The organism is Croceicoccus esteveae, assembly GCF_031846435.1.
Classification (GTDB): domain Bacteria; phylum Pseudomonadota; class Alphaproteobacteria; order Sphingomonadales; family Sphingomonadaceae; genus Croceicoccus; species Croceicoccus esteveae.
Genome location: NZ_JAVRHS010000007.1, coordinates 56,882 through 114,047, shown reverse-complemented (window position 1 = coordinate 114,047; position 57,166 = coordinate 56,882). Strand labels below are relative to the sequence as shown.

At 61.5% G+C, this 57,166-nt stretch carries 55 protein-coding genes and 1 pseudogene (2 of these 56 cut by a window edge); 14 read left to right on the top strand and 42 right to left on the bottom strand.

The window, feature by feature from the left end:
• Positions 1-139, bottom strand: partial view of a dihydrolipoyl dehydrogenase family protein gene (locus RM533_RS09765; protein ID WP_311341051.1) — the start only. 1,202 nt of this gene lie to the left of the window's left edge; 139 of the gene's 1,341 nt are visible here — the first part of the coding sequence; its start codon is at positions 137-139; its stop codon lies beyond the left edge, outside the window.
• 156 nt (positions 140-295) lie between these two features.
• Here RM533_RS09765 and RM533_RS09760 point away from each other — a divergent pair, with 156 nt between their 5' ends.
• Together RM533_RS09760 and RM533_RS09755 are read left to right on the top strand one after the other, a co-directional pair.
• Positions 296-2,431 carry a TonB-dependent receptor gene (locus RM533_RS09760; protein WP_311341050.1) on the top strand — a complete coding sequence of 712 codons (2,136 nt, stop codon included), beginning with the start codon at positions 296-298 and terminating at the stop codon, positions 2,429-2,431.
• Positions 2,431-3,546, top strand: coding sequence for a PepSY-associated TM helix domain-containing protein (locus tag RM533_RS09755; RefSeq protein WP_311341049.1), 1,116 nt, complete (start codon positions 2,431-2,433; stop codon positions 3,544-3,546). The genes RM533_RS09760 and RM533_RS09755 overlap by 1 nt, the downstream gene beginning before the upstream one ends.
• 137 nt (positions 3,547-3,683) lie before the next feature.
• Here the strand turns inward: RM533_RS09755 and RM533_RS09750 are convergent, their stop codons facing one another.
• Entirely contained in the window at positions 3,684-4,931 is a 1,248-nt protein-coding gene (locus RM533_RS09750; RefSeq protein ID WP_311341048.1) for a class I SAM-dependent methyltransferase, read from the bottom strand.
• A 107-nt stretch (positions 4,932-5,038) separates the two neighbouring features.
• Between RM533_RS09750 and RM533_RS09745 the strand changes: the two genes are divergently transcribed.
• The 3 genes from RM533_RS09745 (at position 5,039) to RM533_RS09735 (ending at position 8,521) form a co-directional block, all read left to right on the top strand.
• Positions 5,039-5,938 (top strand): class I SAM-dependent methyltransferase, encoded by a 900-nt coding sequence (locus RM533_RS09745; RefSeq protein ID WP_311341047.1) that lies wholly within the window; start codon positions 5,039-5,041, stop codon positions 5,936-5,938.
• Positions 5,929-7,254 carry a PQQ-dependent sugar dehydrogenase gene (locus RM533_RS09740; RefSeq protein WP_311341046.1) on the top strand — a complete coding sequence of 442 codons (1,326 nt, stop codon included), beginning with the start codon at positions 5,929-5,931 and terminating at the stop codon, positions 7,252-7,254. Before RM533_RS09745 ends, RM533_RS09740 begins: the two co-directional genes overlap by 10 nt.
• A gap of 247 nt (positions 7,255-7,501) precedes the next feature.
• Positions 7,502-8,521, top strand: coding sequence for an SDR family oxidoreductase (locus RM533_RS09735; RefSeq protein ID WP_311341045.1), 1,020 nt, complete (start codon positions 7,502-7,504; stop codon positions 8,519-8,521).
• Positions 8,522-8,652: 131 nt separating this feature from the next.
• On the opposite strand, the gene RM533_RS09730 is transcribed toward RM533_RS09735, so the two are convergent.
• The 14 genes from RM533_RS09730 to RM533_RS09665 all read right to left on the bottom strand — a co-directional run bounded on the left by RM533_RS09730 (position 8,653) and on the right by RM533_RS09665 (position 17,314).
• Positions 8,653-9,195 (bottom strand): c-type cytochrome, encoded by a 543-nt coding sequence (locus RM533_RS09730; RefSeq protein WP_311341044.1) that lies wholly within the window; start codon positions 9,193-9,195, stop codon positions 8,653-8,655.
• The gene (locus RM533_RS09725; protein WP_311341043.1) at positions 9,192-9,332 is read right to left on the bottom strand and encodes a DUF6692 family protein; all 141 of its coding nucleotides are present in this window, start codon (positions 9,330-9,332) and stop codon (positions 9,192-9,194) included. Before RM533_RS09725 ends, RM533_RS09730 begins: the two co-directional genes overlap by 4 nt.
• Before the next feature lie 388 nt (positions 9,333-9,720).
• Positions 9,721-10,059, bottom strand: a complete 339-nt coding sequence (locus RM533_RS09720; RefSeq protein WP_311341042.1) for a hypothetical protein — start codon at positions 10,057-10,059, stop codon at positions 9,721-9,723.
• 230 nt (positions 10,060-10,289) lie between these two features.
• The gene (locus tag RM533_RS09715) at positions 10,290-10,859 is read right to left on the bottom strand and encodes an NAD(P)-dependent oxidoreductase (RefSeq protein ID WP_311341041.1); all 570 of its coding nucleotides are present in this window, start codon (positions 10,857-10,859) and stop codon (positions 10,290-10,292) included.
• A 210-nt stretch (positions 10,860-11,069) separates the two neighbouring features.
• The gene (locus tag RM533_RS09710; RefSeq protein WP_311341040.1) at positions 11,070-11,555 is read right to left on the bottom strand and encodes a DUF6692 family protein; all 486 of its coding nucleotides are present in this window, start codon (positions 11,553-11,555) and stop codon (positions 11,070-11,072) included.
• Entirely contained in the window at positions 11,552-12,139 is a 588-nt protein-coding gene (locus RM533_RS09705; protein ID WP_311341039.1) for a DUF305 domain-containing protein, read from the bottom strand. The genes RM533_RS09710 and RM533_RS09705 overlap by 4 nt, the downstream gene beginning before the upstream one ends.
• 3 nt (positions 12,140-12,142) lie before the next feature.
• The gene (locus RM533_RS09700) at positions 12,143-12,556 is read right to left on the bottom strand and encodes an ion channel (protein ID WP_311341038.1); all 414 of its coding nucleotides are present in this window, start codon (positions 12,554-12,556) and stop codon (positions 12,143-12,145) included.
• Complete coding sequence (locus RM533_RS09695; protein ID WP_311341037.1) at positions 12,553-13,122, bottom strand: methyltransferase domain-containing protein; 570 nt, start codon at positions 13,120-13,122, stop codon at positions 12,553-12,555. Before RM533_RS09695 ends, RM533_RS09700 begins: the two co-directional genes overlap by 4 nt.
• A gap of 136 nt (positions 13,123-13,258) precedes the next feature.
• Complete coding sequence (locus RM533_RS09690) at positions 13,259-14,014, bottom strand: MauE/DoxX family redox-associated membrane protein (protein WP_311341036.1); 756 nt, start codon at positions 14,012-14,014, stop codon at positions 13,259-13,261.
• Positions 14,011-15,327 (bottom strand): APC family permease, encoded by a 1,317-nt coding sequence (locus RM533_RS09685; protein ID WP_432265057.1) that lies wholly within the window; start codon positions 15,325-15,327, stop codon positions 14,011-14,013. The genes RM533_RS09690 and RM533_RS09685 overlap by 4 nt, the downstream gene beginning before the upstream one ends.
• A gap of 166 nt (positions 15,328-15,493) precedes the next feature.
• Positions 15,494-15,769 carry a DUF5676 family membrane protein gene (locus RM533_RS09680; protein ID WP_311341035.1) on the bottom strand — a complete coding sequence of 92 codons (276 nt, stop codon included), beginning with the start codon at positions 15,767-15,769 and terminating at the stop codon, positions 15,494-15,496.
• 50 nt (positions 15,770-15,819) lie between these two features.
• On the bottom strand, positions 15,820-16,296 hold the full coding sequence (locus tag RM533_RS09675) for a DUF411 domain-containing protein (RefSeq protein WP_311341034.1): 477 nt from the start codon (positions 16,294-16,296) through the stop codon (positions 15,820-15,822).
• 10 nt (positions 16,297-16,306) lie between these two features.
• Positions 16,307-16,681 carry a hypothetical protein gene (locus tag RM533_RS09670; protein WP_311341033.1) on the bottom strand — a complete coding sequence of 125 codons (375 nt, stop codon included), beginning with the start codon at positions 16,679-16,681 and terminating at the stop codon, positions 16,307-16,309.
• Positions 16,682-16,690: 9 nt separating this feature from the next.
• Positions 16,691-17,314: a DUF2231 domain-containing protein gene (locus RM533_RS09665; RefSeq protein WP_311341032.1), complete on the bottom strand. Its 624-nt coding sequence runs from the start codon at positions 17,312-17,314 to the stop codon at positions 16,691-16,693.
• A gap of 189 nt (positions 17,315-17,503) precedes the next feature.
• Here RM533_RS09665 and RM533_RS09660 point away from each other — a divergent pair, with 189 nt between their 5' ends.
• From RM533_RS09660 to RM533_RS09630, 7 genes are read left to right on the top strand one after another with little or no spacing between them, the layout of a single operon-like run.
• Entirely contained in the window at positions 17,504-17,779 is a 276-nt protein-coding gene (locus RM533_RS09660; RefSeq protein ID WP_311341031.1) for a hypothetical protein, read from the top strand.
• On the top strand, positions 17,779-18,219 hold the full coding sequence (locus RM533_RS09655) for a periplasmic heavy metal sensor (RefSeq protein WP_311341030.1): 441 nt from the start codon (positions 17,779-17,781) through the stop codon (positions 18,217-18,219). Before RM533_RS09660 ends, RM533_RS09655 begins: the two co-directional genes overlap by 1 nt.
• 7 nt (positions 18,220-18,226) lie before the next feature.
• Positions 18,227-18,787, top strand: coding sequence for an RNA polymerase sigma factor (locus RM533_RS09650; protein ID WP_311341029.1), 561 nt, complete (start codon positions 18,227-18,229; stop codon positions 18,785-18,787).
• 58 nt (positions 18,788-18,845) lie between these two features.
• The gene (locus tag RM533_RS09645; RefSeq protein ID WP_311341028.1) at positions 18,846-20,717 is read left to right on the top strand and encodes a copper resistance system multicopper oxidase; all 1,872 of its coding nucleotides are present in this window, start codon (positions 18,846-18,848) and stop codon (positions 20,715-20,717) included.
• Positions 20,714-21,745, top strand: a complete 1,032-nt coding sequence (locus tag RM533_RS09640) for a copper resistance protein B (protein WP_311341027.1) — start codon at positions 20,714-20,716, stop codon at positions 21,743-21,745. The genes RM533_RS09645 and RM533_RS09640 overlap by 4 nt, the downstream gene beginning before the upstream one ends.
• Before the next feature lie 17 nt (positions 21,746-21,762).
• Positions 21,763-22,296, top strand: coding sequence for a YybH family protein (locus RM533_RS09635; RefSeq protein ID WP_311341026.1), 534 nt, complete (start codon positions 21,763-21,765; stop codon positions 22,294-22,296).
• Between the two features lie 60 nt (positions 22,297-22,356).
• The gene (locus RM533_RS09630) at positions 22,357-23,064 is read left to right on the top strand and encodes a PepSY domain-containing protein (protein ID WP_311341025.1); all 708 of its coding nucleotides are present in this window, start codon (positions 22,357-22,359) and stop codon (positions 23,062-23,064) included.
• Between the two features lie 55 nt (positions 23,065-23,119).
• On the opposite strand, the gene RM533_RS09625 is transcribed toward RM533_RS09630, so the two are convergent.
• From RM533_RS09625 to RM533_RS09595, 7 genes are all read right to left on the bottom strand, one after another.
• On the bottom strand, positions 23,120-25,477 hold the full coding sequence (locus RM533_RS09625) for a heavy metal translocating P-type ATPase (RefSeq protein WP_311341024.1): 2,358 nt from the start codon (positions 25,475-25,477) through the stop codon (positions 23,120-23,122).
• A 12-nt stretch (positions 25,478-25,489) separates the two neighbouring features.
• Positions 25,490-27,013 carry a multicopper oxidase family protein gene (locus RM533_RS09620; RefSeq protein ID WP_311341023.1) on the bottom strand — a complete coding sequence of 508 codons (1,524 nt, stop codon included), beginning with the start codon at positions 27,011-27,013 and terminating at the stop codon, positions 25,490-25,492.
• A 75-nt stretch (positions 27,014-27,088) separates the two neighbouring features.
• Positions 27,089-27,466 (bottom strand): copper-binding protein, encoded by a 378-nt coding sequence (locus RM533_RS09615; RefSeq protein WP_311341067.1) that lies wholly within the window; start codon positions 27,464-27,466, stop codon positions 27,089-27,091.
• Positions 27,466-30,633 (bottom strand): efflux RND transporter permease subunit, encoded by a 3,168-nt coding sequence (locus tag RM533_RS09610; RefSeq protein ID WP_311341022.1) that lies wholly within the window; start codon positions 30,631-30,633, stop codon positions 27,466-27,468. Before RM533_RS09610 ends, RM533_RS09615 begins: the two co-directional genes overlap by 1 nt.
• Positions 30,630-32,138, bottom strand: a complete 1,509-nt coding sequence (locus RM533_RS09605; protein WP_311341021.1) for an efflux RND transporter periplasmic adaptor subunit — start codon at positions 32,136-32,138, stop codon at positions 30,630-30,632. Before RM533_RS09605 ends, RM533_RS09610 begins: the two co-directional genes overlap by 4 nt.
• Positions 32,135-33,370 (bottom strand): TolC family protein, encoded by a 1,236-nt coding sequence (locus RM533_RS09600; protein WP_311341020.1) that lies wholly within the window; start codon positions 33,368-33,370, stop codon positions 32,135-32,137. Before RM533_RS09600 ends, RM533_RS09605 begins: the two co-directional genes overlap by 4 nt.
• Positions 33,371-33,491: 121 nt before the next feature.
• Positions 33,492-33,860, bottom strand: coding sequence for a hypothetical protein (locus RM533_RS09595; RefSeq protein WP_432265056.1), 369 nt, complete (start codon positions 33,858-33,860; stop codon positions 33,492-33,494).
• 217 nt (positions 33,861-34,077) lie between these two features.
• Here RM533_RS09595 and RM533_RS09590 point away from each other — a divergent pair, with 217 nt between their 5' ends.
• Positions 34,078-34,563 (top strand): hypothetical protein, encoded by a 486-nt coding sequence (locus tag RM533_RS09590; protein WP_311341018.1) that lies wholly within the window; start codon positions 34,078-34,080, stop codon positions 34,561-34,563.
• A 150-nt stretch (positions 34,564-34,713) separates the two neighbouring features.
• Here RM533_RS09590 and RM533_RS09585 read toward each other — a convergent pair whose 3' ends face one another.
• The 9 genes from RM533_RS09585 to RM533_RS09545 all read right to left on the bottom strand — a co-directional run bounded on the left by RM533_RS09585 (position 34,714) and on the right by RM533_RS09545 (position 43,966).
• The gene (locus RM533_RS09585; protein ID WP_311341017.1) at positions 34,714-35,670 is read right to left on the bottom strand and encodes a cation diffusion facilitator family transporter; all 957 of its coding nucleotides are present in this window, start codon (positions 35,668-35,670) and stop codon (positions 34,714-34,716) included.
• On the bottom strand, positions 35,667-36,305 hold the full coding sequence (locus RM533_RS09580; RefSeq protein ID WP_311341016.1) for a cation diffusion facilitator family transporter: 639 nt from the start codon (positions 36,303-36,305) through the stop codon (positions 35,667-35,669). The genes RM533_RS09585 and RM533_RS09580 overlap by 4 nt, the downstream gene beginning before the upstream one ends.
• Positions 36,302-36,673, bottom strand: a complete 372-nt coding sequence (locus tag RM533_RS09575; protein WP_311341015.1) for a SpoIIAA family protein — start codon at positions 36,671-36,673, stop codon at positions 36,302-36,304. Before RM533_RS09575 ends, RM533_RS09580 begins: the two co-directional genes overlap by 4 nt.
• 23 nt (positions 36,674-36,696) lie before the next feature.
• Positions 36,697-39,960 (bottom strand): efflux RND transporter permease subunit, encoded by a 3,264-nt coding sequence (locus RM533_RS09570; RefSeq protein ID WP_311341066.1) that lies wholly within the window; start codon positions 39,958-39,960, stop codon positions 36,697-36,699.
• 43 nt (positions 39,961-40,003) lie between these two features.
• Positions 40,004-41,152 (bottom strand): efflux RND transporter periplasmic adaptor subunit, encoded by a 1,149-nt coding sequence (locus RM533_RS09565; protein ID WP_311341014.1) that lies wholly within the window; start codon positions 41,150-41,152, stop codon positions 40,004-40,006.
• 11 nt (positions 41,153-41,163) lie between these two features.
• Positions 41,164-42,417: a TolC family protein gene (locus RM533_RS09560; protein WP_311341013.1), complete on the bottom strand. Its 1,254-nt coding sequence runs from the start codon at positions 42,415-42,417 to the stop codon at positions 41,164-41,166.
• Positions 42,418-42,481: 64 nt separating this feature from the next.
• Complete coding sequence (locus RM533_RS09555; RefSeq protein ID WP_311341012.1) at positions 42,482-42,820, bottom strand: hypothetical protein; 339 nt, start codon at positions 42,818-42,820, stop codon at positions 42,482-42,484.
• A 170-nt stretch (positions 42,821-42,990) separates the two neighbouring features.
• Entirely contained in the window at positions 42,991-43,353 is a 363-nt protein-coding gene (locus RM533_RS09550) for a DUF3703 domain-containing protein (RefSeq protein WP_311341011.1), read from the bottom strand.
• A complete protein-coding gene (locus tag RM533_RS09545; RefSeq protein ID WP_311341010.1) occupies positions 43,346-43,966 on the bottom strand; it encodes a cation efflux transmembrane domain-containing protein in 621 nt (206 codons plus the stop codon). The genes RM533_RS09550 and RM533_RS09545 overlap by 8 nt, the downstream gene beginning before the upstream one ends.
• Before the next feature lie 67 nt (positions 43,967-44,033).
• Between RM533_RS09545 and RM533_RS09540 the strand changes: the two genes are divergently transcribed.
• The gene (locus tag RM533_RS09540) at positions 44,034-44,432 is read left to right on the top strand and encodes a MerR family transcriptional regulator (protein WP_311341009.1); all 399 of its coding nucleotides are present in this window, start codon (positions 44,034-44,036) and stop codon (positions 44,430-44,432) included.
• Positions 44,433-44,527: 95 nt separating this feature from the next.
• On the opposite strand, the gene RM533_RS09535 is transcribed toward RM533_RS09540, so the two are convergent.
• The 10 genes and pseudogenes from RM533_RS09535 to RM533_RS09485 all read right to left on the bottom strand — a co-directional run.
• Positions 44,528-44,974, bottom strand: coding sequence for a hypothetical protein (locus RM533_RS09535; protein WP_311341008.1), 447 nt, complete (start codon positions 44,972-44,974; stop codon positions 44,528-44,530).
• 17 nt (positions 44,975-44,991) lie between these two features.
• Positions 44,992-45,354: a hypothetical protein gene (locus RM533_RS09530; protein ID WP_311341007.1), complete on the bottom strand. Its 363-nt coding sequence runs from the start codon at positions 45,352-45,354 to the stop codon at positions 44,992-44,994.
• Positions 45,355-45,486: 132 nt separating this feature from the next.
• The gene (locus RM533_RS09525; RefSeq protein ID WP_311341006.1) at positions 45,487-45,696 is read right to left on the bottom strand and encodes a hypothetical protein; all 210 of its coding nucleotides are present in this window, start codon (positions 45,694-45,696) and stop codon (positions 45,487-45,489) included.
• Positions 45,697-45,860: 164 nt separating this feature from the next.
• Positions 45,861-46,256 (bottom strand): hypothetical protein, encoded by a 396-nt coding sequence (locus RM533_RS09520; protein ID WP_311341005.1) that lies wholly within the window; start codon positions 46,254-46,256, stop codon positions 45,861-45,863.
• Positions 46,257-46,266: 10 nt separating this feature from the next.
• Entirely contained in the window at positions 46,267-49,293 is a 3,027-nt protein-coding gene (gene mobF / locus RM533_RS09515) for a MobF family relaxase (RefSeq protein ID WP_311341004.1), read from the bottom strand.
• A 211-nt stretch (positions 49,294-49,504) separates the two neighbouring features.
• Positions 49,505-51,901, bottom strand: coding sequence for a type IV secretion system DNA-binding domain-containing protein (locus tag RM533_RS09510; protein WP_311341003.1), 2,397 nt, complete (start codon positions 51,899-51,901; stop codon positions 49,505-49,507).
• Positions 51,894-52,184 carry a hypothetical protein gene (locus RM533_RS09505; RefSeq protein WP_311341002.1) on the bottom strand — a complete coding sequence of 97 codons (291 nt, stop codon included), beginning with the start codon at positions 52,182-52,184 and terminating at the stop codon, positions 51,894-51,896. Before RM533_RS09505 ends, RM533_RS09510 begins: the two co-directional genes overlap by 8 nt.
• 455 nt (positions 52,185-52,639) lie before the next feature.
• Positions 52,640-53,824 carry a GIY-YIG nuclease family protein gene (locus tag RM533_RS09500; protein ID WP_311341001.1) on the bottom strand — a complete coding sequence of 395 codons (1,185 nt, stop codon included), beginning with the start codon at positions 53,822-53,824 and terminating at the stop codon, positions 52,640-52,642.
• Positions 53,817-55,886 (bottom strand): DEAD/DEAH box helicase, encoded by a 2,070-nt coding sequence (locus RM533_RS09495; RefSeq protein ID WP_311341000.1) that lies wholly within the window; start codon positions 55,884-55,886, stop codon positions 53,817-53,819. The genes RM533_RS09500 and RM533_RS09495 overlap by 8 nt, the downstream gene beginning before the upstream one ends.
• A pseudogene (locus tag RM533_RS09485) lies at positions 55,883-57,166 on the bottom strand (class I SAM-dependent DNA methyltransferase) (it continues 1,388 nt past the right edge of the window). Before RM533_RS09485 ends, RM533_RS09495 begins: the two are co-directional and overlap by 4 nt.

Sequence of the window (57,166 nt, the reverse complement as noted above, 5' to 3'; positions counted from 1 at the left end):
GATCGCAGCCGCGTAGCGCGCAGGTGCCGCCGAACGGCTTCTCGTCGACGACCGCAACGCGCCAGCCTGCTTTCGCAACGCGCATGGCGCAAACCATGGCTGCCGTACCCGTGCCGATGATTACCAAGTCGTATTCCATAGCAATTCTCCTACCTGCTTAATGAAGCTGGAGTGGCTACGGGTTCCGGCTTTGATGCAGCCCCCAACTCATATCCTTCGCTGGGGACTTCAAAATGCTATTGCGACTAACTCGCATTCACAATAGTGGCCCCCTTCAAGAACGGAAGGAGTCTCCATGCATAGTTATCTCGCCGGCGCCCTAGCGCTCGTCCTCGCCACCCCGGCACTGGCCCAGACCGCCGGGCAGGAAGACGCCGAAAACGAACGCAGTTCGAGCGAAAACGCACCGATAATCGTTACGGCTGCACGCACACAATTGCCGGCGAGCGCCCTGCCCCTGACAGTCGATGTGATCGATAGCGAGGCGCTCGATCGGCAGGTTCTGATATCCGGCTCGACGGTCGATGCGGTCTCCGCCCTCTTGCCATCCTTTTCACCTACGCGTGAAAAACTGAGCGGTTCAGGAGAGAGCCTGCGCGGTCGCTCGCCGCTCTACGCGATCAACGGCATCCCGCAATCGACGCCCGTGCGCGACGGCTCCCGCGATGGCTATACCATCGATCCGTTCTTCATCGACCGCGTCGAGGTCATCTACGGCTCCAACGCCTTGCAGGGCATCGGCGCGACCGGCGGTGTGGTGAACCAGGTCACGGTGGGTGCTCCGAGCGAAGACGGCATCGCCGTTCGGGCTCTCGCGCAAATGACCCTACCGGACGGATTCGACGGCGAAGGGATCGGCGCCAAGACCGGTGCCCTCATCGGCTACCGCGAAGGCGCCATCGATGCGAGTTTCGGAGCAACATTGGAGCGGCGCGGTGCCTTCTTCGACGGGGCAGGCAACCGGATCGGAGTCGACGGAACCCAAGGCGAAATCCAGGACAGCGACAGCTGGTCGGTGTTCGGCCGGTTGGGATACGAACTGGCGAGCGGTGCCCGGTTCGAACTGGTGGCCAATCGCTATGAGCTCGAGGGTAACGCCAATTATGTACTCGTCCCCGGCGATCGCGCTGCCGGTATTCCGGCGACCAGCGAGCGAGGAGTGACGCCTGGCGATCCGCCATCGAATACCGCCGAACTGCTATCCGCATCGCTCATTGATCCCGATCTCGGCGGTGGCACATTCGTCCTGCAGGGTTTCTACAGCCGGACCGACGACGTCTTCGGTGGCGGCGTGTTTGGCGTGTTCCAGGATCCCGCCATTGCTCCGCCCGGTGCTCTGTTCGACCAGTCGGCCAACCAGTCGCGCAAGCTGGGCGGCAAGGTCAGCTACGAACGTTCCGTTCCCGGCTTCGAGGACCTCGTTCTGACCGCCGGCTTCGATGTCCTGTTCGATCGGACCGAGCAGTCGCTGGTCCAGACCGATCGTGTGTGGGTGCCGCGCAGCGATTTCCGCAGCCTCGCGCCATTCGTCCAGGGCAATCTCGCGCTGGCCGACGGACTCGTCCGCCTGGCTGGTGGCCTGCGCTACGAAAACGTTCAACTGTCGGTCGACGACTTCGAGACTCTGGCAAGCTACGGCCCGGTCCAGGTGGAAGGTGGCTCTCCCTCTTTCCAGGACCTGCTCTGGAATGCCGGCGTTATCGTCGAGCCCATTGACGGCCTGCGCGCCTATGGCAGCTATGCCGAGGGTTTTACGATTGCCGACGTCGGCCGGATCCTTCGCGGTGTTACCCAGCCGGGCGTGGACGTGGACGATTTCCTGTCGCTCGAACCGGTCGTCTCAAACAATCGCGAACTGGGAATCGAATGGGATCGCGGCCCATTGAAGGCTTCGGCAAGCTATTTCTGGTCGTCGAGCGATTTCGGCTCGCTGCTCGTGCTTCGCGGCGGTGTGTTCGAAGTGGAACGCCAGCCGATCGAGATCGAGGGTTTCGAGGCCAGCCTCGATTGGCAGACACCCCTGCCCGGGTTTTCGCTCAGCGGCGGTTATGCCAATCTGTCCGGACAGACCGACGGCGATGCCGACGGCCAGGTCGATGAGGATCTCGACGGGGCGAACATTTCGCCCGATCGCGTCAATCTGGCCGCCGATTACACGGCGGGCCCGTTCAGCGCTCGCGCACAGGCCCGCTTCTATCTTTCGCGCCAATTCAACGATACCGCGACGGAGACGGATTTCGAAGGCTACACGCTGCTCGACGCCTTCATTGCGTACCGCACCGAAATCGGCGAATTCTCGCTCGCCGCGCAGAACCTCACCGATGAATTCTATATCACTTACGACAGCGATACCGTCCGGGTGACGGACAATAATCGGTTCTTTGCGGGGCGCGGACGCACCTTCACGCTGGCATGGCGCGGTGACTTCTGATGACGCTGCTCTCATGGCTGCATCGCTGGACGGGCGGAATTGTCGGGCTGCTGCTCGCCATTCTCGGCCTGTCCGGCACGGTGCTGCTGTGGGAAGATAGCTGGATTCTGCTGCCCGGGGCTGGCGATCCCGTAGCCAACGATCCGGCCATGCTTGGCCGCTCGGTCGCCGCGGCGCTGGCAGCGGGACCCGAGCTGTCGCGTCTCACTTTCGCAAGCGAGGAGATTGGATTGCACCAGGCTGTCTATGCCGACGGCAGCGGCGCCTATTTCGCGCAGGACGGCGCCCTGGTCGATCGCTGGGCCAGCTTCTGGGAACGGCCCGAACTGTGGCTGTTCGATCTCCATCACTACCTGCTGATGGGCGAGACCGGCAAGACCGTCACCGGCATTCTCGGCCTCTTGCTCCTAGCATTCTGCATTAGCGGTCTGGTCCTGTGGTGGCGCACCCGAAAGACATTCCGCTTCCGCCTGTGGCCCGCCCGCTTCACTGCAAGCGCCGTGGTCCGCCATCATCGCGACCTGGGAGCCGTCGCATCCCCGCTGCTGATCCTGGTGGCATTTACCGGGGCCATGATGGTCTTCCCTGCCATTTCGGGTTGGCTTCTTTCGCCGCTGGCACATGAGATGCAAGATGTCATCCTGCCCGACGACCTGACCGCCCAGTCGGCGCAGACCGACTGGGCGCTGGTCATGACGCGGGCGCAAGCCGCCTTCCCGGATGCCGAGCCGCGGAGGCTCATGTTGCCCGCCAAAGCAGGAGCGCCGATAGCTATTCGGTTCCGGCAGAATTTCGAATGGACGCCCAACGGCCGCACCTATGTCTGGCTCGACCCTGGCGGTGCCAGGATCGTGGGCACGAGCGACCCCGCCACGCAGGATATGGCTTCCGCGGTGACCGAAAAGTTTTACCCGGTCCATGCCGGAAAGGTCGGCGGTCTGGTCTGGCGGCTGCTCTTGACCGCAAGCGGATTGGCTCTGGTGCTCCTGGGCGCGCTGGCTACCTGGAGCTTCTGGACAAGACAAGCTACCGATATATCGAGCAAAAGAGCAGGAAGGTGGAGCAGCGAGATTTCAGTACGCACCGCTGATTCCTCAGGGTCGCCGGGTTCCTAAGCGCCGCTAATCCTCCAAGGGTCGCGAACCTTTCGAAGAAGGTCTTCGCGACTCATTGCAAGGAATAGACTGGTTTAATGTCCGCGCGGTTTGGAGTTCGATCGGATCAGGTTTCGCAAGAACCTTGTCGGCTTCTATTACCTGTCTCGCAACGCCCCCTCTGCCTCGTCGATGTATCCGCCTGTCAGGGGCAGGGCCCTGCGATCGCGGCAATACTGAATCTGGTAATTGCACATGCCGCCATGTTCGAAAGCCGCCGTGGCTCCGGCGAGATAGAAGGTCCACATGCGATAGAAGCGCGCATCGAACATTGCCTCGATCCGTTCGCGATTGGCTTCGCAACTGGCATACCAGGCGCGCAGCGTTCTGGCGTAATGCAGCCGCAGCATCTCGACGTCGCTGGCGATGAGACGGTATTTCTCACTCGCCGCGACGGTTTCGGAAAGCGCCGGGATATAGCCGCCGGGGAAGATATATTTGCGCGTGAAAGCATCGGTTGTCCCCGGAGTGCCGATCCGGCCGATCGTGTGGAGCAGCATCACCCCGTCATCCGCGAGCATATTGGCGCAGCAGCGAAAAAATGCTTCGAATTGCGGGCGTCCGACATGTTCGAACATGCCCACCGAGACGATCCGATCAAAGCGCTGGCCACGTGCGGCGAGGTCGCGATAATCGACCAGCTCGAACTTCACGCGGTCGGAGACACCCGCTTGCTCGGCGCGGGTCCGAGCGAGGCTTAGCTGCTCCTCGCTGAGCGTAATGCCCGTGACGCGCAGGTCTATTTTTCGGGCGAGATAGATTGCCATTCCGCCCCAGCCACAGCCGATATCTAGAACCTCCTGGCCCGGAGCGAGCGCGAGCTTCGCGGCGATATGGGCGAGCTTGGCCTCCTGCGCCTCGGCCAAGGTCTCGACACCATCGTCCCAATAGGCGCAGCTATATTGCATGTGCTCGGCGTCGAGCATCAGCTGGTAGAACGCATTCCCGATATCGTAATGATGCGCAACATTGCGCTGCGAGCCGATCCGCGAATTCACTGAATCGAGCGCGAAGGCGGCATGGTTGCGCCATCGCCGCAAACGGCTCGGCCCGCCGATTGAGCCCCCGCGGTCCCACGGCGCATTGGCGCGCAACAGTTCGACCAGCTCCATGATCCCGCCGCGCTCGACAAGCAGCCGCCCGGCCATGAACGTCTCCGCCGCGCCCAGCCGCGGGTCGAGGAGTATGTCCCGCGAGACCTTCCGGTCGACAAATCGGATGACGACATCCGGAAAGCCTTCCGCGGGCTTGCCGAAATTCTCGTTCGAACCATCGCCAAAATGCACCATCAAGGTTCCGCGCTCGACGATGCCGGAAAGATAGCGAGTGATCAGACGCTTGCTCATTCAGGCACTCCACGCTGCGCGGCACTCCGCCACCAAATCTCTGATTTTCTATGCTATCTACAGAGCAACTCGGAACAAGTCCCCGGCCACACGGATTGGAACCGGTGATGATCGTTCCCTGTTTCCGACCGCAATCGTGCGATGTTTCTGGTCACTATGACGAACTCGATCGTGTCTATCGCGAGGTCTGGGGTGAACATGTTCATCACGGCTATTGGCGATCGGGCGATGAGCGGACGAGCGAGGCAGTTGACGCACTGGCCGATTTGGTCTGCGAACGTATGGAACCTGCAGCCGGGCAACATTTCTGCGATATCGGATGCGGCTATGGCGCGACGGCCGAGCGTCTTGCGACGACCTATGACGTGGAGGTAACAGGCCTCACGATTTCGAACGAGCAATATGCGCGGGCAGCGCAGCGGACTGGCAGCATTCGATTTCTGCTTCGCGACTGGCTGGACAACGATCTGGCGGAACAGTCCTTCGACGGTGCCTACGCGATCGAGAGCACCGAACACATGTCCGACAAGCAGCAATGCTTCGACGAGGCCTGCCGCGTCATCAAGCCCGGCGGGAAGTTGGTGATCTGCGCCTGGCTTGCATCGGATAGCGCGCGCGCATGGGAGGTCCGCCATTTGCTCGAGCCGATCTGCCGCGAGGGACAACTTCCCGGAATGGGGACGCGCGAGGAGTATGTCGACTTCGCCGAACGCGCTGGGTTCGAACTTCTCTCTTTCGAGGATATCAGCCGCCAGGTAAGGCGGACCTGGGACATTTGCCTGCGCAGGCTCATGAAACGGCTCGCCACCGACAGTTCCTATCGTAAACTTGTCACCAGCAGCGAGACGCGCAACCGCAGCTTTGCACTAAGCTTACCCAGGTTGATGCTTGCCTACCGGACCGGTGCCATGCGCTATGGCCTGTTCACGTTTACGCGGCCGGGTGGCGAACCCGCCGTGCGCGGCGTATCCGAACCCGAATTGCAGAAGGAGGCTCCATGCGCCTGAACGCTCTTTCAACCGGCCTTGCCTCGCTTGCTCTTGCCGGATGCGGTCATGTGGCCGACATACCGGTCGAAGCCGCAAGCGGCCGGGCACCGCAGATAGTCGAACCGGCCGAGACCCTTCTGCCGACGTTCGATGTTGCCCCCGCCACCGGTTGGCCCGACGGCACCGCGCCCGTGCCGGCACAGGGCCTGGCGGTCACGCCATTCGCCGTAGGGCTGGATCACCCTCGCTGGCTCCATGTTCTGCCCAACGGCGATGTCCTCGTCGCGGAATCCGCAGCGCCGCCGCAGCCCGAACTCGGAAAGGGTATCAAGGGTTTTTTCATGAAGCTTTTCATGAAGAAGGCGGGTTCTGCGGTCCCAAGCGCTAACCGTATCACGCTTTTGCGCGATACGGACGCTGACGGTGTCGCTGATATGCAGACGCCCTTTATCACCGGTCTCAATTCGCCGTTTGGAATGGCGCTTGTGGGGTCCGATCTCTACGTCGCCAATACCGACGCTGTCCTGCGTTTCCGCTACGAAGCAGGCGCCACGAGCATTGCCGGCCCGGGCGAGACAATCGCCGCCCTTCCCGCCGGACCATATAATCAGCACTGGACGCGCAGCCTCGCCGTCAGTCCCGACAACACGAAGCTGTATGTAGCCATCGGTTCGGCGAGCAACATCGGCGAGTACGGGCTGGTGCACGAAGTCGGCCGCGCCGCCATTCGTGAGATCGATCTACGCACCGGTGCCGAACGGCTGTTCGCCAGCGGTTTGCGCAATCCGGTCGGCATGGCGTTCGAACCGGAGAGCGACCCGCTCTGGACGGCGGTCAACGAACGTGACGAGCTTGGGTCGGATGTCCCTCCTGATTACATGACAGCGGTCGAGGATGGCGGCTTCTATGGCTGGCCTTATTCCTACTGGGGCGATCATGTCGACGAGAGGGTCGAGCCCCAACGCCCCGATCTGGTCGCCCGAGCCTTGATACCCGATTATGCGCTCGGACCGCACACCGCATCACTGGGGTTGGCATTTACTGATCCTTCCAACCCGGCACCGCTTGGCCTGCAAGGCGCTTTCGTGGGTCAGCACGGCTCGTGGAACCGCAAGCCGCCGAGCGGCTACAAGGTCGTGTTTGTTCCTTTTGACCAAGGGCGACCCAGTGGGCCGGTTTACGATATCCTCACCGGCTTTCTCGGTGCCGAGGGGGACGCTTACGGGCGACCCGTCGGGGTCGCCCTCGACGTACGAGGAGGACTGCTGGTGGCAGACGACGTCGGCAATACGGTCTGGCGCGTGACGCAAAGCAGCCAACCAGTAGCGCAATAGCGCGGCCCTCTCTCGTCGTTCAGTTCGTCACCTCGCCAGAGGTGCACCCGAATGGCTGGCTTGAGGGAATTTTACTCGGAGTGGTCATCAGGACGTTGCCTCTTGGTTTTTCTCCAATCTCGCCCAGGGTTTTGCTCTGACAGGAGTCCCGACGTGAATCCCTCTTGGCGCACGATCGGGAATTGCATGTGCGGAACCTGACGCCGGCAAGCACGTATAAGGCGTACCCTCAAGGCGGAGCACAAGCATGGCAAACACGTTGAAAATGAAGCCTCTGGGTGACCAGACCATCGTTATCACCGGGGCCACGTCGGGGCACGGACTTTGCACCGCGCGGATGGCTGCAGCGCAAGGGGCAAGGGTCATGCTCGCAGCGCGCGACGAAGAGGCGCTGAAGCAGGTCTGCATGGACATTCAAGGCGAAGGCGGTACGGCCGAATACGTCGTCACTGATGTTGCGAAGGAAGATGACGTCCAGCGCCTTGCCGACGAGACGATTGATCGCTTCGGCGGTTTCGACAGCTGGATAAACAATGCCGGAGTCGGAGTCTATGCGGAGATTCTGGACCTGGACATGGAAGACCACCGCCAGATCTTCGAGACCAATTACTGGGGTGTGGTATATGGATCCACGATTGCCGCTCGTCACTTGAAGGACAGACCGGGCGGCGGCGCGCTGATCAATGTCGGCTCGATCAATTCTGACCTGCCGGGCCCCATTCTCGCATCCTACAACGCATCGAAGCATGCGGTAAAAGGGTTTACCGACTCCTTTCGGATCGAGCTGCAGATGAACAATGAGCCGGTTTCGGTTACCCTAATCCAGCCGAGCGCCATCGGCACACCCTTCCCCCAGCACGCTCGCAACACGACTGGATATCAAGCGCGCCTGCCAAAACCTATTTATGCACCCGACGTTGTGGCGCGAGCGATACTCGATGCGACCCAGAATCAGCGTCGTGACGTGGTCGTGGGCGGCGCAGGCAAGTTCCAGATCTTTGGTTCGAACGCCTTTCCGCTTCTGTTTGACAAAATTGCCGCCTCGATGGCCGACCAGCTCATCAATCGCGAGAAGCCGGTGCCCGAGCAGAAAGGCAACCTTTTAGCGCCGCAGGGTGATGACGGGGACGTAGAGGGCCGCCAGCACGGACGGCATTTCAGCGTCACCACCGCCTCGGGGCGGCACCCCTGGCTAACGCTCGGGACGTTGGCAGCGCTAGCTGCTGCAAGCCTCTTTGCGATAACGGGCGGCCGATCAAGAGCCTGATCTTACGTTCAAGGCGCAACAGGACTCAGTTCGTACGGTAGCTGCTAACCGGCGTCCGTTGAAATGGCGTACGCAATCCCTGAACCTGCAGGGAGCAGCCCTCCATAACCTTCATCCAACAAGCTGCCAGATTAGTGGCTGTGACCACCCTCGCCACCATGACCGCCACTGCCGATAGCCGCGTATTCTTCCGCGCTCAGCTGCGGCATCTCCTTCACGAAGGCAGCGATATTCCAGATCGTGTCGTCGTCATGCGTCGGGCCGAAAGCGGGCATGCCGCTCATCTTGACGCCGTGCTTGACCAGCCAAAATACTTCTTCGTCCGTCCACTTTTCCGCGGCGCGGGCGAGAGCGGGCGGGTGCGGTTGCATGACCTCTGCCCATCCGGCAGGGCTTACGCCCACGCCGCCATGGCAGTGCGCGCACATGGCCTTGTACTCACCCGCACCCGCCTCAATCATCCCGGACGTAAACTGCGGTGACTCCAGGTCGTCCGCCCGGCCCTGAACGGAGTTGTGGTAGGTCGTGTCAAATGCCCAGGCGACGATCGGATTATGCCGATCGGTCGCTGCAACATTGTAAGCGCCCGTTAGAATGACGATCAGCGCGAAGAGCGCCAAGAGTAGCAGCATCGCCGCTGCACCGATGATCATGCCCTTGCCGTTTGCGGTCATGTCCGGTTCCCTTCAAAGCATTGTACGTAGCCGCGATAGCCGATCTCGTCGTCCGCTTCCGGCGGCACGACGATCATTTCCATCGTCTGCAGCCCGGCATTGCTTTCGCCGCCCAGCGCGCGGGGGGCCGTGGCCATTCGCTTCTCCTGTTCGCTGGGTTAGAACGACGCGCCCCATCCGCAATACAACACACTGGATGGCAGCCTTTTCAAACCACGTTCAGCAACAGATTAGGCCAACCGTTCACGAGCGTAGCGGTTCCTTCTCGAGTAGGTTTGCAAGGAATTTCTTCGTGCGGGCGAGTTGCGCGGCTGCGCGTATAAGCGCCCGTAGCACAATCGAGTAGCCTACTGTGTGTCGCCTGGGCGCATGAGGGATCGAACGAGGAAGCTCGTATAATGGATCACGCCTGTGACGGATTCAGGGTCGGGTACGAGGCGTGATCAACCTCCTGACGGCCGTTTCGAGAACGCCTTAAACGGCAGCGCCTGAAAATAAGCAAACAGATGCCCTGCGCATTCTGCGTCATGATCGAAAATGCTTGGCGCGCTCCACCATATGATTCATCTGAGTCGCTGCGTGGATGGTCAACGGATGCTGCTTCGCGTCGGGCCGCGGCGTTATAAAGTCCGCCATTTCAGCGATATGCTCGAGCTGCTCTTCGCTAGCCTTCGAGAGCAGACTAAGAACGATATTTTCCAAGGCAATCACGCGGATGCGCAGCTGGATGAGCTCCGCGTCCGACAGAGCGGGGATATCCCACTCGTCGCAAGTGGCTGCTAACGCTTCCTGGGGACCACAGGGCAGTGCCCCGCCCTCCCCTTCCCATCGCGACACCGCGATGTCTTTCTTGTCGTGTGCCATGTTCTCAAACTCCAGACCAAATTTCCGATGCCGCGAGCGGCGAATTCCAAACGGCGACAAACATCGCCATCGCTCACCTATCGCGACGAAGATGCGAAGAGGCTTTCCAGTTCCTCGCGAAGGGCAAGAAGCCCTTCAAGATCGTCAGCCTCCAGCTTGCCGATTGCAGGCTTTTCGTTAATCCACCTCCCAGTCACTACTGAATCGAGAAGCAGGGCAGCGAGATCGGCCTAGCGGCAGCGAAAGCAGTCCGTCGATAGCGTTAGCGCCTGCACTTGGGCTTCGCCACTATAGGGCAAATCGATAAGCCAGCCGGGCCTTGCCGCCGTCCACCGGAGACGTTGCTCGGCCTCCAGCATGCGCTCCATGGCCCGCATGTGTTCGAGAATGTTTGCCAGCGCGGGGACAACAGTCAGCCGAAACCATGACGGTACTGCGGGTTGTTCGTCGACAAATGCGGCGGAGATCACTGCGATCCGGTCGATGCCGACGCGGCTCATCGCTTCGACAATGCGGCGCGTCCCCTCGGTGTAGAGCGGTGGTGGGTCGATCGCGGTCGATGGCGTGAACGAAACGCCAAGGGTGGAAATAACCGCATCGCAACCACGGATGGCATCAGCAAGGTCGTCCTCGAGAACGTCGCATTGGATATAGTCGACGCCTTCGATCCGTTTCGCCGGGTCCGGCAAATGATGCTCGAGACCGCGCACGTGGTGGCCGCGCTGCATCGCCTGTTCGAGGAGCAGCGTGCCGGTCTTTCCACCGGCGCCGAAGACGGCAAGGGTCAGATTATCGGTCAAAAAGAAACCTTCGCAATTGCAAATGATGCGGATGAATATGAAGCCCCGCGCATGGGGTTGGTCATGCGCGAGGCTCCGAGACGGCTCCAGTGAGCCAGCGACCCGCAGGGCTCTCTTGGGGGAGCTGGAACCGCCTATCCATTGTAGCTTCGAAACCCGCGCCCGGCTTGCCTCACGGAACAAGCCAGGCACCTCTCGCGGGTTCTTCTGCTACTGGTCGCAGATAGAATACCCGCGATAGCCCAGTTCATCTCCTGCTCCGGGCGGAACCACGATCAATTCCTGCGCTTGCAAACCCGCATTGCCTTCATCGTCCAGCAGGCGCGTAGTGACGAGCAGATCGCCGCTGGTATAGCGATCCGTACCGGCAGCGCTGACCGGGATCAGTTTGCCGTTCAGCTTGATGAAGCCCTGGCTTCCCGGTTCGTAGACGAAGGTGGGGTAGCCAACCTCGGTCAAGCGGAAGACACAACGACCCTCCTTCCCGCCGATTGCCGAAACATCGGCGTCGTTCATCGTCTCGGGCTTTACGAGCGCCGTCGATATGTTCTGCAGCGCGCTGGAAGCCGGCTCGATTGGCGACGCTTTGGCCGGCGGATCGAGCTGCGCTTCGCGATCATTGCCGATGGCGGTGTTCTGGTTGCACCCAGCCAGCGCGACAGCCAGCCCTGTGGTGAGGATAAAGGTCGTCTTCATTGCGCAGCTCCTTCTTCGGGTGTCTCGGCAAGGGTTGGGTCAGGTTGCGGAGCTGCGGGAACCGGAGCTTCGATACCTTCGGGGAGCCTCTCGGTGGTCCGGACGCCATTTTCCTCGATGTCCTCGATGAGGTATTTCATCTGCGCGATCTCGCGGCGCTGGGCGAGGATGATGTCATGCGCGAGCTTGCGCACGCGCGGATCGCGGATATGCGCCCGTTCGCTGGTCATGATGGCGATCGAGTGGTGCGGGATCATCGCCGCCATATATTCCTCGTCGTCGATGGTGGTCTGGCTGCGCACGAGCCAGAGCGCCAGCGCGAAGACCACCGCTGCGACGCCGAGAATGATGAAGTTCTTGGTGCGGTCCTTATACATCCCCCACATGAAGAGCAGCATGACGACCATCATCATCGCACCCATCACGAACATCATCCAGAAGCGCGTCTCGCTCCAGAAGAAGTGGTCGGCATCATAGGTATTGGCATACATGAGAAAAAACATGACGACGGTCGATGTCGAGACCATCGCCATGAAGCGCCAGTAGTTGCCGCCGCCCCCCTCGCTGGAATGGGATTGTGCCATTTTTCAGTTCTCCTTTCCGGACATGGTTTGAAACACGAATTGCGCTGTGCAGCTGATAAGCAGGAAGCCGGTCAGGGACTCGATTCCGGTCATCGCCCGCAAGTGGCCTTCCGGATAAATGTTCCCGAGGCCCACCGTGGTGATATTGATGAGGGAATAATAGAACAGGTCCATCGCATCGACGGCGTCGCGCTGCTTGAACCCACCCAGGCCCAATTCGATGGCAAAGGCGAACCCGGCCGCGAAAAGTGCAGCGACGGCGAGATGGCTCATCAAGACCAACAGGTATGCGGCAGTCAGCCTGGTCGGCTGTGTCTTGGGCTCACCCGCGACCAGCCTGGCACAGCGGATCAACCATATGTGTAGCCAGAGCGAGGCCACAAACAGGACCACGGCCAGGGAAATGGCTGCGATCATGCGCCGGTATCCTTTGTCGTAATGGCAGGGCCATCGCCCTTCTTCCGGCACACCGACCAGTAGAAAATGCCCCACCAGAAGTCGTGCCGCGTCGCCTCATCGAGGATCCGGGCAGCCGTTGCGTCGGGACGGATCGAGAGATGCTCGCGTTCGGTGTCGCATGCGCTATTGAGCCATATGCCGAACCGCACCAGCCAGTCGGGCCAGCCCCCCGGTTCCTGAGACCCGAGGAGGCCGAGCCGCGTGCCTGTTGGCATCTGTGCGGCTATCTGCGTCACGATCCTTTCGACGTCAGGAACGATATCGAGCCCGAAGGTGGACACGGCTGCGCGCATGTCAGGGGGAAGCACCACGTCTGCCACGTCGGCCTCGACCAGCTCGACGTTCCGCCAGCCATGTCGCTCAGCATGATCGGCAGCGATCGCCAGCATCTGACTAGAAATGTCGAACCCGACGATGCGACCCTCGCTACCCACCTTGCGCTGCAGGTCGGCGAAATTCTGCCCGGATCCACAGCACAGGTCGACCACGGTATCACCACGACTGAGACCGAGAGCATCAATCATCCGGCGGCGCTGTCTGGCTACACCGAACAGCTCGAAACCCTTCGCGAGGAAGGTGTAGAGCCGGGCTTTAGAATCATAGGTATCCCGCCATCGGGCAGTATCCCTGGCGGTCCGCCTGTCGTCGTGGGCTACCCGATCAGACAACGATCCAGCCCAGCGCCTTACCGCCCATCCAAAGTCCCATGCCGATCATGAACAGGTTTTCGGTCAGTGAAACGAAGCCAAGCGGCACATTGCTGTTGCCGCCCACGCAGGCGCACTTCAATTCGCGCTTGTCGACGTACACCGCCTTGAAGACGCTCACCGCACCGACCGTACCGATGAACAGCGCCACCGGGACCGATATGATCGGCAAGGCATGCGCCACCATGAGGATGCCCGCCAGGGCCTCGCCGAACGAGTAGATAAAGCCATAGCGCACCCAGCGCTGTGCCAGCAGATCGTAATTGAGGAACATGGTCGAGAAGCTGCGCAGATCCTGTAGCTTCTGCACGGCGAGTAACGACATGGAGAGCGCAACGAACCATTCGATCGCCTGCACAGTGAAGACGCTATCGAACACATACCAGCTGATCGCCAGACCCAGCAGGAAGGCAACGGAAAAAATCGCGATGACAGTCTGGTAGCTCGTCTCGCCTTCCTCAGGCTGGCTGCGCGACTTGCCGAAATGCTCGCGCAGATCGTCATAGCCGCCTATGCGCTTGCCATCGATGAACGTCTGCGGCGTGGTCTCGACGTCGTGCTTTTCCTTGAAGGCGTCGGTTTCCTCGCGCGAAGTAAGGTGATTGTCGTCGATCTCGAAGCCTTCGCGCTTCAGAAGATCGACCGTTTTCAGACCGTACGGACAAATATGTTCGTCCATTACCGTCCGGTATACCTTTGCCTGTTTCATTGCTGGTCTGCCCCGCTTTCGTGGCTTTTGCTGCTTCCATCGACGCGTGCGTCGCGCTGCGGGATCCCGTTCGGGGAAGGTTTGCGCTGCAGGAAAAGGGTTTCCAGGCCGAAAACCGCAACAATGGAAACCGCAGCGATTCCAACGATAACAGAATCGCTTTCGAGCTTTACACCCGCGAATGCGACGAGAATGACCCCGTCGGCGGCGATAGCAGCGAGCAGGACGGAAGTTCTTGCGCCGATTTCCTCGCGAAGATGACGGTAGACCCCCCAATGCACCAGGATGTCCATGACGAGATAGAAGAAGGCGCCAAGCGATGCGATGCGTGAGAGGTCGAACAAAACGGCGAGCGTGCCTGCGATCACTACCGTGTAAACGAGCATGTGACTTCTGATCCCGCCCTTCATGCCGAAGTGACTGTGGGGGATCATCTTCATCTCGGTCAGCATCGTGAGCATCCGCGAGACTGCGAATACGCTTGCGATCACCCCGGAGGTGGTCGCTGCAATCGCTATGACGATAGTGAACCAGAACCCGAGCTCGCCAAGCGCCGGGCGGGCGGCGGCGGCGAGCGAATAGTCTCGCGCCTCGACAATCTGATCGATAGTCAGATTGGAACCTACCGCGACGGCAACGAGAAGGTAGGTTACCACGCAGATCGCGATCGAGATCATGATCGTGCGGCCGACATTGCGATGCGGATCGACAATCTCGCCGCCGCTGTTGGTGATCGTCGTGAAGCCCTTGAATGCCAGGATCGAGAAAGCCACCGACGCGAGAAACGCGCCGCCGTTGGTCTGCGAAACCTGCTGCGCGAACGCACCGGAGAAGAATCCGCTCGCAGCGATGGCCGCCAAGGCAAACAGAGCAATCCCGCCGATCTTGATCGCCGACATGACCAGCGAAAAGCCACTGACTGACCGGTTGCCGGCCTTGTTCACGATATAGGCGAATACGATCAACCCGAGAGCCAAGGCTGACAGCAGGAGGCTGTTCTCCTCAAGCCCGAACGGGCGCAAGGCGTAGGTAGCAAAGGTCCGTGCAACGAGGCTTTCATTGATAACCATCGAAAGCGCCATGAGCAGCGACGCCGAGGCCGCCACGACCCCAGGACCATACGCCTTTTGCAGAATCATCGCGATGCCGCCGGACGACGGCCAGGCATTGGACATCTTGATATAGCTATAGGCGGCCAGCGATGTGACGAGCGCCCCCAGAACGAATGAAAGCGGGAACAGCGGGCCGGCAAGTTCTGCGATCTGACCGGTGAGAGCGAATATACCAGCGCCGATCATCACGCCGGTACCCATAGCCACGCCCCCGGCGAGACTTATCGTCCCCTTTCCAGAGGCGTCGGGCGCATTTTTCATCGCCGCATGTGTCTCATGCTTCGTTGCAGTCATAAGGCTCCCGTCACCGGGGCGGAAACGCCCGGAGCGTGTCGACGACAAAGCTTTTGAAGAGCGAGGTGCAACGTCATACGCCTCGCCCTCGCCCGAACATGGCATAGAGCGGAACGACGATGACGGCGATGTACCAGCCATAAAGAAAACTGCCGACGGTTCCGGCAAGAAATCCGGGCCAGGTCAGCCATTCGAAGCCGGGCAAAAGAGGTGCCCAAGCTTCGTGCATGTGAAACCGTTCAGGGAAGAGGAGGCCGAAGACCACACAAAGCAGATAGCTGAGGAGCAGAAAAACGCTGAGCGTCCAGCCCCATCGCAAGATGTCCGGGCGCATCGATAAATCGGCCATATCGGTCTCCTTTCAATCGGATGGCTTCCGCTCCAGCCCGCTCAAGCGGGTTACGGATAGCTTGCGAATACGCTCTTGCCCGCACGGCCGAAGGCGATGACCTGGTACGACTGCACCCTCCCGCCGACTTCCATGCCGGGGGAGCCTAGGGGCATTCCCGCCACGGCGAGGCCCGTCACGCCTTCGGGCCGTTCCTCAAGCAGGCGCGCGATCTCGCGTGCGGGAACATGACCCTCGATCACATAGCCATCGACTTCCATTGTGTGGCAGGAGACGAGATCGCCAGGCACGCCTGCTTCGGCCTTTACCTCAGCCATGGGACGGTCTTCGCGAACCGTGACCTCGTGATCGAGACCCGTGCGAACATGCTTCGCCCATTCCTCGCAGCATCCGCATTGCGGATCGCGGAACATCACATAGGGGCTCGCCTGTGCCGCGCTCGTGCAAGCTGCAAGGAGAATTACTCCGAAAGTAGCGAGTGTCGTGCGCGCCCGGCGGATGTGCTTGCCCGAAAATCTCAGTTCCATGCTCGATCTCCTACATTCCTTCCATGTCGTGATCGGACATGGACTCCATGTTGTGCCCTGCATGCGGATCGGCCGGTTCCGCGACATCCATGCTCGTTGGAGCGGGTGTCGGCGTGCGCGGTGGTTGAGCTGCGTCGGGGCCAGCTGGCCTGCGCTCGGTCGCGGGTACGCTGGCGACGGGCGCGGTTTCTACGCCGGTCTCGGTCGGATTTGTGGAAGCGGCCTCAACTGGCGACGGCGCGCTCGCCGGTGCTGTCTCGATGGCAGCCGTATTTCCGACGTCCGCCATGGGCTCGGGTTGTTGATCGCACGCCGCCAGGCCCGCCAGCGCGGTCCCGAGGAAAAGCGTTCCAATCATCTTCTTTGGCGTGAAGTGCTGCATCATGTTGATCCTTCAGATCCAGGAGAGGCCAAGGTGATCCGGTCCGTGCGCAAGCTCTCCACCGAGAAAACCCTGGAGCAGAATGAGCGCGGCCATGGCGAAAAGACCGCTACGAAGAAGGGCTCTGCTTTCACGCGGCCTGTAGGCAAATGCGGCAAGAGCGAGTCCGAGCGCAGTGATCAGCATTCCGTTCCAGCGGTGGAGCTGCATGACTGTGTCTCCGCCAAACCAGAGGCCGGTATGGATCCAGCCGAACAAGACAGCAGCGACGGCACCCGCCGCACCGCCATAAATCAGCACACGGACAGCGGGTTCGGCTGCTGCGCCTCTTCCGGCCATGACGAACAATTCGGCCAGCGCCGCCATCAGGAACAGTGCGATCGGGAAATGGATCGTCGCGGGATGCAGCGTCTTGAGGACAGTGACGAAGTCACCCTCGCTGGCGCTCTCGTGTCCGCCGGATGCGTCATCATGCCCGTCAGAGCCGTGGCCGGCTTCGGCAGACTGACCCGAGCCGCTTTGCATCCCGTTCATGCCAGACGCTGCCTGGCTCGGGTCCGAAGAGGCGGCGACGTTTGCATCGGAACCCTGGGCCTCGTCGCCATGCGCATAGACAGGACCGATTGCCAGGAACACTGCGCAGACAAGTATCAAAAAATGGACTGCTTTCATGGTGGCGCGTGCCCTTTCACCGCAGATTAACGAGAGCTATGCTGCCTGTTACGCATCCCGAGCCGCCTCCCCTCACAAAATATTTGTGCGGGGAGCGCACGCGCCGTGCGTAAGGGATAGAGCGAACAGCAGTTGAAGGACCGACCCGCACCGATGAAACAGGATCTGGACCCTATTCTGAGCGCTCTTGCGCACGATGTTACACCAAGCGTGCCCAACGGCTTCATGGAAGGCGTCTGGGAACGGGTCGGCGATATGAGTGCGCGGCGGGACAGGGCCATGCGCAGCATGCTGTTTGCCGGCCTGTTCGCAGTCGGACTCGGAGCGGGTGCCCTCACGGTTCAGGCTCCTGTCTACGCTCAGGAACGCACCTACCCCGTGTTCAGCGACGCCCGTCTTTCGCCCGCCGCGCTGCTGCATGTCGATTGATGAAAAGTCCCAAACTGTATATCGCGCTCGCCGTCCTGCTCGCCGCGTTGGCAGGATTTCTGGGAGCGATCGCAGCCGAGCGATGGTTCGCGCCGACCCAGCCGGGCAGTCTTCACGAATTCGTGCACGAACAGCTCGACCTCAACGCCCAACAGGAAGATCGGCTCGACCGTCTCGAGGAGCGTTACGCCATAGAAAACGCCCAGCGCGAACTGGCAGTGCGGCGTGCGAACGCCAATTTGGCTGCCGCGATGGACAAGGAGCATGAATACGGCCCCGGGGTCAGCGTTGCGATCGACGAGGTGCATGCCAGTATGGGCGAATTGCAGAAGGCGACGGTCCGGCATGTCTTCGCGATGCGCAGCATCCTCGACGAAGACCAACAACGCGAATTCGATCAGCAGGTTGCCCGGTCACTGACCGGTTCGCCTTCGGAATGATTGCGGAGTGCTGGGGCAGCCGGATAGTCAGGAGCAGGCGCTTGTTGAAAAAGTTGCCGCTGGTGACCGCCGCGCATTCACGGAACTTGTAGAACCGCTCATACCCCGCTTGCTCGCAACCTCAATCCGGATGCTTGGCGCAAGTGATGAAGCCGAAGACGTCGTGCAGAATGCGCTTGCGTCGGCGTGGATGGCCCGCACGCGCCTTGATCCGGCGCGCCCCGTTCTCCCGTTTCTCACGACGATCACACTCAATAAATGCCGCGACAAAATCCGCAGGCGGAAGGCAGCGCAGTTCCTGGGGTTCGGAAAGGCTACGAAGCCGGAGCTTGCATCCGATCCGGCTCCCTCGCCGGAAGCCGAGACGGTTGATCGGCAGCTTCTGCAAAAGACCCATGCCGAAATTCAACGGCTTCCCGTGCGGCTGCGCGAGGCGCTGATTCTCGTTGCCGTCGATGGGCGAAGCCAGAACGAGGTTGCCGACATCATGGGTGTTTCGGAGAAGGCGGTGGAATCGCTGGTCTACCGCGCTCGAAAGGCTCTGAAGGAAAAAATTTCGCGCGCGTGAGGGGAAACGCCTCCGGCCGCGTAGGATAGGGCAAACCTCCTTCAAACGGGACCTTCTCATGCAAGCAATCAATCGACGCAAATTCCTGGGCTCGAGTATCGTGGCAGGCGGCCTGTTGGGTGCCACCGCGGCGATGCCCGCCTGGGCGCGCGGCGGCAACATGAATGGCACGACGATCCGCCAGGGTTTCGATGAAGTCTCCGGCCGCAACATCGATCTGACGATCGCACGGGGTCCCTTCGCGGTTCAGGGTCGGCGCGGTATGGGGATCGCCGTCAATGGCAGTGTCCCCGGCCCGCTGGTGCGGCTGAAGGAAGGCGAGCCGGTCAATCTCAACGTGACCAATGCGCTGGACGAAGACAGTTCGATCCACTGGCATGGACTGCTTGTGCCGTTCCAGTTCGATGGTGTGCCCGGTGTGAGCTTCCCCGGAATCAGGCCGGGACAGACATTCACCTACGAAATGCCCGCCATCCGGCAGGCTGGCACGTATTGGTGGCACAGCCATTCGGGTCTGCAGGAACAGGCTGGGCATTACGGACCCATCATCGTCGACCCCGCTGGACCCGATCCGGTGCAAGCCGACTACGATTACGTGATGCTGCTAAGCGAATTTACGCCGATGCATCCCCACACCATCATGTCGAAGCTGAAGAAGGGCGAGGGCTATTTCAATTACCAGCAGCGCACGTTGACCGACGATTATCCGCTGACCGGAGAGGAACGGCGGATGTGGGCAGAAATGCGCATGATGCCGACCGATATCCTCGACGTCACGGGCTCTACCTACACCTACCTAGCCAATGGACACGGTCCCGAAGAAGGGCTGGAATATCTGTTTTCGCGCGGCAAGCGGGTCCGTATCCGGGTAATCAATGGCAGCGCCATGTCCTTTTACAACGTCCGTATTCCGGGATTGAAATTCTGGGTCGTAGCGGCTGACGGTCTCAACGTGAGGCCGGTCGAAGTGGAGGAGTTCCAGATTGGCACCGCCGAGACCTACGATATCGTCGTCGAACCGACCGGCGAGGCGCACACCATCGTCGCGGAAAGCATGGACCGCTCGGGTATGGCGGTGGCGACGCTGGCAAGTCGACCGGGTGCCCGCGCCCCGGTCCCGACGCTGCGGGATCCGCCGCTGCTGACCATGGCCGACATGGGTATGGCCGGAATGGCCCATGGCGCGCATGGCGATGGCGCCGGGGAAAACATGGACGGCATGGACCACGCCGCGATGGGTCATGGGGCGCCTTCTTCGAGCGGCATGGCCGTGAGCAACAGCGGCGACGGATCAAGCGAGGGAGCGATGGCCGGAATGGCTGGAATGTCGATGGGCGGCATGGACATGCGCGACACGTCCAGGCTGCCGCCCGATGTGGAGGTTGGTCCGGGCATCGACATGGTTTCCATGAACCCGCAGGACCGGATGGGCGATCCCGGTATCGGCCTCGACAAGGTTTCGCATAAGGTGCTGAACTACAAGGATCTGGTCGCACTCGAACCGAATGACGACTTGCGCACGCCGTCGCGGCAAATGGAAATCCATCTCACCGGGAACATGGAGCGCTACATGTGGTCTTTCGACGGCGAGAAATTCTCGGCCGTCAGCGACGAGCCGATCCGCTTCGCCTATAACGAACGGGTCCGGGTGAAGCTGGTCAACAACACCATGATGGCGCACCCGATCCACCTTCACGGTCACTTCTTCGAGCTCGTCAACGGCGCACCCGCCGATCGCCAACCGCAAAAGCACACGGTGATCGTCCAGCCCGGCGGCTTTGCCCAGTTCGATCTCACCGCCGACGAGCCGGGAGACTGGGCGTTTCACTGCCATCTTCTCTATCACATGCATGCCGGCATGTTCCAGATCGTGACAGTAGCGCAGGAAGCGGGTCAACCCGACGTACGGCGCGTGGGAGAGAGCGGATGAAGTATATGATCGCGCTCATGCTCGCCGGAACGGCGACGCCCGCCTTCGCGCAAGACCACGGCCACTCCATGCCGATGCAGCCCGCCGACCCGCAGGACGCAGAGGAGGCTGCTGAAGAGGAAGGCAGCGCAGAGGATACTTCGCCGACATCCTCCGCAATGCCCATGGACCATTCGCAAATGGACCATGGGTCGATGGACCGGCCCGGAGTGGTCGAAGACCAAACGACAGGCGGAGAAATGGACCATTCCGCCATGGGTCACGAGGCGATGGCGATGGACATTCCATCGGGTCCGCCGCTCGCTTCTGCGGGTTCGGGCCCTGCACGCGCCGCAGATGCCATCTGGGGTGTTGAGGCGATGCGCGAGAGCCGTGAGCAGTTGCGCGATGAACAGGGCGGCCAGAAGTATTTCTGGTTCCAGGGTGACCGCGTCGAATATCGCGCGCGCGAGGGATCCGACGGCTATCTGTTCGACCTTCAGGGGTATTACGGTGGCGATCTCGACAAGTTCTGGTTCAAATCTGAAGGCGAAGGCAGTTTCGACGAAGATATCGAGAGCGTTGAGGTTCAGGCGCTCTACAGTCGCGCCATCGCGCCGTTCTTCGATTTCCAGGCGGGTCTCCGGCAAGATTTCGCGCCGATGGACCGCACCTATGCCGTGATCGGCATCCAGGGTCTCGCACCCTATCTGTTCGAAGTGGATGCCGCTGCATTCCTGTCGGACAAAGGCGACCTGACAGCACGCATCGAGGCCGAACTCGACCAGCGAATTACCCAGCGCCTGGTCATTCAACCGCGTGTGGAAGCGTCCTTCTCTGCGCAGGATGTGCCTGAACTGGGCATCGGTGCCGGGCTGGATACGGTCGAAGCCGGTCTCCGCGTGCGCTATCATTTCGTGCGTGAGTTTGCGCCGTATGTCGGGATCGATCAGGAATGGAGGATCGGTCAGAGCGCCGATTACGCACGCGCCGAGGGAGAAGACCCCAGTGTGACGAATTACGTCGTCGGCATACGGTTTTGGTTCTGAATAAAAAGGAAAATTCGATGCACATTATAATCATTCGGGGCGTGGCTGCGGCGGCGCTTGCTTTATCTGCGGCACCGGCGTTGGCCCAGGACATGGACCATTCCAAGCATGGGGAGCATTCGCAATCGATGCAGATGGACCATTCGGCGCAGGGCATGAACCATGACATCGCGGGTGCGGAGGCTGCTCTCATAGCGTACCGCAACGCGCTGACGGCGCGCGATGCTGATGCCATGACAGCCTTGTTTGCGGAAGAATCCTTCGTTTACGAGAACGGAAAGGATGAAGGCAGCTTCACGAATTACATGGCGCATCACCTGGGGCCTGAACTGGACGCGATCACCAGTTTCACCTTCGGTGAGCCGACCGTTGCAGTCACCCGGATGGGACACATGGCTTACGGGCGCGAAACCTATACCTACAGGATCGAACTGACGGATGGACGCGTGATCGATCGCGAAGGCGTGGCAACGACGGTGCTCAAGCACGACGCCAATGGCTGGAAGATCGTGCAATACCATTCATCGTCGCGTGCTCCCCGTAGCGAATAAGACCTCATGGCGTCGGTTCCAGCTTCGCGAATGCCGTCACGCAAGCTTCGGTTGCACATATTGGGTAGCAAGCTCCACAAGTGGCTCGCGCTGTTCGTCGGCGTGCAGGTGCTATTGTGGATGGGAACCGGCGCGATCATGTCCTTCCTCAAGATCGAGCAAGTACGGTCCGAGCACGTCATATCGCGCGAAACCGAAACACTCGATCCGGAGTTTCCGGCGCAGCGATGGTTGGTGGATCGACAAGGCATCGTTGCCATAACGACCAAATCCGTAGCTGGCCGTCCCCTCGTTCAGATCGAGCGTAACGATGGCTCGAAGACCCTTCATGAGCCCGAGACCGGGACGAGGGTTTCTCCCCTGCCGAGCTCCGATGCGCAGGCCATCGCTTTGTACGCCTGGACCGGACCAGAAACCTCGATAGCCGGTGCGAAGCTGATCGAGAGCCCGGTAGGAACAGAGTTCCGTGGACCATTTCCAGCGTGGCAAGTCACCTTTTCCGATCCAGACGGGACGAGGCTCTACATCGATGCCTCGAGCGGCGCGATTCTCGGCGCACGAAGCGATACCTGGCGCTTCTTCGACTTCGTCTGGGGCTTGCATATCATGGATTGGACGCAGCGCGACCGGATCAACAGCTGGTGGCTGCTGCTTTTCGGAATCGGTGGGACGGTAATCGCGCTGTCGGGCTTTGTCCTTTTGGCCAACCGGTTTCCAAAACTGCGCCGCAGAAAAGTGAAGCGTGCTCCGGCGAGCAAATCCCCATAAATGCCCGAGAACCGCAGCGTGGCGGAACCGACCCCAGCGAGGCCGATTCAAGGGGTTAGGCGCTGCCTACTCCTTGGCTTCCGAGCACCGGAAGCTTCACTCCCCGCAACCGCAGCGCGTTCGCGATGACCGAAACCGATGAAAGGCTCATCGCCGCTGCCGCAATCATCGGGTTGAGCAGCAGTCCGAACGCCGGGAACAACACGCCCGCGGCAACCGGTATCCCGAGCGTGTTATAGGCAAAGGCGAAGAACAGGTTCTGGCGGATGTTGCGCATCGTCGCGCGGGACAGGACGATCGCCTGCACCACGCCGGTCAGATCACCGCGCACCAGCGTCACCCCGGCGCTTTCGATCGCCACGTCGGTGCCGGTGCCCATGGCTATGCCGACATCGGCAGCCGCAAGCGCTGGCGCATCATTGATCCCGTCGCCCGCCATGGCGACGCGGCGTCCCTCGCTCTTGAGCTTTTCGACCTCGCGATGCTTGTCTTCGGGCGAGACATTGGCGTGGACCTCGTCGATGCCCATTTCCCGCGCGACCGCTTGCGCGGTGCCTTCACTGTCCCCGGTGAGCATGACCACGCGGATGTCGCGCGCATGCAATGCTGCGATGGCTTTCGCACTGGTCGGCTTGATCGGATCGGCCACCGCGATTTTGCCTGCCGGTCGCCCATCGAACGCCACGAACATTACCGTGTGTCCCTGTGAGCGACCACTTTCCGCCGAGCCCAACCAGGTCTCGTCTTCGACGCCGACGCGCCGCATCATCTTTTCGTTGCCAATGGCGACTTGAAGCGTCCCGACGGCTGCCTGGACGCCTTCGCCCGTGGTCGAGGCCAAATCCTTGGCTTCGCCAGGCGACACACCCCTCGTCCGTGCGCCTTCGACGATGGCGTGGGCAAGCGGATGCTCGCTGCCCATCTCGACGCCCGCCACCGCGGCAAGGAACTCGGATTCGTCGATGCCATCGACCGGCTCGACCGCCACGAGATCGGGCTTGCCCATCGTCAGCGTGCCGGTCTTGTCGACCACCAGCGTGTCGATCTTCTCCAGCGTCTCCAACGCTTCGGCATTGCGGATCAGGATGCCGTGCTGCGCGCCCTTGCCCGTGCCGGTCATCACCGACATCGGGGTAGCGAGGCCGAGCGCGCAGGGGCAGGCGATTATCAGCACGGCAATGGCATTGACCAAGGCATAGGCGAGCGCGGGAGCAGGCCCCCAGATTGCCCAAACGACGAAAGTGACGATGGCGACCACCACGACCGCAGGCACGAACCATGCCGCCACCTGATCAGCCAGCCGCTGAATTGGCGCGCGGCTGCGCTGCGCCTCGGCAACCATCTGGACAATCTTGGACAGCATGGTGTCCTTGCCGACATTGGTGGCCTGCATGATGAAGCCGCCGGTCTGGTTGACCGTTCCACCGATGACCGTGTCGCCAGCCTGCTTGGCGACCGGCAATGGCTCGCCGCTGACCATGGATTCGTCGATCGCGCTCGAGCCCTCCTCGATTTCGCCGTCGACGGGAACCTTGTCACCTGGGCGCACACGCAGGCGGTCGCCGGTTGCCAGTTCATCGAGCGGCACTTCGCGCTCGTCGCCATCGCCGAAGATTTTCACGGCGGAAGGCGGCGCGAGTTCCAGCAGCGCGCGAAGGGCGCTGGAGGTTGAACCGCGTGCTTTCAGTTCCAGAACCTGGCCAAGGAGTACGAGCGTCGTGATGACCGCCGCCGCCTCGTAATAAACACCCACGCGGCCCGAATGATCGCGAAAAGCGGGCGGAAAGATATCCGGGAGGGCGGTGGCCACCAGGCTGAACAGATAGGCTATGCCCACGCCAACGCCGATCAGCGTGAACATGTTGAGGTTGCGCGTCTTGAGCGATTTCCACGCGCGGACGAAGAAGGGCCAGCCGCCCCATAGCACCACCGGTGTGGCGAGGAGAAATTGCGCCCACTGCGCGCTGGCAGGCTCGATCAGCCGGTCGAAGCTTAGCCCCGGGACCATGTCGCTCATCGCATAGACAAAGAGCGGTAGCGTCAGGAGCGCGCTCCACCAGAAACGACGCCGCATATCGACCAGTTCGGGATCGGGGCCTTCATCGAGGGATACCGTCTCCGGTTCGAGCGCCATGCCGCAAATCGGACACGACCCGGGCCCCGGCTGACGGATTTCGGGATGCATCGGACAGGTATAGATCGTCCCTTCGGGAACATCCTCGACCGCATCGAGATGCGCACCCGACAGATAGAGCTCGGGATCGCCGAGAAACTTGTCGTGACAGCGCGAAGAACAGAAGTAATGCTCGGCACCCTTATGTCTCGCGATGTGTTCGGCACCGTCGATCGCAACGCTCATTCCGCAGACCGGATCGATCGCGGTGCCTTCGATTACGCTCTCATCCTGGCTCATGCCCATTCCTTCCTAGCTGTTCACCACGACGAACTGCCCCATCATGCCTGCATCCTCATGCTCGAGAATGTGGCAATGATACATGTAGGGCAGTTCCGGATCGGTATGTTCCTCGAAGCGGAGCAGCACGCGCACCTGCTCGCGCGGATTGACGATGACCGTATCCTTGAACCCCGTTTCCAGCGGCGGCGGCGCGCGTCCTTCCCGGTCGATCACACGAAACTGCGCATTATGGATATGGAAGGGGTGCGCCATCATCGAGGCATTGGCGATTTCCCAAATTTCCCATTGCCCGACCGGCACTCGCTCATTGACGATATCCATATCCATCGCCGCGCCGTTGATCGTCATGCCTCGGCCCATCATCCCCATGTCGAGGACGAACCGCCTTGTTCGCATCGCCAGCGAGGGATCGGGCGCATTCAACGAAACAAGACGCGGCGGCAGGCTCGTAGCATGCAAGGCTCTGCCGGGCCTGATATCGAGAATACGAAACACCTCGTCTGTCTCACCATCATCGCGGCGACGGTTCATCATGCCGCCGCCCATCATGCCGCGACCCTGTCCGCCCATCATTCCCATCGCATTGTCCGGGTTTGTGGCAACAAGCGATAGGGGACGCCCCTCGGAAAGATCGACAATCACCTGCGCGCGTTCGCCCGGTGCAAGCTTGAGCGAACGGACCGTGCGCGGGCGGTCGAGCAACCCGCCATCGCTTGCGATCAGCTGCATGGCCTGCCCCTCGGCAAGCGAGAATTCGTAGAAGCGCGCGTTCGACCCATTGAGAACGCGCAGCCGCAACTGGCCGGTTTGCGCGTCAAATACGGCATTCTGTGTGCCGTTTACGTATATCCGCTCCCCGCGCACGCCCATCATTCGCGTATGCATGTTGAGCGGATAAATGAGCTTGCCAGACCCATCGAGCGCCCTGTCCTGGACGATCAGCGGGATATCGTCGACGCCGTAATCGCTTGGCAGATCGAGCGCGTCTTCTTCATCGTCGCGAACATAGATCGGTGCGGCGAGACCGGCATAGACCTGCGGCCCCGCACGGCGATGCAAATGCGAGTGATACCAGTATAGCGAGGCGCGCTGGCGCACTTCGAAAGACGGACTCCAGCGGGTGCCGGGACGAATTAGCTGATGCGGCCCCCCATCGGCAGCGGCAGGAAGCTCGAAACCATGCCAGTGCACTGTCGCACCTTCGGCCAAGGTGTTGTCGATATGAAAACGCACCCGCTCCCCGCGGCGCATCTCCAGCGTAGGCCCCAGATAATCCGCGTCGACGCCGATCGTCGAGGAGGCTACTCCGGGGACAAATTCCTTTTGGCCTGCGGTCAGGGAAAGGCGAAAGACCCGTTCTCCGCTTTCGATTGCGCCACGCTTCAAAGGCGGAATCGCGAGAGGGTGGGGATCGCCAGACGCGAGCTGTTGCCCGAGACTGTTTTGTGCTTCGCAGCCGCTCACAGGAAGAGCAGCGAAGCCGACACCGGCAAGGCCCATATCCTTCAGCAATTTTCGACGTCCGATTCTCATCGCCCGATCTTTCCTGCCTGCGACCACCTTTTCTTGATTGGCGGCGCCGGCATTAGCTGGCGCCGCCATCACGAATTACTGCTTGGCAATCGAAGTGATTACATTGCCTTCTGAACCAGTACGAAATTCAAACGAGATCCCCTCACCGACGGCAACCTCGTTGCGCAGCTGCTCATCAGCTTCGAATGCCATGGTCATCGCAGGCCATTCGATTTCCGGAACCGGACCGTGCTCGATTGTGATCGTTCCGGCCTCGGGATCGATGGCTGTGACGGTTCCTTCCGCGCTAGCCATTTGCATTATGCCTTCCGATTCCATCATCGGCATGTCGCCGGAGTCCATGGGCATCTGACCATCGGCCATCTGACCGTCTGCCATCGACATGTCATCCATATCAGTCGCGCTCTGTTCAGAATCGCAGGCGGTCAGCGCCAGCGGCGCGGCCACTAGCATCAAGAGGGTTGTGGTACGCATTCTTCTTCTCCTTCGAGGGGTTTGGACCGTTTGGTCCGGGGACGCCGCATCAATAGATATGCGGCGGGAAGCACGAACATCGACAGCAGGGGGGCGGTGATCATTCCGCCAATCATCGGGGCGGCGATGCGGCTCATCACTTCGGACCCGGCGCCGGTCCCGATCAGGATCGGAAACAGCCCTGCGAGGATCACGGCGACGGTCATGGCTTTGGGCCGGACCCGCAACAGCGCGCCTTCGCGAATGGCAGCGGATACCTGGTCGGCGTCGAGCTCGCCCTCCCTTCGCTCCAGCGCCGCCTTCAGATAGATCAGCATGATCACGCCGAATTCCGCCGAAACGCCCGCCAGCGCGATAAATCCGACGGCGGTTGCGACGGATTGGTTGTAGCCCATCAGGTATAGCAGCCAGAACCCGCCAGTGAGGGCGAATGGCAGAGTGCCCATGATCAGAAGCGCCTCGTCGAAGCGGCGGAAAATGAGGTAGAGCAACAGAAAGATGATCGCGAGCGTGGCTGGGACGACGATCTGCAAACGCTCATAGGCACGGGTCAGATATTCGAATTGCCCGGCATAGGAGAGGCTGACGCCTGCGGGCAGATCGACCTCGGCTCCGATTGCTTCCTGCAAATCGCCCACGACCGAGGTAAGATCACGCCCGCGCACATCGACATAGACATAGCTCGTCGGCCGACCCTGTTCGCTCTTGAGCATCGGCGGGCCGCTGGTCACCTGGACATCGGCGACAGTGCCGAGCGTGATCTGCTGTCCCGCAGGGGTGAGCACGGGAAGGTTGCGCAATTCAGCGACGCTGTCGCGGATCTCGCGCGGATAGCGCACATTGACCGGATAGCGCGCCAGTCCCTCGACCGTGCGCGCGACATTCGCTCCGCCGATCGCGCCCGACACGATCTGTTGCACATCGGCGATGTTCAGACCGTAGCGGGCCGCTTCCAGGCGGTCGATATCGACATCGACATAGCGCCCGCCCGAAAGCCTTTCGGCCAGTGCCGAACTCACGCCGGGCACCTGCTTTGCAATCTGCTCGACCTGAAGCGCGACGCGTTCGAGTTCCGCCAAATCCTCGCCCGAGACCTTGACCCCGATGGGACTCTTGATGCCGGTCGCGAGCATATCGATGCGGTTGCGGATCGGGGGCACCCAGACATTGGCGAGCCCGGGAACCTGCACCACACGGTCAAGCTCCTCGACGAGCATGTCGGGCGTCATGCCTTCGCGCCATTCATCGCGCGGCTTGAAGCTGATCGTCGTCTCGAACATCGTCAGCGGTGCCGGATCGGTGGCCGTGTCCGCACGGCCGGCTTTGCCGAACACCGTGTCGACTTCCGGCACGGATTTGATCAAACGGTCGGTCCGCTGGAGCAGCGCCGAAGCCTCGCCCGGAGAAAGGCCGGGAAGCGCGCTCGGCATATAGAGCAGATCGCCTTCGTCGAGCGGCGGCAGGAATTCACCGCCAAGCCGCGTGAACGGCACCAGCGTGGTCGCGAAAATCAAGGCCGAGATGACCAGCGTCGCCTTCGGACGGCGCATCACCCAATCGAGCCCTGGGCGATAGCCTCGGGTCAGCGCTTTATTGATCGGATTTCGGTCTTCCGGCGGTATCTTGCCCCGAATGAGCCAGCCCATCAGCACCGGAACCAGTGTGACCGACAGGATCGCTGCTGCCGCCATCGCGTAAGTCTTGGTGAAGGCAAGCGGGGCGAACAGCCGCCCTTCCTGTGCCTGCAGGGTGAACACCGGCAGGAAAGACAAGGTTATGATCAGCAGGCTGAAGAACAGCGCCGGGCCGACCTCCTTCGATGCATCGGCGACGATCCTCCACCGCTCCTGAACCGACATAACCGCATCGGGATTTTCCTCGGTCCAGCGTTCGATATGCTTGTGCGCATTCTCGATCATCACCACCGCTGCATCAACCATCGCGCCGATGGCGATGGCGATGCCGCCCAATGACATGATGTTGGCGTTTACGCCCTGAAAACGCATCACTACAAATGCCGCGAGCACGCCCAGGGGCAGAGTGACCACTGCGACCAGAGCCGAGCGCGCATGCCACAGGAACAGCAGACACACGAGCGCGACCACGATAAACTCCTCGATCAGCTTGGTGGTTAGGTTCTCGACCGAGGCGTCGATCAGTTGCGATCTGTCGTATGTGGTGACGATCTCGACCCCGTCGGGCAGGCTTGCCTGAAGCTGGTCGAGCTTCGCCTCCACAGCCTCGATCGCGCCGCGCGCATCGGCCCCTTGCCGCAGGATGACGATGCCGCCCGCAACCTCCCCTTGCCCGTTCAGCTCGGCGATACCGCGGCGCAATTCCGGGCCGATCTGCACATTGGCCACATCGCCGAGCGTCACCGGGACACCGCCCGCCTCGGCACGCAGCGGAATGGAGCGAAAATCATCGAGGCTGCCGAGATAGCCGGACGAGCGCACCATATATTCCGCCTCGCCCATCTCGACGATCGAGCCGCCTGCCTCCTGGTTGCCCGCCTGGACTGCCCGCACGATCTCGGCGTGCGTTACGCCGAGCGAGGCCATGCGATAGGGGTCGAGCACGATCTGATATTGCTTGACCATCCCGCCCACGCTGGCGACTTCGGCGATTCCGGGGATGGTCTGGAGCTCGTAGCGCAGGAACCAGTCCTGCAGGCTTCTCAGCCCTGCGAGATCGTGCCCGCCGCTGCGATCGACCAGCGCATATTCGTAGATCCACCCGACCCCGGTCGCGTCGGGACCCAGCGTGCTCTCGACGCCCTCCGGCAAGCGGTTCTGCACCTGATTGAGATATTCCAGAACGCGCGAACGTGCCCAATAGAGATCGGTGCCTTCTTCGAAAATCACGTAAACGTAACTGTCGCCGAAAAACGAATAACCGCGCACGGTTTCTGCCCCCGGCACCGAGAGCATCGTCGTTGCCAGCGGGTAGGTAACCTGATCCTCGACGATACGCGGAGCCTGCCCGGCATGGTTCGAGCGGATCACCACCTGCACGTCGGACAGGTCCGGAATTGCGTCGATGGGCGTGGTGCGCACCGCCCAAAATCCGGCCAGTGCGAGACCGATCGCCGCCAGAATCACGAAGAAGCGATTGGCGATCGAGCTTTCGATGATCCGCGCGATCATTGACCGCTCTTCCGTATCGAAACGATGCGCGGCCCTGTGCCCGCCTGGACAAAGGTGAAGCTGACCTGATCACCACGCTCCAATCCGCGCAGCAGGGACCGATCTTCAACCGCAAAGGGCATGGTCATGCCCGGCCATTCGAGCGCGGGAACAGGGCCGTGCCGCAAGGTCACACTGCTTTGCGCGATGCGCGTGATTGTGCCGCTCGCCCGATAGGTTCGCGGTTCTTCCGCATCGTCCTGAGCTTCGCGTCCGCCGGTGGCCGATGGCGCCCGGTCGATGGCGCGCACATCGATACCGGCAAGGCTGGCTTCGGAATCGAGCAGGAACTGGCCGGAAACGACCACTTCCTCGCCCGGAGCAAGTCCGGCCAGAACCTCGGTTCGGCCATTCGCCTCGCGGCCGATGCGGATTTCGGCCGGGCGATAGCCTCCGCCCTCCTGCGCCAACATGACCAGAGTCCGCTCGCCGGTGCGGATGACAGCTTCGGACGGGACCAGCAGCGCTTCGCGCCGCTCGGGAGTAAGACTGACCTTTGCAAACATGCCGGGTTTGAGCTTCAGGCCCGGATTGGGCATGGCCGCGCGAACCGTGATGGTCCTGCTGGCATCCTGTGCGCTCGGCAGTATGGCGATGATCCGCCCGGCGAAGCGTTCGCCTGGAAAAGCGGTAAGAGTGGCGCTTACAGGCTGCCCGACGCGGGCGCTCCCCGCCAGTGCCTCGGGTACAGCGGCTTCCAGCCAGATCGGGCTGTAGCCGCTGATCTCTGCCAGGGTCTGGCCCGCCATGACGGTCATGCCGGGTCTGATCCCAAGCGAAGTAATCGCGCCCGATTGCGGTGCGGTCACAGTCACGGTGGTGCGCGCTTGCCCGCTTCGCGCGACGGAGGAGATTACACCTTCAGGCATGCCGAGCAGTCGCAGGCGCTGGCGCGCTGCACGGATCAAGGCTTCATCGCCAGTGGCCGCAACGGCCAGGAATTCCTGCTGTGCACCGCCCCATTCGGGGATCAGCAGGTCGACGATCGGTGCCCCTCTCGCGATCATGTCCTGCGGCGCGTGGCCGTAGGTCCGTTGCACATAACCGCCCGCGCGTGGCTGCACGATCGCGACGTCGCTGCCATTATAGGCGAGCGTGCCGGTCACGTTCACATCCGGTTCCAGCACGCCGTATTCGGCCTCGGCAGTGCGAATTCCGAAATTCTGCACCTGCGTCGAACTGATGCTGACACCCTCGCCCGTCTGCGCTCCGCCTCCGGCACATTTGGGAACCAGCTGCATATCCATGAAAGGGGATTTGCCAGGCTCGTCGAAGCGCTGGTCGGGCACCATCGGATCGTACCAATAGAGCACTTCCTCGCATTCCGTGTCGGCAGCCGCCTCACCGCTCTCGCCGTCGCCCAGCATCGAGAGGCCGTAGCCAGCTGCCAGACTGACAAGCGCGATGCCGGCTGCTGCTGCATAAGAGCGCTGGCGCGGTGTTAAACGTTCGAATGCAGCTCTCATGTCCGGTCCTCCCCATAGGTAAGTCGCAGAACTGCCGCCGCCTCGACAGCGGCTTGCTCACGCTCCACGATTTCGAGTTCGAGCAGGGCGAGCGCGGATTTGGCGGCGATCACATCAATGAGGTCGGCGCGGCCTGCGGCAAAGCTTGCTGTTTCCAGGTCGGCGCGGTCGCGCGCGAGTGGGAGAAGTTCGTCGCGTGCCCGCTCCCATTGCCGCACCGCACTGCGCCAGGCAGCGAGATCGGCTTCGAAACGCGCGCTGATTGCCCGCAGGCGGTCATCGCGCTCGGCCAATGCGGCGGCAGCGTCCGCCTCTGCTGCGGCGATACGCGGGTTTTGCCGCCTGTCGGTGAAGATCGGCAAGGTGACCGAGCCCATGACCGACACGACGTCGCCGAAGTCGGGATTGCGGCGACCATAGGTCACGCTGACACCAAAGTCGGGACGCCTCTCTGCGCGCGCAAGCCCGATTGCAGCTTCGGCGCGTCGACGCTCGGCATCGGCCAAGAGCAGTTCGGGGTTGGTTTCCAGTTCGAACCGGAGCCGGTCGGGATCGAGGATGGCGCGAGGTGCGGCTCCAGATGCGACAGGCTCGTCTTCGGTAATATAGCGGGAAAGCTCGGCCTGCGCGGTCTCGCGGTCGGCTTCGATTGCGGTCATCGCGTCCTCGATTTGTAGAAGTTCACGCCGGATCGCCAGGCTTTCGGCAGGTCTTGCCGATCCCGAAACGACAGCACTGTTGGCGACCGGAACGAGGTTTCTCAATTCGCTCAGCGCGGTGCGTGCGAGTTCGAGGCGTTGTTGCGCGTAGTAGAGGTCTATCCAGGCCGTGCCGACTTCGGCGAGAATGGAACGCTCGGTCATGCCGAGATGCGCTTCGGCAACGCGGATGTCCGAACCCGCGATCGCGTAACGCGCACGCCTCCGCGCCAGATTGGGAATTTCCTGTTCGACGCCGATCGCAATTTGTGTCGGCAATTGCTCGTACGGATCGAACGCAGCGGGACCGGTCACCGGCAGGTTCATGACTCCTGCGCGAACGCGAGGGTCGGGCAATTCGTCCGCTGCCTCTGCTGCTTCGCGCCGTGCCTGAACGCGCAAAGCGCCAGCTTCCAGAAGAGGCTGCTCGCCCCTCGCTGCGGCAAGCGTTTCCTCATAGCCGACAGATTGCGCTTGTGCCGCCTGTGCGACGAGCAGGGCCGAAAACCCCGTCCAGCCAATTCGCCAATTCATATCTCTCACTCGTGCAAAGCGAGCTCACCGGACGACATGTCGGCATTCCCGGGATAGTCCCGGAGCATGACCATTCGCGCCCGCCAAGCTCGCAAGCGGCGCAAAATGCCGCATGGAAAAACTAGACGGTGAGGGTGGTTTGGGGGGGTGGCGATTCCGGTCGCGAATGCTCTCGTTCAAGCCAGGTCACGGCAGGAACAAGGTAGGATGGAGCGAATAGAAGCGTCGGTCCGTCCTCGGTGGCGGCGCCCGAGAGTGCCAGCGGCGGCAGACAGTTCATTGCGACGAGACATTCAAGCGTCATGTCGGAGCATGGCCCTTCCCGATCGGAAGATTTCTGCTGGGCATCCATGACATGACCGGAGCTGCTCTCTGCCATCTCGGTGCAATCGCCCATTTCGACAGTCTCGACCTGCGGTAAGGCTGCAGCGTTCGCCGCGACCTGGACAAAAAGCCCGAAGCTGAAACATACCAAGGTCAGGGCGCGCATAAACGTCACGAAGAGTGGATAGTCCTACCGCCCCGGAAGTGCAAGGCGGTCACCAAGACATGATCGGTTTCCGGCCCCGCTCTGGTGGAGCTCTTTGCGCAATCTTGCGCGTAATAAATCTCCAAACTTTACGAGCTCTTGGCGTAAACACGGCCCGGCGATCGCTTGACCGTGAAAGGCGTCTGTCCCAAACGATGCGGCGAAGGAGAGAAAAGTATTGGGCGTCGGAATTTCGGGCAAGGCAAGCAGCGGATGGCGGGGCGCGCACCCAGCCTTATGGATTGCCCTTTTTGGCGGATTGATCTCCTTTGTGTGGGAGATGTTCCAGCTGCCGTTTTACGGTAGCGGCGAACTCAGTCCAGCCGAAGCTGCCTACCGATGCGGTCTTGCTTCTTTCGGTGACGCCGGGATTATGGTGACGGCCTATTTGGGTGCTTCGTTGGGAAGCGGTCGAAGGCCCTGGATCGTCGAATGGCCCATCTCGCGTTTCGGTGTCTATCTCGTGATCGGGTTGGCGATTACCTCCGTGGTCGAAATATTGGCTGTGGGAGCCGACTGGGGCTGGACTTATAGTTCCCTGATGCCTCTTATACCGGGAACAGGCATCGGCCTTGTCCCCATAATCATGTGGGTTCTTGTTCCTTCGGCGACATTGTGGCTCGCGCGGAGAATGGGCGTCGGACCAAGCTTTCTCGACGTCTGAAGACCCTACCCGCGGCGGCTGCCCACGGCGGCGCGACCGCTGACTTAGACGTGGTGCAATCTGAAGGCAATTAACTGCCTTCGCAGCGCAAAAGTCATCAGGTCGATGCTCGAAAAGTAGGAGCTCGACGACAGGATGTACGCGATTAGCTCAGCTCGTTTGCTCGTTATCCGAGACCGGATGGCCGGGGATGAGCAGGTCGTCGCAATCGGTTGCAAGACAGGCTTCGAATGTGGCGTGCGCGATACCATGTTCATCTGCAAGCTTCGAGCGCAACATCACCTTGAGATTTTCGAATGCGTCAAGCGAAGTGTTCGATGGAACCAGATGAGCTTCGATAGCGCGATGGTGTTCGCCGAGATTCCAGATGTGTACATGGTGCACACCCTTTACGCCATCTTGCTCTTGCAAGAGTTGTACGATCCGCTCGAACTCAACGTCGTCCGGTACCGCACCCATCAGTAGGCGCACGGTTCTTGGCATCAGCGAAACCCCCTGCCAGACAACGTAAGCCGCGATGATCACAGTAATCACCAGATCTGCCACGAAAAAATCGTACAGCAGGATCAGCACGCCAGCTGCGATCACGCCGACCGATGCCATCGCGTCGGAAACGTTGTGGAGAAACGCAGCCTTCATATTGATGCTGTCGCTCGCGCCGCGATGCGTGATGAAGGCAGTGACGAGATCGATCACAAGCGCGATGCCAGCAACACCGATGACGGTCCAGCCTTCGATCGGCTGCGGATCGGCGAACCGGTTGATCGCCTCGACCAACAGGTAGAACCCGATGATGAGCAGCGTGGTCAGATTGATGAGCGCGGCCACGACCTCTCCTTGCGCGTAGCCGAAGGTCATCAGTTTGTCCGCTGGACGTCGACCTATCTTGCGCGCGAACCAGGCCAACCCCAGGGAAGCTGCATCGCTGAAATTATGCAACGCATCGGCGATGAGCGCCAGTGAACCGGACAGGATCCCGCCGATGATCTGGGCGACCGTCAGCAGGACGTTGATAGCCACTGCGAAGATCAGCTGGCGATCACTGAGATTCTTCTCGCCGTGGCTGTGGCCGGTGTGGCCGCCACCATGATCGTGCGTGCTACTCATCTACCGAACTCGTCGCCCTTGCGGTGCTCGGTCCCAGCCTCGTCATGGGTATCCATGTGCGCGTCGCGCAAGATGTCGATACCGCCGTAAAGCGCGATACCGGCAACCGCGATGCCGACCACCAGATCGGGCCAGTTCGCACCGGTCAGCATGACGATAATCCCGGCGATAATGATGCCGCCGTTGGAGATGAAATCGTTGAAGCTGAAGGTCGTGGCGGCGCGCAGGTTGACGTCCTTTTCCTTCATCTTCTGCAGCAACCGCAGGCAGATCAGGTTCACGACAGCGGCCACCGCCGCCATGGCCATCATCATCAGGCCACCGGGTTCGGAACCCTCGACGAAGCGCCGGATGGCATCGGCAATGACCCCGCCGGCGAAAACGAGGAGCATGATGCCGGAAAAACGTGCGGCTCCGCGTTTCCATGTTCGGGAACGGGTGAGCGCAAGCAGACTGAGCGCATAGACGATCGCATCCGACGAATTGTCGAGACCGTTGGCGAGTAGGGCGTTGGAATCGGCGAAGTAGCCGACCACGAAAAATCCTATCGCGATCGCCACGTTCAGCCAGAGAACGATCCAAAGTGTCCGGCGCTTCTCGGCAGAGCCGAGATCGACGTCGTGGTTGCCGCTCATGACGCAAGCCCTCCTTCTCTGGCCCAGCTCTCAGCGACATCGCGCTCGGATCGCGTGAAGAACCTCATTTCGGCGCGGAACAGCGGATCGGAGAGCTTAGTGCCCCACTCTTCCCACTTGCTGTCGCCGATGACCGCAATCCGGCCGAAGCTGTCCTTATGCTTCATGTCGAACTTGAGATCGCGCCAGATTGCGCCCAGATCCCAACCCGAGAAGTCGGGCGCGAGCTCGATCAGCATTGGCACCGTGCCAAGCTCGCGATCCGCAATGCGCTCGAACTGGGGCACGAAGCGATCATAGTCGAAACTGTCGAGGTCACCCCCCGCAAATATCCTGACCAAGCCGTTCTCTTCATCGATTTTCAGCATTCGCCTTCTCCAATCCAGTCTCGTCACGCGATGTCTGTCAGCTCTCGCTGCTCTTCGCGCGTTACGTTGCGGCGCAGCCGCTCCCACCATTTCTCGCGCCAGCTGCGTTCGTCATCCGAGCGATACAGCACGAGCCGTGCGATCGCGGGCAGAACGAACAGGGTCAGCGCGGTCGCGGTGATCAATCCGCCGATAACCACCGTAGCCAAAGGACGTTGCACTTCCGCCCCTGTTCCGGTGGCGATCGCCATGGGCACGAAGCCGAGCGACGCCACCAGCGCGGTCATCAGCACCGGGCGCAGACGCGCGAGCGCGCCATCGGCGATAGCTTCGTCAAGCGGTACTCCGTTCTCGAGCCGCTGACGGATCGCGGTCATCATGACGAGACCGTTGAGCACCGCCACGCCGGACAGGGCGATAAACCCGACCGCGGCGGAGACCGAGAACGGCAAGCCCCGCAGCGCCAAAGCAAACACGCCGCCGGCCAGGGCCATGGGAATGGCACTGAACACGGCAAACGCCGGAACCCATCCGCCCAGAGCCATGAACAGCAAGAGCAGAACCAGAGCGAAGGCAATCGGGACGACGATGGCGAGCCGCGCCTGCGCTTCCTGCAGGTTCTGATATTGTCCGCCCCATTCGATGAAGGAAGCCGGCGGCATATCGACCTCGGCCGAGACACCCTCCTGCGCTTCTTCGACAAACGAACCGAGATCGCGTTCACGCACATTGGCCGACACGATCACGAGTCGGCGTCCCTGTTCACGTCGGACCTCGGCAAGGCCATCGACCACCTGGAAATCGGCCAGAGTCCGCAAGGGAACTGTGACACCATTTTCAAGCACGATCGGCAGGGCACCGAGCTGGTCAAAATCGTCGCGCGTCGCATCTTTTAGGCGCACGACAACGTTGAACCGGCGATCGCCTTCGAACACGAGGCCTGCCGGACGTCCACCGAGTGCGATGGCAACCGACTGGGCCACGTCTTCGACGGTTAGTCCATATCGCGCGATGGTCGGGCGATCGAAAGCGATATCCAGCGTCGGAAAGCCCGTCACCTGTTGCACTTTGACGTCTGCCGCGCCTTCGACGCCGCGCAGCACGCCGGCTACATCGCCCGCCGCTTCGGTGAGTGCGGTAAGGTCATCGCCGTAGAGCTTGACCGCCACGTCACCGCGCACCCCAGCGATGAGCTCGTTAAAGCGTAATTCGATTGGCTGGCTGAACTCGTAGAGGTTGCCAATCAAACCGCCCAGCGCAGTTTCCATCTCCTCTACCAGCTCATCCTTCGACAAGTCCGGATCAGGCCATTCTTCGCGCGGTTTCAGCATGACATAGGCGTCTGACGCATTGGGCGGCATGGGATCGCTGGCGACCTCGGCCGTGCCCGTCCGCGAAAACACCAGCTCGACTTGGGGAAACTCTTCAAGCCTGTTCTCGACCCGCCGCTGCATCGCGAGCGAACGTTCGAGCGACGTCGACGGTATCCGCAAGGATTGCACCGCAATGTCGCGTTCGTCGAGCTGCGGAGTAAATTCGCTACCCAGAAACCCGAAGATGACAGCCGCGATCGCAAAGATCCCGACCCCCGTGCCGATAACTGGCCAGGGCCGGGCAATGGCCTTGCGAACCGCTGGGCCATAACGCTCCTTCGACCAGCGAATGGGCTTCGCTTCCTCCTCGGTAAGCTTCTTGTTGAGCAGCACCGCGATCATCGCCGGGACGAAGGTTAACGACAGAACGAAGGCCGAAGCCAGCGCGAGCATCATCGTGATCGCCATAGGGGAGAAGGTCTTGCCCTCGACCCCGGTAAAGGTGAGCAGCGGCGCGAAGACGAGGAAAATGATCGCCTGACCGTAGACGGTCGGTTTGATCATCTCCTGTGCTGCCAGACGCGTTTCGGTTAGCCGTTCGCCCAAGGATAGCAAGCGTCCCTCACGCTGTTGCCGCGCGGCGAGCCGAGCAACGCTGTTCTCGACAATGATGACCGCACCATCGACGATCAGGCCGAAGTCGAGCGCGCCCAGGCTCATCAGATTACCCGAGACACCAAGCCGGTTCATCCCCACCGCTGCCATCAGCATCGAAACGGGAATGACCAGTGCGGTGATTATGGCGGCGCGGATATTGCCGAGCAGGAGAAACAACACTGCAATTACCAGCAATGCGCCTTCAAGCAGGTTCTTCTCAACCGTCGAAATCGTCGCGTCGACGAGTGAGGACCGGTTGTAGACGATCTCGGCCACAACGCCGTCTGGGAGCGATGAACGGACCTCGTCCAGCCTTTCTGCTGCACCGGCTGCGACGGTGCGGCTGTTCTCGCCTGCTCGCATCAGCACCGTGCCCACCACCGCCTCTTCGCCGTTCAGCGAAGCCGCACCGGTTCGAAGGTCGCCACCGATTTCGACATCGGCCACATCGCCGATGCGGATGGGCACACCCTCACGCGTCGCAATGACTGCCTCCTCGATATCCGCGATCCCGCCGAGCCGAGCATCCACCCTGACAAGCAGCGCTTCATCGGCACGATCCACGAAATTGGCGCCGGCCGCCAGATTGGCGGCCTCCAGCGCATCGATCAATGAATCGAACGAGAGGCCGTAACCGGTCAAACGCGCGGGATCGGGCTGGACCAGAAACTGCTTTTCGAACCCGCCGATCGAATCGACCCCTGCCACGCCATCGATCGAGCGCATCAGCGGTGCGACTACCCAGTCCTGCACGGTGCGCAAATACGCAGCTTTCGCCACTTCGCTTTCGAGGCGGTCGCCACGTTCGGTGATAAAGCTGCCATCGGACTGCCAGCCTGTGCGTCCGCCGGTGGTCGCACCCTTGCCGCCAGGATGCTCATACTCGATCGTATACATCAGCACTTCACCAAGGCCGGTGGAGATCGGCCCCATGGTAGGCTCCGCTCCCTCTGGTAGCGAAGCACCGATCGGCGCGAGCCGCTCGTTCACCTGCTGGCGGGCGAAATAGAGGTCGGTTCCTTCTTCGAAGATCGCGGTAACCTGGCTGAAACCGTTGCGCGAGATCGAGCGCGTCATCTCCAGCCCCTCGATCCCGGCAAGGCCGGTCTCGATCGGAAAGGTCACCTGCGTCTCGACCTGCGCAGGCGAGAGTGCAGGCGCACTGGTGTTGATCTGCACCTGTGTATTGGTGATGTCGGGAACCGCATCGATCGGCAGGCGCAGGAGGTTGAACGCGCCGTAGATCGCTGCGAAAACAGTCAGGACGATGATCGCCCAGCGAAAACGCACGGCAATATCGAGAACCATCCCGATCAAGCCATGGCGGTGGCTACCCTCGTCAGCGGGAGCCGCGGTATGATCAATGGCCATGTTCGGCGCCCTCCTTTTCGAGTTCGGCCTTCAGCAGGAAGGCATTGTCGGTCGCGATCCGTTGTCCAGGTTCCAGACCCGACAGGATCGTCACCATCCCAGCGGACCGGCTACCTGTTTCCACCTCGCGGGCCTGGAACCCGCGCTGTGTGCGAACGAACACGACGTCGCGGCCTTCGAGCATTTGCACGGCATCCTCGGGAACTGCGATGCGGCTCTGATCCACTTCGCCCGAGGGACGGATGCGTGCCTGGAGGAAAGCGCCAGGTTGGAGGCCCGGTATTCCCCGCGTCAGACTAAGCACGGCGGTGGCACTGCGGCTTTCCGGATCGAGCGAAGGCGTGACCGAACGCACACGTGCACCGATTTCGCGGCCATCGCCGACGATCACCGCCGCCTCGTCGCCCGGTTGGATGCGCGCCGCATCTTCCGAAGGCAAGGCCACCTCGATCTGCAGGCCGTTCGGATTGACCACGCGGTAGAGTTCTTCACCAGCATCGACGAAAGAGCCGAGTACGATCGGGGCAGCGGTAACGCGGCCCGATAGCGGACTGGTCACGGCCAGCGAACGCCCATCGCCGCTAACGCCTGCCGCAGCCACAGCGGCCTGAGCGCGGTTCAGTTCGGAGCGGGCAACGTCGAGATTTGCACGCGCTGCTTCGAGATCCTGCCGTGCGGTCACATTGGCATCGAACAGACGCTGCTCGCGCTCATACGCAGCCGAAAGCTCGGTTGCGCGGGCACGAGCAACGCTAAGCTGTGAAGCGAGCGCCGCGGCATCGGCGCTTTCGATCCGAGCGACAGTCTCGCCCTGGCGGACATAGTCGCCAAGCGTCTTGCCTACGCTGCGAACGACGCCAGATGCGCGCGCATCAATTCTGGCACTTGCGGTCGGGCTCGCTGCAACGGTCGCAGGAAAGACCAATTCAACTGCCGCACCGGTTTGCACCGCGGCGACCTCGATTTCGGCCGTTCGGATCTGCTCTTCTTCGATCAGCACGAGGCCTTCTGGCAATTCCGTTTCTGCGACCTCGTTTTCTGTATGTTGGTCAGCCTGATCGTCAGGCCACAGCAACAGCAGCAGCGCTGCAGCGAGAATGATGATACCGACGATGATCGCCAGTTTTCTGCGGTTCATTGCGATATTCCTCATTGCGCGGCCAGCCTGACGAGCTCGGCAGCCGCTTGTCCCCGGTCTTCCTCGGCGGTGATCAGCGCCTCGCGAATGGTATCGCGCGCTTCGGCTGCGCTCAGCACCTCGATCAGCGGGAAACGACCGTTGCGGTAACCGATGCGGACGAGCCGCAGCGCCTCCTCGGCCTGGGGGAGCGATGTCGTGGAAAGTGTCTCAACGCGCGCTACGGCGGCAAGGTATTGCGATCGTGCGCGCGCTACGGCCTGCTCGAAATCGGCCAGCGCGACAGCCTCGCGTGCGTTGGCAGCGCGTAGCCTTGCCTCGGCGGCATCGATGTTGCCCTGATTGCGGTTCCAGAAGGGGAGCGGAATGGATACGCCGACGAGAAAGGCGCTGTCGTTGCTTTCCTCGAAGCGTCGAACACCGGCGGAAACGACCGGATCGGGAATGCGCAGGCTGCGCTCCCGGTCGATCTCGGCGGCCGCAGCCGTGCTTTCGGCGCGGGCTACCTGCAATTGCAGGCCGGTCGCCGACGCAAGCACCGCGGCCGGAGGCTCGATGTTGGGAAAGGCATCGGGAACGAACGGCGGTGTGCCCTGCTCACCCCATAGCGAGGCGAGCGCCGTGCGGGCTGCCAGGCTGGTCGCCTCCGCCGCTTGAAGTTCGGCTCGCGCTTCTGCCAGCGCGGCCTCTGCCCTTAGCGCGCGCAGCGGTGGTTCGCGGCCCACCTCGACCAGCACGCCAGCTATGCGGGCCAGTTCCTCGTTTCGGTCGACCACATCGCGGGCAAGCTCGACCCGCGATGCTGCCGCCGCCGCTGCAACGTAGCGCTCACGGACAAGGAAGCCGAGTTCGGCACCGGCCAGGTCAGCTCGTAGATTTGCCAGCTGCGCCTGTGCTTCGGCCGCTTCAACGCGTGCGCCGCGCTTTCCTCCGAGTTCGATCCGCTGCCCTATCGCTAGGGTGTATTCGGTAGCGGTAAGCCCCGAGAAGGCGCCGCTCCCCGCGATGTTCTCGACCTCGAGCGAAACCTCGGGATTGGGCCGCAAGCGTGCCTGGCCGACCAGCGCTTGCGCCGCTTCGGATTCAGAACGTGGCCCGACAATGCGCGGGTTGGTTGCGCTGGAAGTCGCGTCGTCGGCGACCCCTGTGAGATCGAGCGCCTCTTCAAGCGACACGAAGGGCGCTTCCTGCGCGATGGCAGGCTGCGCGAGCATGGCGAAAGCCAACCCCGCAAAGAGGTTGCCTCGCCGAATTGTGGCGAACATGTTGGGTAAATTCCTCTGCTGACGTTCAGAACGGCATCGGAGCGCTTCCGATGCGCGAAGAACGTCAGGCTCGAGGAGGAGGCGTAGCCAGTTCGGTAATGCCGGAGTCGAGCGCAGAATGACGCTTGCCGTGGTTCAGTGCGACGACCGAAGATAGTGCAACGCCTTCCGCCGATCTCCCCACCGCCTGTGACACGTGATGACAATGACCATGGGCGCAAGTGCCATGTTTTTCGGATCCGCTACCTTCTTCGCCCGGTTCACCGTGCTGCTCGATCAGCGAAGCGACTTCGGGTTCGTCCGCGCATTCGGCTGCCTCCGCGACCGGTACCCAGAGGACGCCGAGAGCGGTGCACAGCGTGATCAGCTGCAGCATGAAGGAGCGGGCGAAGAGCCGGGTCATCTGCGCGCCGTTAGCAGCCGATCATCGCTTACGGAAGCGCGAATTCGAAGAGAATAATGTAATTTCATAACATTATCTGAAGGATGGGCCCCTTGCTATCTGGTCAAAAGATCGCGGTTCTTACGATCAAAATTCGATTTGCATTTGCAACGCGAAGCATGCGCCCGCGCTCAATCCAATGTGGAACCCAGCACTTCCCGCAGATCGGATGGAATTTCCATGCAGACAAAGGCGCTGACATCGCTCCGGCCAGTGTTGCCGACAGGAAGCCGGCCCGTAAGATTGCCTAGCGGCGCAAGAGTCAGACGCGCGATCTGGCCAGTCGCCTCGCGCCAGTCGCGCTGTCGAAGGGCAAGACCCAGCATCCGCCAGTGCGACTGGCAGTGAGGCCAAAGCAGAATCTGCGCGACGATGTGGGCGCGCTCCAGATGGTGCCATGCCCGCTCGACGCGCCCCGAAGCTTCCGCAAGGCTCGCAGCGCGGTATTCCTCCGCCAGAAACGCGGCTATGCCGACGTGGGTGCCGTTAGCCATGCGCCAGCTCCCGGCGCGCCTGTGTGAAAACTTCGCTGCTGCCCCAGATGGCGAGGCCGGCCATAACGCCTGCGACAAGCAGGTCGGGCCACGCCTGACCCGTGCCGAACACGCCCAGCGCAGCGGCTAGGACAGCGATATTGCCGATCGCGTCATTGCGCGAGCAGATCCAGACCGAACGCATGTTCGCATCGCCTTCGCGATAGCGGAACAACAGCAGCGCAACCGCCGCGTTGACCAGCAGCGCCAGCGTTCCGATCAAACCCATCGTCTGCGGCTCGGGACTTGAGCCAACGGCGAGGCCATAGACCGCATAGCCGATAACCCACAGGCCGAACGCGAGCATCGTCGCTGCCTTGAGCAATGCGGCCTTCGCTCTCCACGCCAGCGCCATGCCGGCAACACTTAGGCTGATCGCATAGTTTGCCGCATCGCCGAAGAAGTCGAGCGCATCGGCTTGCAAAGCGCGGGAGTCGGCCGCGATACCCGCGACGATTTCCACCACGAACATGGCGGCGTTCGCGATCAGGGCGATCCACAGGATCAGCCTCCAGCGCGGATTGTTGTGCGCGCCGTGGTCGGTTTCTGGCGTCTGGCAACAGGATTTTCCCATGCCGCTCTCCTTGCAACGTTCGAGTCGCAAGGACATATGCACCTTGTAGTAACTACAAGGTCAAGCGATGCGTATCGGCGAACTGGCGAAAGCAACCGGCACAAAGGCGGAAACAATCCGCTACTATGAGCGCGAAGGTATCCTCCCCGCCGCGGACCGAACCGACAATAACTATCGCGATTACTCTCAAGACCATCTGGCGGCGCTGACATTCGTGCGACGTGCGCGCGAACTCGGCTTCAGCATGGCGCAGGTGAGCGAATTGCTCGACCTAGCTGACAATGAGGACAAGCCTTGCGGCGATGTGGACCACCTCGTCCGCAAGCAACTTGGCGAGATTGACCGCAAGATCGACGATCTCACCTCATTGCGCGATGAGTTAGGCCATTTGCTACGATCCTGCCAAGCGGACCGGATCGGCGATTGCCGGATCGTTGAGAGTTTGGCGCGGCCACGCAAAGCTTAATTGAGCACATGGAAATGCGCGCCCCAGAAGGAGGGACTGGATTGGTGAGCGGCCCACTTCATGGCGCCAAGTAGCTTCAATCGTAGGGGCTATTTTCACCTTGCCATCAGCAGGCCTATCGCGCCCAGCACCATTGAGGCCGATCCGAAGATGGTCTTTGCGAGGGACATCTTGCGAGCGACGGCACCTCGGCGCATCCGCTTTCTGACCCTGTCCAGGCCGGTTCTGAGGCCTGCCGTTCCGTCCCAGACATCAATCATTCCCCAGGTAAGGAGAGCGCCGGCGACGATCCGGGCGTAGCTGTCGAGCCAGAGATGACCCATGGCGAACGATATGGTCGCACCTGCCATCACGGGCAGCATAATGATCTTGGCGACGTCTATCGCGCTCAGAACCGACCGATAATGTCGCGAGGAGACGAAAGGGAGCAGGAAAAGGGGCCGCGCGCAGAGCGTGCAGGTTTTGCCGGGATAGCGCGACATCCATCCCGGCATAAGACCCCTGCAAAAGGGGCATCGGACCTGCGGCTCGTCGATGATCACGGCCCATCCTCCCAAGCTCAGGCCATCTTTTGGCATTTCGCTTTCCGGCAATCATTCCGAACGTCGCATCTCGCCTGATCGCCGCAGTCCTGCTTTTCCTGTTTGCAGTCGTGGCATTTGACCATTTCGTTCGGCGACATACGGCGCTTCTTGCGCTCGACACTGCCCTCAAGCATCGCCTTCGCCTTCGCTTCCCGGGCGACAAGATCGAGCATCTGCCGGGCGACATTGCCGGTGCTCTGATTCACCTCATCGGCGATCTTCTTCGTGGCGGCAGCGTATTCGTGCATTTCTTCCGCCGGTGCGGCGTCCTGTGCTGCTGCCGGTACGGCCATGAAAACTCCTGCCAGTGCGACGGCTGCCATCATCTTCTTCAACATTGCCAGTTCCTTCTTTTTTCCGGTTGCCCGGCCTGGTTGATGCGCCGGTGGCGCGTGATGCCCCTTTCGGAGCGGTTTCGCGGAAGGTGATTTCCTCCCAGACCTGTCAGGCGCTCGCACGCCCGCATGGCGTCATCGCCAGAAGCCGTCGCGCCTCTCGCCGCTGCGGTTGTCGTACCTTTCCTTGTCGTCGTATCCGCTCTTGCGAATGCCGACCTCGACGCGATCGTCTCCGGCAGTACGGATGTGGAGATCGCGCAGGTCCACCTTGTTGCGATGTGCCCAATCCTCGGCGGCTCGCTTGCTGCCGAATGTGCCTATGTCTTCGTAATCGAACGCCATCGTGATCCTCCTTCAGGTTTGAGTGGCTTGCCGGGGTAATTGGGTTCGGTGGGGCAGAGCCGATCCAGGTGCGTTTTCGATGCGGCGCTCAAGGCTTGTCCGGGTCGGCCGCTCTCCAGCGGAAAGCCGCCGGGTGGCTCGAAGCCTGTCCGGGAGTGCGCCGATCATGTCGTCTTCTTCCGCCAGACTTCGTTCAGGCGACGCGGGAAAATCGCGTAGACACGGTTCATGCCGAGCGGCGCTGCGAACGTCGTCACGAGATTGACAAAAGCCACGGCGATCGATCCCACCATCACCGCAGCGAAAATCGCCAGCCCGATGGCGACACATTCGGCCATCATCTGCTGGTTCGCGACCATCTCGCGCATGTCGGAGCATCCCTGGACGCCGTGAAGCTCCAGGTCGCACACCACAAAATTATCCCCCTCCACCATATTCGCCACTTCCTGCAGTCCCGCCTGCTTCACGAAACTGGTAAGGGTCGGCTGCTGCGCCAGGACCGTCATGAGGCTGTCGCTCCGCGGGTTATCGGCATCCAGACTGGCTTGATATTCGGGCATCGTCCGTCTCCTATCGTGTGCGTTCGATATTGCGTTCGGGCAGGTCGATCTGCGGCACCGCGCGCAGACTCTCCCTATCGACCGAGGGCAGTCGGTCGGGGCTCGCCTCCCCGACCTTGAGGTGATCCGGGATCCTCGGATTGAAGCGATCCGCCGCCGGATCGCTGCGGCTGCTCTCGATCTTCTTCTCGCCGAGCGTCTCGAGCGCGCTGGTTTTGTCGCCGGGGTTGCGACCGATCTGGGCGAGCAGCCGGTCCTTGTCGTTCGTGACGATGGTGATGTCGTCGCGCACGCGCGTCATCATCACGAGCGCGAGGCGCTGGTTGGAGAGATGGCGGGCGGAAGAGTGCATCTCGCCGATCGCCATGTCGCGCGTATCGCCCTGCGCCTGATGCATGTTGATCGCGTAGGCGAGGCCCAAGCGCTCGAGCATCTTGTCGTTCGGCTTGAGTTCTACCGTTTCGCCGTGCCGGTTCTCGACCGAGACGACGCCGTCCTTGATCCCGAGGATCTTCGCTTCCTCGGATTTCATCAGCTTGCGGGCATCGTCCTTCTCAGTCCAACGGACCTTGTCGCCTTCGTGGATCGTCTCCCTGGTCCTTTCCGAGAGGCGCAGCGCATCGCGCTTGTCGGCCGGATCGATGCGAGAGGGATCGAAACGCTTCAGTCTGCCGTTCTCGTCGCGCAGGAGCACCCTGCCCTTCTCGTCGACACCCTCGACGTCGTAGCGGCCGCGTGAGAGACCTCCCGGGGCTTTGTGACGCATGACCTCGAGCAGCTGACCCTTGGCATAGGTCCCGGCGAACCGAAGCTCCTCGCGCGTCGCATGGGCCGGTCTGAGGGTATCGACCTCGAGCCCCTCGCCTTTGATCGCCCCTTCGGCGCGCAGGCCGTCCTGGATCATTCGGTTGAGGGTGGCACGCGCATCGCGCCCGGAGGAATAGATCGCGGTCCCCTCCCGGTCTTCCGGCGAGAGATCGAGCCATGTCTGCGCCGCGACCTCGAGATGATCGTTGCCCGCCTCGACCAGCTTGTCGCCGAGCGACGCGAAACTCTCGCGGAACCTGCCCGCGCGGGCGAGGCCAGCGGCTTCCTTCATATGGTCGGTGCGCTGCCGCAGGCTCGTATCGAGCCGCGCGAGAGCGGGATTGTCCGCCTGGATCAGCGCGAAGCTCTTGCCCGCCTCGATCGGCTGCAGCTGGGCCTTGTCACCGATCAGCACCAGCTTTTCGACGCCCAGACGGTTGGCGATCGTGAGGAGGTCGTTCATCGGCTTGTTCGCGACCAGCGAGGATTCGTCGAGAACGAGGATCTTGCCCTGCAGCGCCGCCCGCGAGGCTTCGAAGGTCGGTCCTCGTCCGTGGAGCGCGCCCTTCAAATGCTGGTTGACGAACGAGGAGACGGTCTTCGCCTCTATTTCGCCTTTCGCCTGCTCGCCGTTGGATGCGCGCAGTTCGGTCTCGTTGCGAAGGTCGTTGACCATCTTGTTCGCGAAGGCGAGGCCGATCACCGCCCTTCCCTCTTCGCGCGCGACGCTCGCAATCGCGGAAATGAGAGTTGTCTTGCCGGCGCCCGCGACGCCCTGGATGACGACGGTCCGGTCGTCGCTCGACAGCGCCAGCGTACCGGCGGCGATCTGTTCGGCATTGAGGTCGTGTTCGCCGGCCACGGCGCGCAAGCGACCAGGAGCATCGCCTGCCGCGATCATCGCGGCGCTTGCGCCCCTGCCTGCCGCTACGTTGGCGAGAGTGGCGCGTTCGATCGCCGCATGTTCGGGCGTTGTGTATTGCTCGATCGCACCGTCGAGGCGTCCGCTCTTGCCCGGTAGCATCTGACGCTTTTCGAGCAGTGCTTCCATGCGCGCCTCGACGCCCTCGGCCGTCACGCCCTCGATGCCGAGATCGAGCGCGGTCTTTACCAGCTCGCCCTTCGTCCAGGACGTCTCCCGCTCCCCGAGGACACGCACGGCAGACGCCGTCGCAAGTTCGGATCGCAGCTGCGTCGGCGTCAGCGCCGCGCGCTGGAGGCCGTTCGTGGTGAGTTCGTCCGCCGGGCGGGTGTAGAGCTTCGCCGTCTCCTGGATCGATGCGATCGCCGTGCGGACCCGTTCGACATTGCCCAAGGGCGCTTCGCGTCCGTCGATTGCCCGCAACCGCGCCTGCTCGACCATCGCCTTCGCGTCGAAGCCCAGCCCTTCGGCGCGCTTCGCCCATTCGAGGCGGAGCGCCTGTTTGTCGTCCGGATTGAGTTTGGGGTCGCGCGTGCTCCTGGTGACACCGCGCAGGAACTCGGTGTCGCGGGCACTCCGGCCAAGCTTCTCGGCGGTTGCCAATATGTCCAGACGGCGCTGGCTGAAGGCGTCGATAACCTCGCGCGAGACGCCCTTGATCTCGAACTGGCCGTGCTTGCCGGTGAGTTCCGTCCGGTAGCCCAGCTTGTCCAGATTGGTGCGCAGCGCCGCGTTGTAGATCGAGCCAAGAACCGAATTGTTCTTCCAGATCTCGCCGTTCCAGAGCGCTTTCCAATTGCCCGCCTTGTCCTGCGTCATGGCGGCGATGACGGCGTGAGTGTGGTTCTGGGGATCGAGCTTGCGGCTCGTGTCGTGCTGGAACAGGGCGTAAAGCAATTTGCCGGTCCGCACGGCTTCGCCGTTTGGGTTGCGGGAATAGTCGCGCGCTTCGGCGAAATGCTTCTCGAGATAGGCCATCGTCGCCTTCACCGCATGATCCTGCGCAAGCAGGACCCGCTTGTCGCCGCCCAGCTGCGCCATGAGGCTCGCGGACTTCGGCATCGAGAAAGTCAGGTCAATTCCTGCTCTACGGTTCTCGTTTCCGTTGACCACAGTGCCGTCCGGCAGCTTCCCATCCAGAACCCTCTCGAAGTCCTCCTTCGTCACCGGTCCGCTCAGGCCCAGCGCCTCGGAACCCTTGCCGCCCCATTCGCTGAGCTCGGCCGGTCCATCGCCGACGTAATAGTCGTCCTTGGCGAAGTAGTTCGCAGCGCCCCCTGCGGACGAAACGGATGCCACCGACAACATCAGGCCGGCCCGATCCTAAGTGGAGCGGGTGTTCGCTTTGCGGAGAACATCGACCGGTCTCCAGCCCCCGCAAGGAGGTCGAGCCCGTATTCACCGCAAACGCGCGCCCTATCGTCCAGCGTCCTGCAAAGTGCGGTCCGCATACAGCACAGCCGCTGGCCGATCGCCGGGCGGCGGCCGTCCCAACAGAAAAGGACGAACGGCGAGACGGTCATCGGCCCAGCTCCTGATCCTCGTCGATCGAGACGTCCGCGCGCTCGTCCCTCTCGCGGCCGAATCCCTGGCGGTTCTCGCGCTCCAGGACGCTCTCCTGCCCGTCTTCGCGCCCCCTCGACTGGCGCACCTGCGCCAGGCCGTTGCGATTGATCGCGTCGCGCTCCGCCACGTCGCGTTGCGCCAGGCGTTGGCGCTCGCGCTCGTCGCGCTTCCCGATGTGCTTGAACTTCGACAGGTCGTCATGATCGCGCTGGTCGCTGGTTCCGTCGACTGCGGCCCTGGCATCCGTTCTGTGCTGCAGTTCGGCCATGGTCTGCTCCACCGAACGGTCGAGCGAACCCTCCACCTCCTCGCGCAACTTTTCCGCTTCGAGTTCCGCCTGGCTGAGTACGACATCGACTCCATCGCGGCTGTCCTTCGGCAGATTGTCCGGCCCCTTCCCCTCGCGCCCATCGACGCCCATTTCCGCGGCTTCTTCATCGGTGGGCACGTATTGCGCCGCGCGCATGTCGGTGACGCGCTGGAAGCCTTCGGCACGCTCGGGATAATCCTTCCAGCTCAGCCGGATTCTGGCCGCGGGGAAACCATCCGGAAATTTGATGAAGCCACTGAGGCTCGGAAGGTTGCCGATATCGTCGGGCATGACGAGTTCCTTGACGTCCGTGCGCGGCGTGATCGTCGAGGCATCGCGGCTGTTGTTGTAGCCGTAGGAATAGGCTTCATACATCTGGCGAACCTCGCGGCTGCCGATGAATTCTGAGCATCGCCGCGAAGTTTCCGGATCCGCCGTCTTGAGGATTAGCTTGGTGCCGGCGAGCGAAGCGAGATTGGTCGCGCCGTGCTCGCCGTAGGTCTCTTCAAGCTTATCGAAGGAATGCATTCCTAGGACGAAGGCACCGCCAAACGCGCGGGCAGTCTGAAGACCGTGATCAATCGCGGGAAGACGATGGAGCGCATGAACCTCGTCGATGAGGAACCAGGTGCGCAGGTTGCGGCTGCGGCCCATCCGGAACACCGCGTTCACCGCCAAGTCCATCCACAGCGTCAGCAGCGGGCGATTGAGAACGAGATCGGGGTGGGTGGAGGTGATGAAGAGGATCGAGCCTTCCTTCACATCCTCGGTCATCCATTTCCTGATCGAGAAGCCGTGCTCGCCGGGTTTCGGCTCGGGAAGGAAACGGAAGGCATTGGCGTTGGCGATGAAGGTGGTGCGGATCGATTCCGCCATCTTCGCGGCGGAAGGGGACATCATCGGGCCGGCGACCGTACCCTCGAGCTGCGCGTGGATCGCTTTGAGATCCGACATCATGAGAAAGTAGGCGAGACCGCCATTCGACCGGACGCCCATCCCGAGCATCTTCACGCACATTTCGACCATCAGCGTGCGGGCCGACTTCTGCCAGAAATCGTCTTCGACGCTTTGACCGCTGGGAACCAGCGCTGTGGCAGCGCTCATGAACTCGGCATAGTTGTCGCAGTCGTTGAAAATGGACCAGGGCTTGCAGCGCTTGTCCATCGGGTTGAGGATCACGTCGGTGTCCTCGTCGTAGAAGCTTTCGACGAACGTGCCGGTCAGGTCGAAGATGACGCAGCGATGGCCGCGCTGCCGCGCCTGCGTGACCAGTTTTTTCAGTTCGGTGGTCTTGCCTGCGCCGGTCGTGCCGATGAACATGGCGTGGCTCTGTTCGAGGCGCCACGGATAGGGCAGTCCGGCAAGACGATAAGGGTGATGCAAACCGCGGCGGTTGCGATCCTTGAGCGGCTCCTTCAGAACGGCTTTCGGATCCTCGGGTGGATTGCGGGACAGGCATTCCTTCCGATGCTCGCGCCAGTTGTGAGCGAGGATCGAATCCTTGAGTGTCGGACGCTCGACGAGGACCGCGCCGCGCTCATGCCGTTCGGTCAGGATATCGGATCCCCGCTTGCGCGAAAAGTCGATGAACCAGACCGTGAGCGGAACGCAGATGAATGCCGCTCCGAGCATCGATGAAGCGGTGACCTGAACGGCGCGCGACCACGCTGCTTCGACGGCGGGGTGGTGGGGAACCATCGCCATCGTTCCCTGCACGATCCGGCCCGAGGGAAGCGTCAGGTTGATCGCTTTCATCGGGTCCAGCGACATCCACGCCCAGACCGATGAAAGGAGCTTCATCAAAACGAGATGAACCTCGTGATTTTCGAACGTGAAATAACCGAGCACGGAGAGGAGCAGAATGGTGGTTCCGATCCACGTATAGAGCGGAATTCTGATACCCGCCCACGTCATCAAGATCTCATGATGGAAGAGCTGCGATCCGCGGGTGAAATTGCCTGCGTTTCGCTTCACTTTTCCGCGCGCCGAAGCGTGCGTCAGAGTGATCGCTTGCTTGTTGTATCGGATATCCTCACGCATGGTGCTCTCGCACATTGCGCATGGCCGCGCGGATCAGTTCGTCGCTGTCTTCCGGGTATTGCCGTTCGACCAGTAGCGAGAGAGCAAGCTGGGTATGCTCGAGGATGGTAAGGGCGCGTTGCCCATTGAGCGCAATGCCCAGCTTGAGCATGGGGAGCCCAATGCTAACGGCAGTGCGAATCGTCTCTGCGCGGGTTATGCCTTGTGCGTCCGCGTAAGCGTCGAGGGCTTCGAGAGCATCGGGGGAAAAACCCACTCCGATGCCTTTGTAAGTACTGGCCATGCAAACCTCTGACGGGTTGTGCATGGTTTCTCTATCGCGAGACCGTTATAGGCGCGCCGAAATCGAAAGGGAAGCGGCATTGCATCCGAAAGATATTTCGGCGGTAAGGTTTTGACTTGTCGACCAAACGATCCGCGCCCGGCCGAATGGGCGCTTTCCCGAAATATCTTTCGGCGCCCGGCTATCCTTCTAAGCCATTGTTTTGACGTCTCTCTCGGCCAGAAATTGCCTACGGCGCAGCCGTGTTCGGTGTGCTTGTCAATTAGGGACTATGGGCTGACTTCTACGGGATACGGGCAACGCTGATAAACCGCTGATATCCGGGGCTCCAGTCGGGAAAGCCGGGCCATCGGCCGTGAGAGAGCGGCACGCAAATTGTCGAATGTTCGGTCAATGTTCCGGATTGGGGACCAAATAGCCATCAGCAGCATGCCGATTGCCGCAGCCCCCAGCACTCAATTGCGTTCGACCAGGCGGGCTTCCTTGGGATCGTACTGGAAGCGCGTGATTGATCCGTCCTTTATGCGCTGAACAGCCTCGTCGATGACGCTTATCGGGACCAGGAACCACTCGCGTGGCCTGATCGGATTTCCGAAGCGATCTGGGACCGAAAGGTCGATCTGCGCGGGACCAAAGACGCGGTGAATGAGCCGCTCCAGCTTGGTCCGGCTTATGTTGAAGAGCTGGTATTCAGCGACGATTTCCACGTCTGCCATCAGGAAAGTTGGCTGAAGGCGCGCGCCGGCGATCCGCTGTTCGACCTGCATGTTGGTAACCCCAATCTTGTGCACCAGGTCATGATGTTTGGCGACCAGAGGATGGTCGGATTTGCTCCGCAGAACGTAGATCGTGCCGCTGGCGTCATCGCCTTCTGCGGCTTCGCCGGAAAACAGCGGCCCAGCTTCCGGATCGGTTATGCGTCGACCAGCTTCGTCCTTGTTCAAGGCGCGCTGTAGGGAGCGCATCAACAGGTTGCTTTGGGTGCCGTTGTCGAAGACCACGCGCAGCCGCGCATCGGACCGCCCCTGGGCGTTCGTGAAGACGTCGTCCATCTCGGCGACGTAGGCAATTTGACCGCCCACGATGAAGAGCGCGCCGGGCCTGATCTCAGCCTTCAGCTCGAACGGCCTTGTGGTGCGTTCTCCGCTGTCGAGTTCAGATTGAATCTGCTCGAACAGCGGCTCGAACTTGGCGAAGTCTGCGCACTTCTCGCGGTTGGCGATCGCCTCCGCCGCGCGCCGGTCTTCGGCCGATTGAACATGCCGCAGAACACGGATGTCATCATTGCCATCCGGCTCGACGCCCAGCTCGGCAAGCAGGGCTAAATCATCGATCGCATCCGGCTGAAAATCGTCCCCGAAAGGCGGCTCGGCCAAAAGCCCATGAGCGTCGATCGAAGCAAGCAATTCGCGAGCGTCTTCCAGCCCGCGCAGGCGATCGAGCCGGACAGCATACAGCCGCTCGAAAATGTCGCGGTCTTCGCCATGCTGTGGCGCACGATCATGCTGCTCATAGAAGCGAGCGATGTCCTCGAACCCGGCGATGATCCGCTCCTCGCTGGGGGTGTAGGATCGGGCCTTCACCGGCTCGATCTCGACGCCCAGTTCGGAGAGCAATTCGTCGTCAGAAAGGTCAGCCATTGGCAGCCGCCTGCGAGCGGTAGCGAGCGAACGCGGCAACACCTTCAGCAAGCCGCTTCTCCCACGCATCTTGCGAGGTGATTTCCGGGAGGCGGCCGCGCTCTTTCTTGAACCGCAAGGCGCGCTCGGCGAGCTCCCTTGCCTCTTCCGGCGAGATCTTGATCTTCTTCGCCGATATGACCGATTGCACCTGCTTCAGCACGGTCTCGTTCATTGATTTCGCCAGCACGGCGTAGGCGGCTTCGAACGGGTTGATACTGTCGATCAGATCAATGTCGAGATCGCGAACATCCATCGCGAACTTGCGCACGCCATCGATGAGCGCGGTGTTGGATCGTTCTTCGTCGCCGCCGCCGATGCCGCTGGCCAATTCCTTCGCCTTTTGCGTCAGATTAAGCGCGGAGATCGCATGCTGGCGGACCGCCTCCTGATCTTCCGCACTGAGGTCGGGATAGCGGTCGCGGACGATCTTGCCCATCTTCAGCTGGGTTAGTTCCTGCGGCACGGTTTCCTCATTGAACATGCCCTGTTCAAGGTTGGTTTTGGCCTGCACGAACTGCGTGATAACTTCGTTCAGATCCTCCTTGCAGATGCGCTGCGCTTCATCGCTTTTGGGTTCAACCAGCCCCTTGATCTCGAAGTGAAGCTGGCCGGTGGCTTCACGCACGCCGACATTGGTCTCGCCTTCCTTGTAGCCGCCCGGCCCGTAGTCGAAGTCCTCGAGCGGCCCCGTGTCCTTGGGGGTGAAGGTGAAGCGCGGTGCCAGCACCTGTTCCATCAGCAGGCTGGCGGCGATCGCCTTCAGTGTATCGTTGATCGCACCGACCACTGCGGCCTCGGACGCGTCCGGCTCGGCGATGAGGTTGGTGAAGCTCGCCCGCTCCTTGCCAGGCGCGTCGCGGGTGGCCCGGCCGATGATCTGGATGATCTCGGTGAGGCTTGATCGGTATCCGACGGTCAGCGCGTGCTCGCACCAGATCCAGTCGAAGCCCTCCTTCGCCATGCCGAGCGCGATAATGATGTCGATGTGATCGCGGTCATTGCGATGCGCAGGATCCTTGAGCGCCGCCAGCACCTTGCCGCGCCGTGCCGGATCCGTGTCATCGACTAAGTCCGCGATCTTGACGATGCGCCCGTCCGCCGTTCGCACATGATGGAAGCCGGTGACGGGGTCGGCCATCTGCCAGTCCCCGACGCTCTCCATGATGTGCTCGACCTCCTTGATCTTGTCCTTCGTGCTCTCGCGCGCATTGACGGAAGGGATGTGAACGATCGTCTTCCTGGCCGGGTCGAGCACCGCCTCGATCGCGGTGAGATAGCGGCCGGTGTAGAAGAAATAGCCGATATCGAGCGCCTTCAGGTGCTCGTAGCCGTTGAGCTGCTCGTAATAGGTGTAGGTGACGGTCTCGAACTTCGCCTCGTCCTCGGGCGTGAGAACGGGCACGGCATCGCCGCGGAAGTAGCTGCCGGTCATCGCCACGATATGCGCCTTGTCGCGGCGGATGAAGTCAGCGAGCTGGCTGCCGAGGCGGTTGTCCTCGCTTGCCGAGACATGGTGGAACTCATCCACCGCGATCAGCCGATTATCGAACCCGTCGACGCCGAGTTGCTCTACCGCGAAGCGGAAGGTCGCATGAGTGCAGACCAGCACCTTGTCCTCGCTGGCGAGGAACTGGCCGACCGCCCTGACTTTGGAGGAATCGACCCGCTCCTCATCGGCTCCTGGCGCGTTGCACAGGTTCCATTGCGGCTTCACGGTCCAGTCCGCCCAAAAGCCGAACCGGCTCAGCGGCTCGTCCATAAAGCTGCCGCCGATCGATTTCTCCGGCACAACGATGATCGCTTGGCGCAGGCCTTGGTTGTGCAGCTTGTCCAGCGCGATGAACATCAGCGCGCGTGACTTGCCCGATGCCGGGGGCGACTTGATCAGCAGATATTGCTCGCCGCGCCTGGCATAGGCACGCTCCTGCATCGGGCGCATGCCCATCTCGTTGGACTTCGTCGACGCGCCGGTGCGAGCGGTCTGAAACGAGACGGCGGGGATCGGCTTCGACGTGGTCATGCTGCCGCCTTCTTGCTGGTCATCTTGGTGTAGAGTTCGAACAGCTTTTCGAGGCGTTCGGTGTCGTTGCGGAAGCGGCGGCCGATGTAGATGCGTTCAAGCACCTCGTCGTTCTCCTCATGCGCGCGGCGGAGGTCTTCGGGCATGGCCTCGGGATCGTAGAGGTCGGCGATGGTTGCAGGGAAATGCGCCTCGCGCGCGAGCAAGATGGTCTCCGCGCAGCGGGTGAGGTCGGCCTTGTTCTGCTCGGTGAGCTTTGCGAGCGGAAAGGTGTTCCAGCCCATAGTGTTGGAATACCGAAAATCAGTCTTCAACTTGCCGCATATCGTGGCGATCCAGACGAGGTGCAGGCGCGATGCAATGAGCGCCAAGTTCCAGAGCGGGGCGTCGTAAAGGGCCAACGCGAGATTGGAAACCCGCACATCCGCAGTCAGCAATCCAACTGGCAGATAGGCGCGGCGCTCCGACGAGACACTCGGGATAATGATGGTGTGGCTGTTGCCGATGATGGTGCGTTCGAACTTGTAAGGCGTATCCAGCCCGGCTCGCCCCCGAGCGCTGCCATTCAACCGATAGGTTCGGACACGGCCCAGCCGCTGTCTCACCTCAGGGATCGAGTAGGCGAGCTCCGCCTGCTGATCGGTTATCCATAAACAATAACGAGTGATCCCGTTGATGAACTCGCTCGAACCTAGAATCGGCCGCAGGATCTGCCCTGCCTCTGGGTGTGCGGCGGTCAACGCGGTCGCTTCATCTGCCTCCAAAAGGAGGTTTCCCTGATCCCGTGGAATGTTGCCACCAAACATGATCGACGCGCCCGAAAGGGGGGCGCTCAAGCGTTCCACGATGACGTTCCATCATAGAGATACTTCGGGGTTTGCGCGTCCGTGCTCACGCCGACAATGACGCACGTCACCTGTGCGTTTCGTGCCGCACTATTGCCCCACAGAAAGTCCTTATGGGCAAAGCGTATCGCCTGATCATTCCCATATATTCTGGGCCAAATCAGAGGTACCTGCACGCCCTGGCAGATCGAATTTGTTGACACGAAGGCGAATGAGCCGCCGCCACGGATGAACTCAGATGCTTTCCAGAACCATCCGACGATGTAGTCGATGGCTTTAACGTCCTTTCCGGCTAGCGCCTTGAGGTCTGACTTCTGCTCGGGCGTTTGATACTTATCTCCGACATACGGTGGATTCCCGCAGATGTAGGTCTCGCCCCCTGCATTCTCGAAGTCGATCTCCGACTGATCGAGCAGCGTCTCGAACAGGTCATCA

Coding starts and splice junctions, on each gene's coding strand:
- RM533_RS09760 (WP_311341050.1), top strand. CDS start 296: ATGCATAGTTATCTCGCCGGCGCCCTAGCGCTCGTCCTCGCCACCCCG.
- RM533_RS09755 (WP_311341049.1), top strand. CDS start 2,431: ATGACGCTGCTCTCATGGCTGCATCGCTGGACGGGCGGAATTGTCGGG.
- RM533_RS09750 (WP_311341048.1), bottom strand. CDS start 4,931: ATGAGCAAGCGTCTGATCACTCGCTATCTTTCCGGCATCGTCGAGCGC.
- RM533_RS09745 (WP_311341047.1), top strand. CDS start 5,039: ATGATCGTTCCCTGTTTCCGACCGCAATCGTGCGATGTTTCTGGTCAC.
- RM533_RS09740 (WP_311341046.1), top strand. CDS start 5,929: ATGCGCCTGAACGCTCTTTCAACCGGCCTTGCCTCGCTTGCTCTTGCC.
- RM533_RS09735 (WP_311341045.1), top strand. CDS start 7,502: ATGGCAAACACGTTGAAAATGAAGCCTCTGGGTGACCAGACCATCGTT.
- RM533_RS09730 (WP_311341044.1), bottom strand. CDS start 9,195: ATGACCGCAAACGGCAAGGGCATGATCATCGGTGCAGCGGCGATGCTG.
- RM533_RS09725 (WP_311341043.1), bottom strand. CDS start 9,332: ATGGCCACGGCCCCCCGCGCGCTGGGCGGCGAAAGCAATGCCGGGCTG.
- RM533_RS09720 (WP_311341042.1), bottom strand. CDS start 10,059: ATGGCACACGACAAGAAAGACATCGCGGTGTCGCGATGGGAAGGGGAG.
- RM533_RS09710 (WP_311341040.1), bottom strand. CDS start 11,555: ATGAAGACGACCTTTATCCTCACCACAGGGCTGGCTGTCGCGCTGGCT.
- RM533_RS09705 (WP_311341039.1), bottom strand. CDS start 12,139: ATGGCACAATCCCATTCCAGCGAGGGGGGCGGCGGCAACTACTGGCGC.
- RM533_RS09700 (WP_311341038.1), bottom strand. CDS start 12,556: ATGATCGCAGCCATTTCCCTGGCCGTGGTCCTGTTTGTGGCCTCGCTC.
- RM533_RS09695 (WP_311341037.1), bottom strand. CDS start 13,122: ATGATTGATGCTCTCGGTCTCAGTCGTGGTGATACCGTGGTCGACCTG.
- RM533_RS09690 (WP_311341036.1), bottom strand. CDS start 14,014: ATGAAACAGGCAAAGGTATACCGGACGGTAATGGACGAACATATTTGT.
- RM533_RS09685 (WP_432265057.1), bottom strand. CDS start 15,327: ATGGGTACCGGCGTGATGATCGGCGCTGGTATATTCGCTCTCACCGGT.
- RM533_RS09680 (WP_311341035.1), bottom strand. CDS start 15,769: ATGGCCGATTTATCGATGCGCCCGGACATCTTGCGATGGGGCTGGACG.
- RM533_RS09675 (WP_311341034.1), bottom strand. CDS start 16,296: ATGGAACTGAGATTTTCGGGCAAGCACATCCGCCGGGCGCGCACGACA.
- RM533_RS09670 (WP_311341033.1), bottom strand. CDS start 16,681: ATGATGCAGCACTTCACGCCAAAGAAGATGATTGGAACGCTTTTCCTC.
- RM533_RS09660 (WP_311341031.1), top strand. CDS start 17,504: ATGAAACAGGATCTGGACCCTATTCTGAGCGCTCTTGCGCACGATGTT.
- RM533_RS09655 (WP_311341030.1), top strand. CDS start 17,779: ATGAAAAGTCCCAAACTGTATATCGCGCTCGCCGTCCTGCTCGCCGCG.
- RM533_RS09645 (WP_311341028.1), top strand. CDS start 18,846: ATGCAAGCAATCAATCGACGCAAATTCCTGGGCTCGAGTATCGTGGCA.
- RM533_RS09640 (WP_311341027.1), top strand. CDS start 20,714: ATGAAGTATATGATCGCGCTCATGCTCGCCGGAACGGCGACGCCCGCC.
- RM533_RS09635 (WP_311341026.1), top strand. CDS start 21,763: ATGCACATTATAATCATTCGGGGCGTGGCTGCGGCGGCGCTTGCTTTA.
- RM533_RS09625 (WP_311341024.1), bottom strand. CDS start 25,477: ATGAGCCAGGATGAGAGCGTAATCGAAGGCACCGCGATCGATCCGGTC.
- RM533_RS09620 (WP_311341023.1), bottom strand. CDS start 27,013: ATGAGAATCGGACGTCGAAAATTGCTGAAGGATATGGGCCTTGCCGGT.
- RM533_RS09615 (WP_311341067.1), bottom strand. CDS start 27,466: ATGCTAGTGGCCGCGCCGCTGGCGCTGACCGCCTGCGATTCTGAACAG.
- RM533_RS09610 (WP_311341022.1), bottom strand. CDS start 30,633: ATGATCGCGCGGATCATCGAAAGCTCGATCGCCAATCGCTTCTTCGTG.
- RM533_RS09605 (WP_311341021.1), bottom strand. CDS start 32,138: ATGAGAGCTGCATTCGAACGTTTAACACCGCGCCAGCGCTCTTATGCA.
- RM533_RS09600 (WP_311341020.1), bottom strand. CDS start 33,370: ATGAATTGGCGAATTGGCTGGACGGGGTTTTCGGCCCTGCTCGTCGCA.
- RM533_RS09595 (WP_432265056.1), bottom strand. CDS start 33,860: ATGCGCGCCCTGACCTTGGTATGTTTCAGCTTCGGGCTTTTTGTCCAG.
- RM533_RS09585 (WP_311341017.1), bottom strand. CDS start 35,670: ATGAGTAGCACGCACGATCATGGTGGCGGCCACACCGGCCACAGCCAC.
- RM533_RS09580 (WP_311341016.1), bottom strand. CDS start 36,305: ATGAGCGGCAACCACGACGTCGATCTCGGCTCTGCCGAGAAGCGCCGG.
- RM533_RS09575 (WP_311341015.1), bottom strand. CDS start 36,673: ATGCTGAAAATCGATGAAGAGAACGGCTTGGTCAGGATATTTGCGGGG.
- RM533_RS09565 (WP_311341014.1), bottom strand. CDS start 41,152: ATGAACCGCAGAAAACTGGCGATCATCGTCGGTATCATCATTCTCGCT.
- RM533_RS09560 (WP_311341013.1), bottom strand. CDS start 42,417: ATGTTCGCCACAATTCGGCGAGGCAACCTCTTTGCGGGGTTGGCTTTC.
- RM533_RS09555 (WP_311341012.1), bottom strand. CDS start 42,820: ATGACCCGGCTCTTCGCCCGCTCCTTCATGCTGCAGCTGATCACGCTG.
- RM533_RS09550 (WP_311341011.1), bottom strand. CDS start 43,353: ATGGCTAACGGCACCCACGTCGGCATAGCCGCGTTTCTGGCGGAGGAA.
- RM533_RS09545 (WP_311341010.1), bottom strand. CDS start 43,966: ATGGGAAAATCCTGTTGCCAGACGCCAGAAACCGACCACGGCGCGCAC.
- RM533_RS09540 (WP_311341009.1), top strand. CDS start 44,034: ATGCGTATCGGCGAACTGGCGAAAGCAACCGGCACAAAGGCGGAAACA.
- RM533_RS09530 (WP_311341007.1), bottom strand. CDS start 45,354: ATGTTGAAGAAGATGATGGCAGCCGTCGCACTGGCAGGAGTTTTCATG.
- RM533_RS09525 (WP_311341006.1), bottom strand. CDS start 45,696: ATGGCGTTCGATTACGAAGACATAGGCACATTCGGCAGCAAGCGAGCC.
- RM533_RS09520 (WP_311341005.1), bottom strand. CDS start 46,256: ATGCCCGAATATCAAGCCAGTCTGGATGCCGATAACCCGCGGAGCGAC.
- mobF (WP_311341004.1), bottom strand. CDS start 49,293: ATGTTGTCGGTGGCATCCGTTTCGTCCGCAGGGGGCGCTGCGAACTAC.
- RM533_RS09510 (WP_311341003.1), bottom strand. CDS start 51,901: ATGCGTGAGGATATCCGATACAACAAGCAAGCGATCACTCTGACGCAC.
- RM533_RS09505 (WP_311341002.1), bottom strand. CDS start 52,184: ATGGCCAGTACTTACAAAGGCATCGGAGTGGGTTTTTCCCCCGATGCT.
- RM533_RS09500 (WP_311341001.1), bottom strand. CDS start 53,824: ATGGCTGACCTTTCTGACGACGAATTGCTCTCCGAACTGGGCGTCGAG.
- RM533_RS09495 (WP_311341000.1), bottom strand. CDS start 55,886: ATGACCACGTCGAAGCCGATCCCCGCCGTCTCGTTTCAGACCGCTCGC.